Origin of the sequence: Streptomyces sp. NPDC048496, from assembly GCF_043200055.1 — a bacterium.
Lineage (GTDB): Bacteria > Actinomycetota > Actinomycetes > Streptomycetales > Streptomycetaceae > Streptomyces.
The window spans coordinates 1-55,997 of sequence record NZ_JBICXB010000033.1 but is presented as its reverse complement, the minus strand read 5'-3'; the positions used below and the strand labels follow the sequence as shown (position 1 = coordinate 55,997).

Annotated in this window: 48 protein-coding genes and 12 pseudogenes; 30 read left to right on the top strand and 30 right to left on the bottom strand. The window is 70.1% G+C overall.

Annotation, left to right across the window (positions count from 1 at the left end):
• Positions 1–242: 242 nt before the first annotated feature.
• From ACGFSA_RS25265 to ACGFSA_RS25250, 4 genes and pseudogenes are all read right to left on the bottom strand, one after another.
• Positions 243–695: a pyridoxamine 5'-phosphate oxidase family protein gene (locus tag ACGFSA_RS25265; protein ID WP_393307878.1), complete on the bottom strand. Its 453-nt coding sequence runs from the start codon at positions 693–695 to the stop codon at positions 243–245.
• 291 nt (positions 696–986) lie between these two features.
• Positions 987–1,360: pseudogene (locus ACGFSA_RS25260) on the bottom strand (iron-containing alcohol dehydrogenase); the annotation flags it as partial.
• Positions 1,361–1,472: 112 nt separating this feature from the next.
• Entirely contained in the window at positions 1,473–2,081 is a 609-nt protein-coding gene (locus ACGFSA_RS25255; RefSeq protein ID WP_393307836.1) for a CBS domain-containing protein, read from the bottom strand.
• Positions 2,082–2,277: 196 nt separating this feature from the next.
• Positions 2,278–2,676, bottom strand: coding sequence for a hypothetical protein (locus ACGFSA_RS25250; RefSeq protein ID WP_393307834.1), 399 nt, complete (start codon positions 2,674–2,676; stop codon positions 2,278–2,280).
• Positions 2,677–3,044: 368 nt separating this feature from the next.
• Between ACGFSA_RS25250 and ACGFSA_RS25245 the strand changes: the two genes are divergently transcribed.
• Both ACGFSA_RS25245 and ACGFSA_RS25240 read left to right on the top strand, forming a co-directional pair.
• A complete protein-coding gene (locus tag ACGFSA_RS25245; RefSeq protein ID WP_393307876.1) occupies positions 3,045–3,737 on the top strand; it encodes a response regulator in 693 nt (230 codons plus the stop codon).
• Positions 3,738–3,907: 170 nt separating this feature from the next.
• A complete protein-coding gene (locus tag ACGFSA_RS25240) occupies positions 3,908–4,114 on the top strand; it encodes a hypothetical protein (RefSeq protein WP_393307886.1) in 207 nt (68 codons plus the stop codon).
• A 22-nt stretch (positions 4,115–4,136) separates the two neighbouring features.
• On the opposite strand, the gene ACGFSA_RS25235 is transcribed toward ACGFSA_RS25240, so the two are convergent.
• Complete coding sequence (locus ACGFSA_RS25235; protein ID WP_393307832.1) at positions 4,137–4,496, bottom strand: hypothetical protein; 360 nt, start codon at positions 4,494–4,496, stop codon at positions 4,137–4,139.
• A gap of 112 nt (positions 4,497–4,608) precedes the next feature.
• Here ACGFSA_RS25235 and ACGFSA_RS25230 point away from each other — a divergent pair, with 112 nt between their 5' ends.
• The 4 genes and pseudogenes from ACGFSA_RS25230 to ACGFSA_RS25215 all read left to right on the top strand — a co-directional run bounded on the left by ACGFSA_RS25230 (position 4,609) and on the right by ACGFSA_RS25215 (position 9,116).
• Positions 4,609–5,901 carry an APC family permease gene (locus ACGFSA_RS25230; protein ID WP_393307830.1) on the top strand — a complete coding sequence of 431 codons (1,293 nt, stop codon included), beginning with the start codon at positions 4,609–4,611 and terminating at the stop codon, positions 5,899–5,901.
• A 51-nt stretch (positions 5,902–5,952) separates the two neighbouring features.
• On the top strand, positions 5,953–7,167 hold the full coding sequence (locus ACGFSA_RS25225; protein WP_393307828.1) for an arginine deiminase: 1,215 nt from the start codon (positions 5,953–5,955) through the stop codon (positions 7,165–7,167).
• 21 nt (positions 7,168–7,188) lie between these two features.
• The gene (argF, locus tag ACGFSA_RS25220; RefSeq protein ID WP_393307826.1) at positions 7,189–8,190 is read left to right on the top strand and encodes an ornithine carbamoyltransferase; all 1,002 of its coding nucleotides are present in this window, start codon (positions 7,189–7,191) and stop codon (positions 8,188–8,190) included.
• A 3-nt stretch (positions 8,191–8,193) separates the two neighbouring features.
• Positions 8,194–9,116: pseudogene (locus tag ACGFSA_RS25215) on the top strand (carbamate kinase).
• A gap of 13 nt (positions 9,117–9,129) precedes the next feature.
• Here the strand turns inward: ACGFSA_RS25215 and ACGFSA_RS25210 are convergent.
• Positions 9,130–9,336 carry a hypothetical protein gene (locus tag ACGFSA_RS25210; protein WP_393307824.1) on the bottom strand — a complete coding sequence of 69 codons (207 nt, stop codon included), beginning with the start codon at positions 9,334–9,336 and terminating at the stop codon, positions 9,130–9,132.
• Between the two features lie 167 nt (positions 9,337–9,503).
• On the opposite strand from ACGFSA_RS25210, the gene ACGFSA_RS25205 reads away from it, so the two are divergent.
• The 6 genes and pseudogenes from ACGFSA_RS25205 (at position 9,504) to ACGFSA_RS25180 (ending at position 14,755) form a co-directional block, all read left to right on the top strand.
• The gene (locus ACGFSA_RS25205) at positions 9,504–10,124 is read left to right on the top strand and encodes a hypothetical protein (protein WP_393307822.1); all 621 of its coding nucleotides are present in this window, start codon (positions 9,504–9,506) and stop codon (positions 10,122–10,124) included.
• 154 nt (positions 10,125–10,278) lie between these two features.
• Positions 10,279–11,184: a universal stress protein gene (locus tag ACGFSA_RS25200; protein WP_393307820.1), complete on the top strand. Its 906-nt coding sequence runs from the start codon at positions 10,279–10,281 to the stop codon at positions 11,182–11,184.
• Positions 11,185–11,466: 282 nt separating this feature from the next.
• Positions 11,467–11,876 (top strand): annotated as a pseudogene (locus ACGFSA_RS25195) (universal stress protein); the annotation flags it as partial.
• Between the two features lie 42 nt (positions 11,877–11,918).
• A pseudogene (locus ACGFSA_RS25190) lies at positions 11,919–12,011 on the top strand (hypothetical protein); the annotation flags it as partial.
• Between the two features lie 79 nt (positions 12,012–12,090).
• Positions 12,091–12,216, top strand: a complete 126-nt coding sequence (locus ACGFSA_RS25185) for a hypothetical protein (RefSeq protein ID WP_393307818.1) — start codon at positions 12,091–12,093, stop codon at positions 12,214–12,216.
• Between the two features lie 154 nt (positions 12,217–12,370).
• Positions 12,371–14,755, top strand: coding sequence for a phosphoketolase (locus ACGFSA_RS25180; RefSeq protein WP_393307816.1), 2,385 nt, complete (start codon positions 12,371–12,373; stop codon positions 14,753–14,755).
• A 256-nt stretch (positions 14,756–15,011) separates the two neighbouring features.
• On the opposite strand, the gene ACGFSA_RS25175 is transcribed toward ACGFSA_RS25180, so the two are convergent.
• On the bottom strand, positions 15,012–15,596 hold the full coding sequence (locus ACGFSA_RS25175; protein WP_393307814.1) for a hypothetical protein: 585 nt from the start codon (positions 15,594–15,596) through the stop codon (positions 15,012–15,014).
• Positions 15,597–15,896: 300 nt separating this feature from the next.
• Between ACGFSA_RS25175 and ACGFSA_RS25170 the strand changes: the two genes are divergently transcribed.
• Positions 15,897–16,364 (top strand): NifU family protein, encoded by a 468-nt coding sequence (locus tag ACGFSA_RS25170; RefSeq protein WP_393307812.1) that lies wholly within the window; start codon positions 15,897–15,899, stop codon positions 16,362–16,364.
• Between the two features lie 140 nt (positions 16,365–16,504).
• Here ACGFSA_RS25170 and ACGFSA_RS25165 read toward each other — a convergent pair.
• The 6 genes and pseudogenes from ACGFSA_RS25165 to ACGFSA_RS25140 all read right to left on the bottom strand — a co-directional run.
• Positions 16,505–16,792 (bottom strand): annotated as a pseudogene (locus ACGFSA_RS25165) (DUF6457 domain-containing protein); the annotation flags it as partial.
• A 46-nt stretch (positions 16,793–16,838) separates the two neighbouring features.
• On the bottom strand, positions 16,839–17,474 hold the full coding sequence (locus ACGFSA_RS25160; RefSeq protein WP_393307810.1) for a vitamin K epoxide reductase family protein: 636 nt from the start codon (positions 17,472–17,474) through the stop codon (positions 16,839–16,841).
• Entirely contained in the window at positions 17,471–18,253 is a 783-nt protein-coding gene (gene narI, locus ACGFSA_RS25155) for a respiratory nitrate reductase subunit gamma (RefSeq protein ID WP_393307808.1), read from the bottom strand. Before narI ends, ACGFSA_RS25160 begins: the two co-directional genes overlap by 4 nt.
• Positions 18,250–19,041, bottom strand: coding sequence for a nitrate reductase molybdenum cofactor assembly chaperone (gene narJ / locus ACGFSA_RS25150; RefSeq protein WP_393307806.1), 792 nt, complete (start codon positions 19,039–19,041; stop codon positions 18,250–18,252). The genes narI and narJ overlap by 4 nt, the downstream gene beginning before the upstream one ends.
• On the bottom strand, positions 19,038–20,582 hold the full coding sequence (gene narH, locus ACGFSA_RS25145) for a nitrate reductase subunit beta (protein WP_393307804.1): 1,545 nt from the start codon (positions 20,580–20,582) through the stop codon (positions 19,038–19,040). The genes narJ and narH overlap by 4 nt, the downstream gene beginning before the upstream one ends.
• A gap of 1 nt (position 20,583) precedes the next feature.
• A complete protein-coding gene (locus ACGFSA_RS25140; RefSeq protein ID WP_393307802.1) occupies positions 20,584–24,279 on the bottom strand; it encodes a nitrate reductase subunit alpha in 3,696 nt (1,231 codons plus the stop codon).
• A 462-nt stretch (positions 24,280–24,741) separates the two neighbouring features.
• On the opposite strand from ACGFSA_RS25140, the gene ACGFSA_RS25135 reads away from it, so the two are divergent.
• From ACGFSA_RS25135 to ACGFSA_RS25125, 3 genes are all read left to right on the top strand, one after another.
• A complete protein-coding gene (locus tag ACGFSA_RS25135) occupies positions 24,742–26,016 on the top strand; it encodes a TIGR04053 family radical SAM/SPASM domain-containing protein (protein WP_393307800.1) in 1,275 nt (424 codons plus the stop codon).
• The gene (locus ACGFSA_RS25130; protein WP_393307798.1) at positions 25,997–28,612 is read left to right on the top strand and encodes a multicopper oxidase domain-containing protein; all 2,616 of its coding nucleotides are present in this window, start codon (positions 25,997–25,999) and stop codon (positions 28,610–28,612) included. The genes ACGFSA_RS25135 and ACGFSA_RS25130 overlap by 20 nt, the downstream gene beginning before the upstream one ends.
• A gap of 143 nt (positions 28,613–28,755) precedes the next feature.
• The gene (locus ACGFSA_RS25125; protein WP_393307796.1) at positions 28,756–29,775 is read left to right on the top strand and encodes an Acg family FMN-binding oxidoreductase; all 1,020 of its coding nucleotides are present in this window, start codon (positions 28,756–28,758) and stop codon (positions 29,773–29,775) included.
• Positions 29,776–30,019: 244 nt separating this feature from the next.
• Here ACGFSA_RS25125 and ACGFSA_RS25120 read toward each other — a convergent pair.
• Positions 30,020–30,243 (bottom strand): annotated as a pseudogene (locus ACGFSA_RS25120) (ATP-binding protein); the annotation flags it as partial.
• A 182-nt stretch (positions 30,244–30,425) separates the two neighbouring features.
• On the opposite strand from ACGFSA_RS25120, the gene ACGFSA_RS25115 reads away from it, so the two are divergent.
• The 5 genes and pseudogenes from ACGFSA_RS25115 (at position 30,426) to ACGFSA_RS25095 (ending at position 36,864) form a co-directional block, all read left to right on the top strand.
• Positions 30,426–31,706, top strand: coding sequence for an MFS transporter (locus ACGFSA_RS25115; protein ID WP_393307794.1), 1,281 nt, complete (start codon positions 30,426–30,428; stop codon positions 31,704–31,706).
• A gap of 48 nt (positions 31,707–31,754) precedes the next feature.
• A complete protein-coding gene (locus ACGFSA_RS25110) occupies positions 31,755–32,231 on the top strand; it encodes a hemerythrin domain-containing protein (protein ID WP_393307792.1) in 477 nt (158 codons plus the stop codon).
• Between the two features lie 207 nt (positions 32,232–32,438).
• Positions 32,439–32,939, top strand: a pseudogene (locus tag ACGFSA_RS25105) (hypothetical protein); the annotation flags it as partial.
• A 172-nt stretch (positions 32,940–33,111) separates the two neighbouring features.
• Positions 33,112–34,317 carry a globin domain-containing protein gene (locus ACGFSA_RS25100; RefSeq protein WP_393307790.1) on the top strand — a complete coding sequence of 402 codons (1,206 nt, stop codon included), beginning with the start codon at positions 33,112–33,114 and terminating at the stop codon, positions 34,315–34,317.
• Between the two features lie 147 nt (positions 34,318–34,464).
• Positions 34,465–36,864: a DUF1349 domain-containing protein gene (locus ACGFSA_RS25095; RefSeq protein ID WP_393307788.1), complete on the top strand. Its 2,400-nt coding sequence runs from the start codon at positions 34,465–34,467 to the stop codon at positions 36,862–36,864.
• Positions 36,865–36,953: 89 nt separating this feature from the next.
• Here ACGFSA_RS25095 and ACGFSA_RS25090 read toward each other — a convergent pair whose 3' ends face one another.
• Both ACGFSA_RS25090 and ACGFSA_RS25085 read right to left on the bottom strand, forming a co-directional pair.
• Complete coding sequence (locus tag ACGFSA_RS25090) at positions 36,954–37,178, bottom strand: hypothetical protein (protein WP_393307786.1); 225 nt, start codon at positions 37,176–37,178, stop codon at positions 36,954–36,956.
• 707 nt (positions 37,179–37,885) lie between these two features.
• Positions 37,886–38,701, bottom strand: a complete 816-nt coding sequence (locus ACGFSA_RS25085) for an SAM-dependent methyltransferase (protein ID WP_393307784.1) — start codon at positions 38,699–38,701, stop codon at positions 37,886–37,888.
• 74 nt (positions 38,702–38,775) lie between these two features.
• On the opposite strand from ACGFSA_RS25085, the pseudogene ACGFSA_RS25080 reads away from it, so the two are divergent.
• Positions 38,776–38,970 (top strand): annotated as a pseudogene (locus ACGFSA_RS25080) (hypothetical protein); the annotation flags it as partial.
• A 179-nt stretch (positions 38,971–39,149) separates the two neighbouring features.
• On the opposite strand, the pseudogene ACGFSA_RS25075 reads toward ACGFSA_RS25080, so the two are convergent.
• Positions 39,150–40,514, bottom strand: a pseudogene (locus ACGFSA_RS25075) (RNaseH domain-containing protein); the annotation flags it as partial.
• A gap of 584 nt (positions 40,515–41,098) precedes the next feature.
• Here ACGFSA_RS25075 and ACGFSA_RS25070 point away from each other — a divergent pair.
• Positions 41,099–41,287: a hypothetical protein gene (locus tag ACGFSA_RS25070; RefSeq protein WP_393307782.1), complete on the top strand. Its 189-nt coding sequence runs from the start codon at positions 41,099–41,101 to the stop codon at positions 41,285–41,287.
• Positions 41,263–41,826: a cysteine hydrolase family protein gene (locus ACGFSA_RS25065; RefSeq protein ID WP_393307780.1), complete on the top strand. Its 564-nt coding sequence runs from the start codon at positions 41,263–41,265 to the stop codon at positions 41,824–41,826. The genes ACGFSA_RS25070 and ACGFSA_RS25065 overlap by 25 nt, the downstream gene beginning before the upstream one ends.
• A 125-nt stretch (positions 41,827–41,951) precedes the next feature.
• On the opposite strand, the pseudogene ACGFSA_RS25060 reads toward ACGFSA_RS25065, so the two are convergent.
• From ACGFSA_RS25060 to ACGFSA_RS25050, 3 pseudogenes are all read right to left on the bottom strand, one after another.
• Positions 41,952–42,098, bottom strand: a pseudogene (locus tag ACGFSA_RS25060) (NUDIX domain-containing protein); the annotation flags it as partial.
• Between the two features lie 266 nt (positions 42,099–42,364).
• Positions 42,365–42,625, bottom strand: a pseudogene (locus tag ACGFSA_RS25055) (class I SAM-dependent methyltransferase); the annotation flags it as partial.
• A gap of 277 nt (positions 42,626–42,902) precedes the next feature.
• A pseudogene (locus ACGFSA_RS25050) lies at positions 42,903–43,313 on the bottom strand (transposase); the annotation flags it as partial.
• A gap of 17 nt (positions 43,314–43,330) precedes the next feature.
• On the opposite strand from ACGFSA_RS25050, the gene ACGFSA_RS25045 reads away from it, so the two are divergent.
• Positions 43,331–44,476: a hypothetical protein gene (locus ACGFSA_RS25045; protein ID WP_393307778.1), complete on the top strand. Its 1,146-nt coding sequence runs from the start codon at positions 43,331–43,333 to the stop codon at positions 44,474–44,476.
• 77 nt (positions 44,477–44,553) lie between these two features.
• Here the strand turns inward: ACGFSA_RS25045 and ACGFSA_RS25040 are convergent, their stop codons facing one another.
• Positions 44,554–44,874, bottom strand: a complete 321-nt coding sequence (locus tag ACGFSA_RS25040; RefSeq protein ID WP_393307776.1) for a hypothetical protein — start codon at positions 44,872–44,874, stop codon at positions 44,554–44,556.
• Positions 44,875–45,073: 199 nt separating this feature from the next.
• Positions 45,074–45,448, bottom strand: coding sequence for a restriction endonuclease (locus ACGFSA_RS25035; protein ID WP_393307774.1), 375 nt, complete (start codon positions 45,446–45,448; stop codon positions 45,074–45,076).
• Between the two features lie 464 nt (positions 45,449–45,912).
• Between ACGFSA_RS25035 and ACGFSA_RS25030 the strand changes: the two genes are divergently transcribed.
• The 4 genes from ACGFSA_RS25030 to ACGFSA_RS25015 are packed head-to-tail and all read left to right on the top strand — an operon-like array spanning position 45,913 to position 49,716.
• Positions 45,913–47,163 (top strand): serine hydrolase domain-containing protein, encoded by a 1,251-nt coding sequence (locus ACGFSA_RS25030; RefSeq protein ID WP_393307772.1) that lies wholly within the window; start codon positions 45,913–45,915, stop codon positions 47,161–47,163.
• Between the two features lie 9 nt (positions 47,164–47,172).
• Positions 47,173–47,868, top strand: a complete 696-nt coding sequence (locus ACGFSA_RS25025; RefSeq protein WP_393307770.1) for a VanZ family protein — start codon at positions 47,173–47,175, stop codon at positions 47,866–47,868.
• Positions 47,869–47,927: 59 nt separating this feature from the next.
• The gene (locus tag ACGFSA_RS25020) at positions 47,928–48,644 is read left to right on the top strand and encodes a response regulator transcription factor (RefSeq protein ID WP_393307768.1); all 717 of its coding nucleotides are present in this window, start codon (positions 47,928–47,930) and stop codon (positions 48,642–48,644) included.
• A complete protein-coding gene (locus ACGFSA_RS25015; protein WP_393307766.1) occupies positions 48,637–49,716 on the top strand; it encodes a sensor histidine kinase in 1,080 nt (359 codons plus the stop codon). The genes ACGFSA_RS25020 and ACGFSA_RS25015 overlap by 8 nt, the downstream gene beginning before the upstream one ends.
• A 48-nt stretch (positions 49,717–49,764) precedes the next feature.
• Here the strand turns inward: ACGFSA_RS25015 and ACGFSA_RS25010 are convergent, their stop codons facing one another.
• From ACGFSA_RS25010 to ACGFSA_RS24985, 6 genes are all read right to left on the bottom strand, one after another.
• Positions 49,765–49,890 (bottom strand): hypothetical protein, encoded by a 126-nt coding sequence (locus ACGFSA_RS25010; protein ID WP_393307764.1) that lies wholly within the window; start codon positions 49,888–49,890, stop codon positions 49,765–49,767.
• Between the two features lie 736 nt (positions 49,891–50,626).
• Entirely contained in the window at positions 50,627–50,773 is a 147-nt protein-coding gene (locus ACGFSA_RS25005) for a hypothetical protein (protein ID WP_393307762.1), read from the bottom strand.
• A complete protein-coding gene (locus ACGFSA_RS25000) occupies positions 50,770–51,639 on the bottom strand; it encodes a class I SAM-dependent methyltransferase (protein ID WP_393307760.1) in 870 nt (289 codons plus the stop codon). Before ACGFSA_RS25000 ends, ACGFSA_RS25005 begins: the two co-directional genes overlap by 4 nt.
• Positions 51,636–52,787 carry a methyltransferase domain-containing protein gene (locus ACGFSA_RS24995; protein WP_393307758.1) on the bottom strand — a complete coding sequence of 384 codons (1,152 nt, stop codon included), beginning with the start codon at positions 52,785–52,787 and terminating at the stop codon, positions 51,636–51,638. Before ACGFSA_RS24995 ends, ACGFSA_RS25000 begins: the two co-directional genes overlap by 4 nt.
• Positions 52,788–52,945: 158 nt before the next feature.
• On the bottom strand, positions 52,946–53,449 hold the full coding sequence (locus ACGFSA_RS24990) for an HIT family protein (RefSeq protein WP_393307756.1): 504 nt from the start codon (positions 53,447–53,449) through the stop codon (positions 52,946–52,948).
• Positions 53,446–53,898, bottom strand: a complete 453-nt coding sequence (locus ACGFSA_RS24985) for an NUDIX domain-containing protein (protein ID WP_393307754.1) — start codon at positions 53,896–53,898, stop codon at positions 53,446–53,448. Before ACGFSA_RS24985 ends, ACGFSA_RS24990 begins: the two co-directional genes overlap by 4 nt.
• 17 nt (positions 53,899–53,915) lie before the next feature.
• On the opposite strand from ACGFSA_RS24985, the gene ACGFSA_RS24980 reads away from it, so the two are divergent.
• The gene (locus ACGFSA_RS24980) at positions 53,916–54,074 is read left to right on the top strand and encodes a hypothetical protein (RefSeq protein ID WP_393307752.1); all 159 of its coding nucleotides are present in this window, start codon (positions 53,916–53,918) and stop codon (positions 54,072–54,074) included.
• Positions 54,075–54,315: 241 nt separating this feature from the next.
• On the opposite strand, the gene ACGFSA_RS24975 is transcribed toward ACGFSA_RS24980, so the two are convergent.
• Together ACGFSA_RS24975 and ACGFSA_RS24970 are read right to left on the bottom strand one after the other, a co-directional pair.
• Positions 54,316–55,242 carry a hypothetical protein gene (locus ACGFSA_RS24975; protein ID WP_393307750.1) on the bottom strand — a complete coding sequence of 309 codons (927 nt, stop codon included), beginning with the start codon at positions 55,240–55,242 and terminating at the stop codon, positions 54,316–54,318.
• Between the two features lie 305 nt (positions 55,243–55,547).
• A complete protein-coding gene (locus tag ACGFSA_RS24970; RefSeq protein WP_393307874.1) occupies positions 55,548–55,877 on the bottom strand; it encodes a DNA glycosylase AlkZ-like family protein in 330 nt (109 codons plus the stop codon).
• Between the last annotated feature and the right edge of the window lie 120 nt (positions 55,878–55,997).

Sequence of the window (55,997 nt, the reverse complement as noted above, 5' to 3'; positions counted from 1 at the left end):
GAAAGCCCACGTTCCGTGCGCCTTCGCGGGAGACGGTGCCCTGGGCGCGGACCGGGCAGGGCTGGCACTGGCCCTTGGTGAACCGCGCCACGATCAGCGGCGCCGCAGTGGGCGAGGAGGTCGGGTAGGGGCCGCGCCAGCCCTTGATGACCTGGCCTTGAGGGCAGGTCAGCTGCCGGCGGTCGAAGTCGATGCGCGGACGGACGGACAACGGACACCTCTCGGCGGCTCGTGGACCGTGATCAGGCGTTTTCGGCGGTGAGTCGGATGCCGGTGATCAAGTCCGGGCGGATACGGACCGCATAGTCCACGGTCCGGTTCACCCAGGGGTTGAGCAGTGCGCGGTAGCGGGCCAGTTCACCCGGCTCGGTCACCAGGTGGGCGTAACCGGTGACCATCACGCTCCAACCGAGGTGCATGTCAGGGTCGATGACGTCGGCCTCGTAGGCGACGACCACGCCCTGGCCGTCGGCCTGCTGCGTGCGCGAGGTCAGCGCCGCGCCCTCGTGAGTGCGAATGACGATGTCGCCGTTGTCCAAGACGTGGTTCACTGGGCGGATGGTCGGCAGCGCGTGACGAGTGAAGACGATCCTCCCGAAGGACACGCTGCCCAGCAGCCGCAAGGCTTCGTCACTGTCGAACTCGACGCTCCGGCGCGGTCCGGCAGGAAGGGGCTGGGCGTGGTCGATGGTCATGGCAGGCTTCCGTACGGTTTCGTTTCTCACTGTGGTGTGTCTTCGGCTGACGCGCGGATGCCGTCGCGTGGCCGGTCGCCGTGGTGACGGCCGGGGCGCGCCGCTACGGCATGTAAGTCGTCCCTTCGAGTCGAGCCGTGGACGGCTGCCTGTCCGTGGCACCCGGGTGAAGTGGGCCCCACGGGCAGGCTCGATCAGGTCATTGGAACCGCACCGGAGCTCCTCATACCAGGGCCGTTCGGCCCTCTTCCGCGTCCGGCCGGCCTTGCCCACCCCAGTAGCCTGCCCACCCCAGTAGTAGGCGGTGCGCATGATGTCCTGCATGTCGTCGAGCATGGGCATTCGCGGGTTGGCGGGCGCGCACTGGTCCTCGTAGGCGTTCAGGGCCTGCTCGGGCAGCGCGTCGAGGAAGGATCGTCGATGCCGAGGGCCTGGAAGGACGGCTCGATGCCCACGGCGTCGCGCAGCCGCTCCACCGCGCAGGCCAGCGACTCCACGTGCTCCTGCGGGGTGGCGGCGGGCAGGGCGAGGGCGCGGGCGATGTCCTGGAAGTGTTCCGGAGCCCGGTAGTTCTCGTACTTGGGCCAGCCCGTCAGCTTGGTCGGAACGGTGCCGTTGTAGCGGATGACGTGCGGCTGCAGGACGGCGTTGGTGGTCCCTTCCGCGGGCGGACCGGTACCGCTTCGGACACACTGGGGGAGCCGTTCGGACAAGGGGTCGGCCCCAGGGTTCATCGCGGCGTGACCTGCGCCGCTCGGGTGGCCGGTTCAGGACGATTCAGTGCGCGGCCGGCTGCGCGGGGCGGCAGTCGTCGATGTCAAACCCGAGCCTGCTGACCACACCGACGACGCCTTCCAAGCGCCAGGTCGACCGAACGGCCAGAGGGACGTCACTACGGTGGTGGAGGCGCCCCTCCAGCACGACCATGCCGTCCCGGACGGAAACGGCGACGGCGCCGGGTGGCAGGCCCAGCGCGCTGACCAGGACCTCCTCCACCACCTGCTGACGGATCTCCTCGTCCGTACGCAGGAAGACCCGCAGCAGATCGCGGCGGGTGGCGATACCGATGAGGCGGTCCTCCTCATCCACCACGGGCAGACGGTCGACTTCCTGACGTTCCATCAGCCGTGCGGCATCCGCAACACGTTGCTCCGGATGTATGGTGACCGCCGGGGTCGTCATCAGCTCTCCCGCGGTCGTGGCCACAGAGCCGTGCGCGAGATCGGCGCCGGAGACCACCCCGACCACTTTGTCATCGTGGTCGACGACCGGAAGTGCGCGGATACGGTGCCGATCCAGCAACCGCACCACGTCGTCCAACGGCGTCTGTCGGCTTGTGCAGACGACCTCGCTGGTCATGACTTCGCCGACGGTGCGCGTCTTCATGGCGCTTCCCTCCTTCACGGTGCGAGCGGGAGACGGGCAGGCCTTGCTCTCCGCTGGGTGACAGTCCCTCTACCTCGAGGCACCTGCCGGCCGCCTCGCTGCCCCTTCAGCCTCGCAGCCACCCTGCGCCGCGGCGCAGGGCCCAGACGTACCTGGTGGAGGGCCGACCCGCCTCGCACCGGAGGACCGGGAGACTCTAATCCCGCCCGCTGATGGCCTGGCCACCACGCCACGGTGGGGGAGTGGCCGACCTGCGGGCCGCCTCCTTGCGGTGCAGGACCCGAGTCATCTGGCTGCGGAGGCGGTCCTGCAGCCGGTCCGCCAGTTCATATGCCGTCGCCTCCTGGGCGTGCACGACCACAAGAGTGGTCCCCACGACGAGCTCGGCCGCGGCAGACCAGGGCTGCTCGACGTGGTGCGCCGCTGCCTTCCCGATCCTCACCTCGCCGCTGACGTCTGGAACTCCGGGCCGGTTGAGGGCCGTGCCGACCTTGGTCCGAACGTACGCGAGTGCCCCTTCGTCCACATCGCCTTCCGCTCGCACCTGTACTGCGACGGTGGAGGTGACGTGGGTGCCGGTGTCCTTCGCAGTCATCTGCTCCGCTCCTTCGATCGTTGGGCAGCGACTTCAGACTTCTGCGAGGACCGGCGTGGGCCCAGGGCTGTCAGGCCTCAGGAACGGGGCCATAGGGCCTCCCTCTGCGGGGCCGCCGGACACGCCCTTCGGTAGCGTGGGTCCGACCGGCTGCCGGGAGCCGCCAGGGGGCGTGGTCCTCGATGTGGACGTGTCCGGCCCGCCAGTTCGTCCCCGCACGGCACCACTGCTTCCGGCTGCGGGAGACTCTGTGGAAACAGGGCCGACCGGCCCTGGCCCTTCGGCCCGGATCCGGGAAAGGTCCCGGTACGAAGACCGGTACGGTCCAAGTGGACATCGACGAGGAATGCGAAACCAGGGAGCGAATGATGGCGGACAGCAAGCAGCCCGGCCCCGGCAGCCCGATCCGGGTCTTCCTGCTGGACGACCACGAGGTGGTACGACGTGGAGTGCGCGACCTGCTGAACGACGAGCCGGACATCGATGTGATCGGCGAGGCCGGCACCGTGGAGCAGGCACTGGTGCGCGTCCCCGCACTGCGCCCGCAGGTGGCGGTCCTGGACGTCCGGCTGCCCGACGGTGACGGCGTGACCGTGTGCCGGGAGCTGCGCTCGCGCATGCCGGAGCTGGCGTGCCTGATGCTGACATCCTTCGACGAAGAGGAGGCGTTGCTGGACTCGATCATGGCGGGCGCATCCGGATACGTTCTGAAGCAGATCCAAGGATCAGACCTGGTGTCCGCAGTACGCACCGTGGCCCGCGGCCAGTCCCTGCTGGATCCGAGCGCCACCACCAGGCTGATGGCCCGTCTTCGGGGCGGGCAGCAGCAGGAGGAGGAGCCGGACGCCCTATCCGGTCTGACCGAGCGGGAGCGGGATATCCTCGCCCTGATCGGTGAGGGCCTCACCAACCGTCAGATTGGCCAGCGGCTGTACCTCGCCGAGAAGACGGTGAAGAACCACATCTCCCGCCTGCTCGCCAAGCTCGGCGTGGAGCGCCGTATCCAGGCCGCGGTCATAGCCACGCAGGTCAAGGACCGGCAGAGGCAGGAAGGGCGCTGAAGTCCCGGGGCCGGAGGGACCTGTAATTGTCGCTGCCCGCACCGCCTGGCATGCCTTCCTCCCTGGCCAGTGAGTTTGATCTGATACCGCCATGTGCCGCGGGCCGATAACGTGGCCCCGACGAGGATGATCGGCGGTCGGCAGGGTGAGGGGCTTGGGAAGAATCGCCGGTGAGGGGCCCCGACGGTATGCGGATGCGGCTGCCGCAGTTGCGGCCGGATGAGCTGCAGGCCCGCCTGGACGTGGCCCGTGGCACCCGGGACCGGGTGTACAGCCTGCTGGAGGCGGTGCTCTCGGTCGGATCCCGTGAGCTCGAACTCCACGTCCACCACACCCTCGACGGCCCGGACAAGGCGCGCGGCTACCGGGCATGGTGACTCCTTCGTCGCTTCGGCCCGCTCAGATGGCACTGCCGGCGCCGGGCGGGATGTAGAGGTCCAGCAGCCGGGTCCTGGCGGAGCGCAGGCGGTGGGCGAGCACTTCGCCGACCCACTGGGTGACGGCCTGGCCGAGGGCCGGGTCGTCCCGGCACATCGAGCGGACGGCCGTGGCGTCGAACTCGTAGGCCCGCACCGGTGCCGTCGCCGTGGCGCCCAGATGCCACACATGCGGTGCGAACAGCCAGGAACAGCCGACGAGTTCGTTGTGGCCGGGGGTTTCGATGACGGCAGCTCGTTTTCGGCGGGTTCGGATGGACCGGCTGCGGTGGCTGCCCTCCCACTGTCGAACCGGCCCCGTTGCCGTGAAGCGGTTCGACAAGCCCAAGGCCTTGGGTCGAACGGCCCAAGTCCCAGGACCAGTTGATTCGCCGGCCGGGCGGGTTGGGCTGTCCGGGCCTCCGGCACCGGGACCATCGGGCCGTTCACGGGACGTGTGGCCACTGCCCGCGCCCGGCACCGACGCAGGCGGGCCCTATGTCTACGCCCGCGAGGCCTTCGGCGAGTTCGCCGGGTTCCTCAACGCCTGGTCCTACTGGATCACCGCGTGGGCCGGTAACGCCGTGATCGTGGTGGCGTGGGTCGGCTACGTCGAGGTGTTCGTCAACACCGGGCACAGGACCGGGGGCTCGGTGCTGCTCGCGCTGATCGGGCTCTGGATTCCCGCCGCGATCAACCTCACCGGTGTCCGGAACATGGGCGCGTTCCAGGTGATCACGACCGTGTTGAAATTCGTTCCGCTGATCTTCATGGCCACCGTCGGACTGCTGTTCATCGACTCCCACAACTTCGGCGCCTTCAACGCCAGCGGGCAGTCGGCGCTGGGCGCGATCTCGGCCGCGGCCGCCATCGCGCTGTTCAGCTACCTCGGTCTGGAGGCCGCCTCGGTGGTCGCCGGCCGAGTGCGTGAGCCCGGGCGGAACGTGCCGCGTGCCACCGTGTACGGCACGCTCATCTGCGCCGTGATCTACATTCTGGGCACCCTCGCGGTCTTCGGCACCGTCTCGCACGGCACGTTGGGTCACTCGACCGCGCCGTTCACCGACGCCGCGAACAACATCTTCGGCGGCACCTGGGCCGGTGACTTTGTCGCTGTCGCCGCGATCATCTCCGGCATCGGCGCTCTCAACGGCTGGACCATGCTGTGCGCCGAGATGCCGTACGCCGCAGCCCGCGACGGACTCTTCCCCCGCGCGTTCGCCAGGCTGCGCGGCGAGAACGACGTCCCTGTCTTCGGCATCGTCGCCTCGACCGTGCTGGCCTCGCTGATCACCGTGTTCAGCTACACGCGCTTCGAGGACGTCTTCACCAAGATCGTGCTGCTGAGCGTGCTCACCGCCGTGATCCCGTACCTGTTCTCCGCCGCCGCCCAGCTGTACTGGCTGCTGGTGCGCGGGCGCGAGAGCCTCACTCCGCGGCAGCTGGCCCGGGACGTCACCGTCGCCGCGCTGGCACTCGCCTTCTCGTACTGGTCGATCCAGGGAAGCGGCTACCAGACCGTCTACTACGGGCTGTTCGTGCTGCTGCTCGGCCTGCCGGTCTACGTGTGGCTGAAGTGGGGCCAGGGCGCGTACGGCGGCACCGAAGCGGTGATCCCCGGCCCCCGGACCGAGGACGAGCAGCGGGCACCCGAGACGTCGGCACCGGCCCGGCGGCCCTCCCGCGGACCGCGCACCGGCCCCACCGGCGGGCCCCGGCAGCGGAACATCCTCCGCCACCACGACTGACCACACCCCACCACCACGACTGACCACACCCCACCACCGAGGAAGCCCGCTATGAACACGTTCCACGTCGACTCCGAGGTCGGCCGCCTGCGCCAGGTGATCCTGCACCGACCCGGCCTTGAACTCGACCGCCTCACCCCGCGCAACGTCGACGCCCTGCTCTTCGACGACATCCTGTGGGCCAAGCGCGCCCGCGAGGAACACGACGCGTTTGCCCAGGTGCTGCGGGATCACGGCGCCCGCGTGCACTACTTCGCCGACCTGCTGGCCCAGAGCCTTGACATCCCCGAGGCCCGCGACTGGCTGCTCGACCGGGTGGTCACTGCGGCCACTGTCGGACCGGCCCTGCTCGACCCGGTGCGCGAGCTGTGCGCCGGTCTCGATGGGGAGACCCTCGCCGGCTACCTGATCGGCGGGCTCCTCAAGAGCGACCTGCCGCTCGCCACCCCGCACAGCCTCGTCTGGAACGCGCTCGACGCGGACGAATTCGCCCTCGCCCCGCTGCCCAACCACCTCTTCCCGCGCGACAACTCCTGCTGGCTGTACGACCGGTTCTCCGTCAACCCGATGGCCAAGGCCGCACGGCAGCGCGAGAGCCTGCATGCCGAGGCCATCTACCGCTTCCACCCGATGTTCGCCGCAGCCGCGACCGAACCGCTCCTCGCCGGAGAGGTGGGCACCCTGGAGGGCGGCGACGTGCACGTCCTCGGCAACGGTGCCGTCATGGTCGGCATGGGGGAGCGCACGACCGCCCAGGCCGTGGAGAACCTCGCCCGCCGGCTCTTCGCCACCGGCACCGCGAACCGCCTGATCGCCGTCCAGCTTCCTGCCGCCCGCGCCTACATGCACCTGGACACGGTGCTGACCATGGTCGACCGCGACGCCTTCACCATCTACCCGGGCCTGGCCGACTCCCTGCGCTCGTGGACCCTGCGTCCCAGCGATACCCGGGAGACCGGCTTCGACGTCGGGGCGAACTCCGACCTGGCGACGGCCCTCGCCGAGGCCCTCGACCTGGACAAGGTCCGCATGTTGTCCGCACCGCAGGACATCCGGGGCGCCGAGCGCGAGCAGTGGGACGACGGCAGCAACTTCCTCGCCCTCGCCCCCGGCGTCGTCGTCGGCTACGAGCGCAACGTCACCACCAACACCTACCTGCGCAAGCAGGGCATCGAGATCGTCACCATCGCCGGCGCCGAACTCGGCCGCGGCCGCGGCGGCCCGCGCTGCATGAGCTGCCCCATCGAACGCGACCCGGCCGCCTGACCCAGCAAGGGGAACAACACCATGACCGTCGACCTGCGAGGCCGCTCCTATCTGAGCGAACTCGACTTCACCCCCACCGAGATCCACCACCTCCTCGACCTCGCAGCCGAGTTGAAGGCAGCCAAGCGCGCCGGCGCCGAACAGCCCCGGTTGATCGGCCGGAACCTCGCCCTGATCTTCGAGAAGTCCTCCACCCGCACCCGCTGCGCCTTCGAGGTCGCCGCCGCCGACCAGGGCGCCGCCACCACCTATCTCGGCCCCGGCGACAGTCACATCGGCCAGAAGGAATCCATCGCCGACACCGCCCGCGTCCTCGGCCGGATGTTCGACGCCATCGAGTACCGGGGCTCCGCCCAGTCCCTCGTCACCCAACTCGCCACCCACTCCGGCGTGCCCGTCTACAACGGCCTGACCGACACCGTGCACCCCACCCAGAGTCTGTGCGACGTCCTCACCATGCACGAGCACAGCGCCAAGCCGCTTCAGGACATCGCCTACTGCTACCTGGGCGACGCCCGCAACAACATGGGCAACTCCCTGCTCTCGATGGGGGCCCTGCTCGGCATGGACGTACGCATCGCCGCCCCCGCCGCGCTCTGGCCCGACCCCGCCCTGGTGGCCTCCTGCCGGGCCCTCGCCGAGCGCAGCGGAGCCCGCATCACGCTCACCGAAGACGTCGAGAGGGCCGTACGCGGCGCCGACTTCCTGCACACCGACGTCTGGGTCTCCATGGGCGAGCCCGCCGACACTTGGCGCGAACGGATCGAACTGCTGCTCCCGTACCAGGTCAACGACAAGACGCTCGCCCTCACCGGCAACCCGGACGTGAAGTTCATGCACTGCCTGCCGTCCCTGCACGACCGCAGCACCCACCTGGGCCAAGACCTCTTCGACTCCTACGGCCTGGACGGGCTGGAAGTCACCGACGACGTCTTCACCTCGCCCGCCTCGATCGTCTTCGACCAGGCGGAGAACCGGCTGCACACCATCAAGGCTGTGCTCGTCGCCACCCTGGAGGACTGAACCATGCGCATCGTCGTCGCCCTCGGCGGCAACGCCCTGCTGCACCGCGGCGAACGCCCCGACGCGGAGGTCCAGCAGAACAACATCGACCGGGTCGCCACCGCCCTGGCAGCCCTCGCCCACGAGCACGAGCTCGTCATCACCCACGGCAACGGCCCGCAGATCGGCCTGCTCGCCATGGAGAGCGCGGCCGACCCCGCGCTCAGCGCCCCCTACCCGCTCCATCTGCTCGGCGCGCAGACCCAGGGCATGATCGGCTCCCTGCTGGCCTGCACGTTGCACGACGCCCTGCCCGGGCGCCGGATCGCCCCCCTCGTCACCCACACCGTCGTGCGGGCCGACGGCCCCGCCTTCGAACGGCCCACGAAGTCCGTCGGCCAGATCTACCCCCGGGACGTGGCGAAATCCCTCGCCCGCAAGCGTGGCTGGCACATCGCACAGGACACGGGCGGCTGGCGCCGGGTCGTGCCCTCCCCGGTGCCCGAACACATCGTGGAAACCGACACGATCCACGACCTGCTGGGCAGCGGCACGCTCGTGATCTGCGCCGGCGGCGGGGGCGTCTCCGTCACCACCGACCGCGACACCGGAGCACTGACCGGGGTGGAAGCCGTCATCGACAAGGACCTCACTGCGGCCCTGCTCGCCGAGGGTCTGAAGGCGGACTTCCTGCTCATCCTGACCGACGTACCCAACGTGTACGAGGGCTACGGGACACCCGACCAGCGGCCCGTCCTCGACGCGACACCCGACGAGCTGCGACGCGGCGGCTTCCCCGACGGCTCCATGGGGCCAAGGCCGAGGCAGCGGCCCGGTTCGTCGAGCGCACCGGAGGCCTGGCCGCGATCGGTGCTCTGGACACGGCGTACGAGATCGTTCACGGCAGGTCGGGCACGCTGATCCGTCCGGACCCCACGGGCGGCTGACCTGCGACCGGAGTCAGCCGGGCCGGGCCTCGAGCCACCGACGGCAGGCGGCAACCGCCGTCGGCAGCGCGCCCAGCACGGCGGAGGAGGTGCGGGTCAGGAGCGGACTGAGGAAGAGCAGGACGGCCAGTACCGCCACACCGGGGACCAGGGCCGCGTACGCCATGACCTGCGGCACGAGGTCGGCCGCCACGGTCAGTGCGGTCCACGAGATGCCCACAGGGTCCCACGCGTACCGTGCACAACGCGTTCGCCCCAACAGACCCCGTAGAAAGGGACCTTCAGCCCAACGGCCACAGACCTTCGGCACCCGGCGGCGCGCGGCACCCGCGACAAGAGTGAGGAGCGTCAGGACAACGACCAGACATCCCCGAAGGGATCACCGCCATGGCCGTGCATGACCACCCTCACCGGAGCCCGGGCTTCCACCTGTCCTTCCGCAGGAACCGCACCGGCTCCGCGATCGCCGTGTCGGCACGCACCGACACCCACTCCGTGGGGGCCTACGCCCTGGCGTCCCTGCGTCTGCTCACCGGTTTCGTCTTCCTGTGGGCGTTCCTGGACAAGGCTTTCGGCTTCGGCTACGCGACCGCGTCCGGCAAGGGCTGGATCGACGGCGGGTCGCCGACGAGGGGCTTCCTCGGTTCCGTTGCCGCCGGGCCGATGGAGTCGACGTTCCACTCGTGGGCCGGTGCCGCCTGGGCGGACTGGCTGTTCATGCTGGGCCTGCTCGGCACCGGCTTGGCCGTCATGGCCGGTGTGGCGTTGCGGCCGGCGGCGGTGGCGGGCACGGCGATGATGGCGTTGATGTGGATCGCCGAGTGGCCGCCGGCCAAGCACCTGTCGGACGGGTCGCCGAGTATGTCGACGAATCCCTTCGCCGACTACCACGTCATCTACGCGGTGGCGCTGATCGCCGTGGCGACCGCGGGCGCGGGTGCCACCTGGGGCCTGGGCCGGCTGTGGGCGCGGCTCCCGATTGTCCGCGACCACACCTGGCTGCGCTGAAAACCCCACGGCGGGACAACCCCTCGCCCTGGGACCCGTCGCGCCAGGGTCCGTCGGTCCCGCTGAAGGACCAGTGGCCCCTGCCCCGAAAGACCCCCTGAACACGACGCTGGAATCGGGTCCCTTCGGGTCCCCGATTCAGGAGGAGGAGATCATGCCCCGCACCATCACCGTAGGTCTCGACGGCTCGCCCGAGAGCCGGGCTGCCGCCGAATGGGCTGCCCGCGAGGCGAAGCTGCGCGGACTACCGGTGAGGCTCGTCCAGGTCTGGGAACCGGTACCGGAGCCCATGGCCCAGGCCCCGCTCCTCGGCATCGAGACCCATCAGCACTGGACCGAGAGGGTGCCGCGCGAGGCCGCCGAAGGGCTGCGGCTGCGCCACCCCGGCGTCGAGGTGACCACCGAACACGTCACCGGACGGCCCGCCGAGGCCCTGGCCCGCGCGGCGCAGGACGCCGAACTGCTCGTCCTCGGCTCGCGCGGCCTGGGCGGGCTCGGCGGCTTCCTGGTCGGCTCGGTCGGCCTCGCGGTCGTGGCGTCCACCGAGCGGCCCGTCGTCCTGGTCCGCGCCGGAAAGCAGGCCACCGACGAGCACGAGACGGACGAAACCGGCATCCCGTCCACCGCCGCCCCCCTCCGTCCCGTCGTCCTCGGACTGGACGTCGGCAGCCCCGACGAGACGCTGATCGGGTTCGCCTTCGACGCCGCCACGCGCCGGAACGTGCCGCTGCGCGTCGTGCACGGCTGGAACCCGCCGCCCTACTACGCCTACGGCATGGCCCTGGAGGCCGCGGTCCAGCGGGAGCCGGCGGAGGTCGACTCCACCGTCCTGACCGAGGAACTGCACCCCTGGCGGCAGAAGTTCCCCGACGTCGAGGTCGTGGCGGAGTCCCGCTACGGCAGCCCGTCCAACCTCCTGATCGACGCCTCTCGGGAGGCCTCCCTGGTCGTCGTCGGCCGACGCATCCGCCGCTCTTCCGTCGGCGCCCACATCGGCACCGTCACCCACGCCGTCCTGCATCACGCCACCACTCCCGTTGCCGTCGTCGCACACGACTGAGAGCCTGTCGGGTGACCTCTGATCGGGCGGCCACGCCCTGGCACGCACGCTTCCCGCGTTGCCGAAATGCCCTAGTAGCTCCGCTACGAGGACCTTCCAGCGCCTTGGAATCGCACGCACCAGACCGCGTCCGCTTTCCGATCGAAGGTCACCCGACAGGCTCTGACGCGCCACTGCAGAAAGAAAGAAGAGACCATGAAGGCAGCAGTCGTACGAGCCTTCGGCGAGCCCCTGGTCATCTAGGAGCACCCCGACCCCGAGCCCGGTCCCGGCCAGGTCCGCGTCCTGGGCGTCGGTGAGAAGCCGGCGGACGCAGCGGCGGTGCGCTTCGCCGTGGAGGAGGCGCAACGCCGCGGCGCGCCGCTGGAGGCCGTACGAGCCTGGCGCTGCCCCGCGCACGAGACCACCGATCACCCCCTGATGGCCGGCGAACCCGCCCGGCTGCACGAGGAACGGGCCGTGGAGGAGCTGGAAGCGGCCCTGCAGGACGTCCCGGCCGACGCCGACGTCCACCGGCGCACCGTCGAGGGCCACGCCCGCCGGGTACTGCTCGACGCCTCGGCCGACGCCGACCTGCTCGTCGTGGGAGCCCGGCGCCGCGAGGGCCACTACGGTCTCCAGCTCGGCCGCGTCGCCCACGCGGTCCTGCACACTCGGCCTGCCCGGTTGCCGTCGTACCGCAGCGGGCGTGAGGGCCGTGACCGGCTCAGAGGCTCGCTGCGTGGTCGGGGAGGTCCATCCACGGCTACACCAACGACCAGTTCCTGCTGGACGGCCCGCACAAGGACCTGCGCCGGGCCCGCTCGGCGGCCCTGAGCATCATCCCCCTCGACGCACGGGTACGCCTGGTGCCCCGCCGGCCCCAGGACCCCTGTCTGCGCCGACTCCGCTGAGAAGAAACCAGAGATGAAGCACGACAAGGTCGGCTCCGTGATGACCACTGACATCGTCCGCGCCGCGTACGGCGCCGTCGGCCCGCCACAGGATCCGATGAGACCGGGGGACGGCCGTGCGTCCGGCTCGGTGTCGTGACGAAAGGTCCTCAGCTCTCTCAGCTTTGCGAGCGGTCCGGTTTCCGTGAATCGGTGTGTCGCGGTGAGCCCTCTGGCGGGCGCCGGTCGGGTGGGGGAGGGTGGAAGGCATTGCGGACCCGCCGGACCGTCCGTTGTGGAAGAAGGGATTCCCCATGTCCGTCGACACGCAGCAGGCGCCCGCCCAGCTCTCCGACGAAGAGCTGAGGACGCTGGACGCCCACTGGCGCGCCGCGAATTATCTGGCCGTCGGCCAGATCTACCTCATGGCCAACCCCCTGCTGACCGAGCCACTGCGCCCCGAGCACGTCAAACCGCGGCTGCTCGGCCACTGGGGCACCTCCCCCGGGCTGAACCTGGTGCACACCCACCTCAACCGTGTCATCAAGGTCCGCGACCTGAACGCCCTGTGCATCTGGGGGCCGGGCCACGGCGGGCCTGCCGTGGTCGCCAACTCCTGGCTGGAGGGCTCGTACTCCGAGACCTACCCGGACATCACGCGGGACGCGGCCGGCATGGGACGGCTGTTCAAGCAGTTCTCGTTCCCCGGCGGCGTGCCCAGCCACGTAGCGCCCGAGACACCCGGATCCATCCACGAGGGCGGCGAACTGGGCTACTCGCTGTCGCACGCCTACGGCGCCGCCCTGGACAACCCCGACCTGCTGGTCGCCTGCGTCGTCGGCGACGGCGAGGCGGAGACCGGCCCGCTGGCCGCCTCGTGGCACTCCAACAAGTTCCTGGACCCGGTGCACGACGGCGCCGTCCTGCCGATCCTCCACCTCAACGGCTACAAGATCGCCAACCCGACGGTCCTCGCCCGGCTCCCCGAAACGGAACTCGACGCGCTCCTCAATGGGTATGGCCACGACCCGATCCACGTCACCGGCGACGACCCGGCCGCCGTCCACCGCTCCATGGCCGGCGCCATGGACAGCGCGCTGCACCGCATCGCCGCAATCCAGCGCACCGCCCGCGAGGACGGCGCCACCGAGCGCCCCCGCTGGCCCGTGATCGTGCTGCGCACCCCGAAGGGCTGGACCGGCCCGGCCGAGGTCGACGGCCTGCCGGTCGAAGGCACCTGGCGCGCCCACCAGGTCCCGCTGGCTGCCGTCCGCGACAACCCCGACCACCTGCGGCAGCTGGAGGCATGGCTGCGCTCCTACCGCCCGGAGGAACTGTTCGACGAGCACGGCCACCCCCGTTCTCAGGTGCTGGCCTGCATTCCCGTAGGCGACCGCAGGCTCGGCGCCACCCCGCACGCCAACGGCGGCCTGCTGCTGCGCGAACTCCCCCTGCCGCCGCTTGAGACGTACGCCGTCGAAGTCGACAAGCCCGGCGCGACCCTTCACGAACCCACCCGCGTCCTGGGCGACCTGCTCGAACACGTCATGCGATCCACCGCCGACCGGCGCGACTTCCGCCTGGTCGGCCCCGATGAGACCGCCTCCAACCGCCTCCAGGCCGTCTACGCGGCCAGCGGCAAGGCGTGGCAGGCCGAGACCTTGCCCGTGGATGAACACCTGGACCGGCACGGACGGGTGATGGAGATCCTGTCCGAACACACCTGCCAGGGCTGGCTGGAGGGCTACCTGCTGACCGGCCGGCACGGGCTGTTCTCCTGCTACGAGGCGTTCGTGCACATCGTCGACTCGATGGTCAACCAGCACATCAAATGGCTGCGCGTCACCCGACGGCTGCCCTGGCGGGCCCCCATCGCCTCCCTCAACTACCTGCTCACCTCGCACGTGTGGCGGCAGGACCACAACGGTTTCTCCCACCAGGACCCCGGTTTCGTCGACCACATCCTCAACAAGAGCCCGGAGGTGGTACGGGTCTACCTGCCGCCGGACGCCAACACCCTGCTGTCCGTCGCGGACCACGCGCTGCGCAGCCGCGACTACGTGAACGTGATCGTCGCCGGAAAGCAACCCTGCTTCGACTGGCTGTCGATGGACCAGGCCAAGGTCCACTGCGCGCGCGGCGCCGGCATCTGGGACTGGGCCGGCACCGAGGACGGCACCCGTGAACCGGACGTGGTACTCGCCTGCGCGGGCGACGTCCCGACCCAGGAGGTGCTGGCTGCCGCCCAGCTGCTGCGCCGGCACCTGCCAGAGCTGGCGGTGCGCGTGGTGAACGTCGTCGACATCGCCCGCCTGCTGCCGAGCGAGGAACACCCGCACGGGATGAGCGACTTCGAGCACGACGGCCTGTTCACCGCCGACAAGCCGGTGATTTTCGCCTACCACGGCTACCCGTGGCTGATCCACCGGCTCGCCTACCGGCGCAACGGGCACCGGAACCTGCACGTGCGCGGCTACAAGGAGATCGGCACCACAACCACCCCGTTCGACATGGTGGTGCGCAACGACCTGGACCGCTACCGGCTGGTCATGGACGTCATCGACCGCGTCCCAGGGCTCGCCGTCCGTGCCGCCGTCGTGCGCCAGCGGATGGAGGACGCCCGGCTGCGCCACCACGACTGGATCCGGGAGCACGGCACCGACCTGCCCGAGGTCGCCGACTGGACCTGGGACGGCTGACCGGATTGGTTTGACCATGGGGCCTGCGGGACCGCACTCCGTGAGGGAGTCATCACGCCCCGTCGTAGTGCCCCCGTGGGTCGGGGCGTCTCATGCGCGGTGCCCCATTCCGCCGTCGCGTCCGCTTCGGGGAGCCGTGCGGCCCCAACCTGCGCTCATGCGCTGAAGGCACGTGCTCCTTCCGCGTCCGGCCGCCAGGGCGTCCGGCGGGGCCGCCATGCGGGGACGGCGCGGCGGTACGCCTCGTAAACCCGTATCACGCGTGCCGGTGGCCTCGGCGCGCGTCGAACTTGGCCCAGGCACGGTCCCACTGCGCCTCGCGGCGCCTGTCCAGTCGTAGCCGGGCGGCCCAGCAGACGCCCACCACCAGCACACCCGTGCCCGCTGCCGAGGCCGCACCGAGGGCGGCTCCTTGCGACTTGGCCTGGGTGGGGGTGGGCGGCGCGGGCTGGATACGGCCGACGTTGTCGAGCCACACCGTGGTGGGAGAGCCAGCCTTGCTACCCGCTGCCACGGAGGCGGTGTCGGACCTGGGGGAGCCGCCGGGCGTTGTCCACCGTACGGTCGCTCGCACGCGGCTGTCGGTCGCCGCCACGGAGAACCGTGACAGCGTTGGGGGAGCGTCCTTGACGAGGTGCGCGGTGACCCGATGCAGTCCTCGGGCCTGGTCGAGCGCCGAGTGCTCGGCGACACCAGCCGTCACGACGCCCACAGCCGGCGTGGCGAGCAGCAGTACCGTCGTCGCTGCCACACCGATCCAGGCTTCGGCGGTGTCGGAGCGGCGTTTGAGCGGGTTGCGTCGCCAGCGCCACCACAACACTCTGCCGTCCCGTTTCAGCATGCGTGCATCCATCCCTGTCCGACCGGCGTGAACTCCATTTCGCTACGGTGACGCATCTTCGATCTGCGGGCGCAGAGCACACTGGGCCGTCGTGGCGGGGCCGTTCGGCCCTGATTGCGGAGCCAACGGGTGTGGGGTTGCTGAAGTGCCCCATGGCGCAATGCCGTTCATGAGGGGCGAAGTGAAGGATGGCCTGGGGGCGGGGGAACTGCGTGACGCGGTCGCACTGCTGGCGGATTTCCTGGGCACCGGGCCGGTGACCGCGGTCATCGCCGGACTGGAGCGGGATCTGGAAGGCACATGCGCAGGGGATGTGGGGGACGCGGCCGCGGCCAGAGGCATCGGTCCCGCAGCGCGCTGCACGCCGCCCTCGATGAACCCGCCGGGTGGATCCCGGCCGTCGGCAGCGACCACAGCGGCGACGACGCGCTGCTTCACAGTGTGGCACGAGAGGTTCTCGCCGGTGAGGTGGGTGACTTCGCCCGGTCCCACGGCGGCAGCATCGACCTCGGCGACGTACGCGACGGCATCGTCATCGTCCGCCTCGGTGGCGCCTGCCACGGCTGCCCCGCCTCCTGGTTCACGCTTCACCAGCGCCTGGAGCGCCAGCTGCGGCGACGGCATCCCGGTCTGCGAGAAGTCCGCAACGTCGCCTCTCCGGTGAGCCCGTTCGGCCGGCCGACGGGGTCTGTCCCGGCCTCGGACCGCGAACCCCCAGTGATCTGTACGGCTCCCACGGGAGGCCTGCTCCTGACCGCGCCGACGTAGCCCAGGGCGCCATCCGTTCAGATCATGGATGGCGCCCTGGGCTTGCGCGCGGTTGTCCTACCGGTCGAGCAGGGGTCCGAACGGGCCAATCGCAACATCAGCAGCGCAGGGGCCCTGGGCGTGACCGGCGGCGGGGCTCGTCATGCGGTCCCGGAGCCCGGGCCATGGTCGGCCTCACCGGCCCACCGGGCGGCGAGTTCTCCGGCACGCCGGGCTGCGGCGGCCACCGCGTCAGGGCCGCCGCCCGCACACCCCGCCGCATACCCGACCAGGAAGGTCGTCAGCGGGGCGGCGGGCCGGGCGACGCCATGAGCCGCATCGCCCGCGAGGGCGAGCAGGAGGGCCCGGTCGACTTCGAGGTCGATGCCCAGGTCGGCCTTCACAGTGGCCGTCCATTCCTTCAGTACGTCGTCCATGATCCTCGTTCTCTCATCCGTATGACCTGTGAGCGGCTCGTGCGGGTGCGATGGTCGGCTACAGCAGGCTGCTCCAGTACGGCCAGAAGCGGGTGAGGACGAGCAGCGTAATCACCCCATACCAGGCGGCGAGCAGCAGCCAGTGCGTGTCCCGGACGACCGCCAGCACACCCCGGGGCACGGGGACGATTCCCCGCTGCAGGCAGTGCAGGGCCACGTACCAGAACAGAGCGATGGTGACGACCCAGACGACGGCACAGTAGGGGCAGATCTTGCCCAGCTCGTAGAGCGACTGTCCGATCAGCCAGTGGACGAACACCACCCCCATCAGCGCACCGGCATCCAGCGCGAGCCACAGCCGACGGTGCAGGCCCGCACCGCAGAGCACGGCGACGCCGAGGGCGGCCACGGCGGCGAAGGCACCCAGTCCGAGCAGCATGTTGGGGAAACCGAACTGGCTGCCCTGCGCACTGGACATGACGCTGCCGCAACTCACGACGGGGCTGATGTTGCACGGCGGTTGGTAGGCCGGGTCCTTGAGGAGCCGCCAGTCGTCCACGGTGAGCTGGAAGGAGGCGAGCCAGCCGACGATCCCGGTAAGCAGCATCACCAGGCCCGTTCGGCGGCTCGCGCCCACTGCGTGCGTGCGCCGGGTGGTCGTCGCGTCCGGCGCGAGCACGGGTCTGTGACTCATGCCGCTCGCCGGGAGCCGGAGGCCGACCGCGGCCGACCCGCGGCCGTCGGGGCCGCGGCCGGTGTGGATCGCCGCCGGTAGACCAGGTACGGCCGGGCCAGGTATCCGATCGGGGCGCTCCACACATGGACCAGTCGGGTGAACGGCCAGGCCGCGAAGAGCAGGCAGGCGCTCAGGGCGTGCAGCTGGAACAGCAGCGGGGCTCCGGCGATCGCCTCCGGCTGCGGCTGGAGCACGAACAGGCCGCGGAACCACACGGAGACGGTGGCACGGTAGTCGTAGCCGGGGCCGAACACGTTGTGGGCGGCGGTGGCGGTGATGCCCAGCAGGACGGTGGCGGACAGCAGTGGGAAGAGCAGCTTGTCGCTGCGGTCGGTGCCGAGCCGGATCCGGCGGGTCAGCAGACGGCGGGCGCACAGCATGCCCAGCCCCGCGACCATGGCGACGCCCGCCACCGAACCCGCCCAGACGGCCGTGGTGTGGTAGGCGTGTTCGCTGATCCCGGCGGCCTCGGTCCAGGAGGCGGGGACCGCCAGGCCCACCACATGCCCGGCGATCACCATGAAGGCGCCCAGGTGGAACAGCGGGCTGCCCCAGCGCAGCCACCGGTGTTCGAGGAGCTGGCTGGTGCGGGAGGTCCAGCCGAACTGGTCCTGGCGGTAGCGCCAGACGTGCCCGACGACGAACACGGCGAGACAGATGTAGGGGATGGCGACCCACAGGAGGAGGTCGGCGCCGCTCGTGGACGCGGCGGCCAAGGGGGTGGGTACGGCGTTCATCGGGGGCCTTCCGTACGGCTGGTCGAAGCGGGCGGCACACGGGTCGGCGGGGCGGGCGCCGGCGGCACGAAGGTGCCCGGAGGTGCGAACTCCCCGTCCCCGTAGGTCCCGTAGGGGTCGAGGCCGACCTCCTCGTTCGGCGGGCCCTCGGCGACGAGCTGGGCCACCGCCGCGCGGTCCGCCTCGGTGGGTGGCGGCAGCAGGGTGAGCAGGGCGGCCAGGACGTGCCGGTATGGGGAGCCGGCGTCGGTCAGGGCACGGCGGATCAACTCCAGTCCCCGCCGGTGCTGGCGCAGCGGTGCCTCGCCGCCACCTGGACCGGCCAGGGCGGCGAACTCCAGCACGACCGGCAAGTGGTCGGGCAGTTCACCCCCGTCGGTGTCCCAGCCCGCGGCCCGGTACCGCTGGTTCAGGGTGAGCAGGGCCATGCCCCGGCGGCGGGTGTCACCGTGCAGGTAGTAGGTGAGGTAGAGGCTGCTCTTGCGGCGCAGGTCGAACATCTCGACGTAATGGCGCTCCAGCGCCTCGGGCTCCTGGCCGGTGAACCAGGTGGTGAAGGCGGCCAGGTGCTCGGCGGCAGGCGAGGACGGCAGTGCCTTGACGGTAGCCGTCAATACCGGTCGGGCGGCGGTGAGTTCGGCTTCCGGGTACTGCAGCAGCAGCGAACACAGCCGCAGCAGCAGGGTGCGAGCCTCGGCTTCCTCGGGGGTGAGCCGGGCCGGGCGGCGCACGGCCGCGCGGACGCGGGTGCGGACGAGGGCGGGAATCGTTGCGGGCAGCGGGCTCACGGACGGCCTCCGGCGGGGGTTTCGGGCGTACGGCGGCGCAGGGTGGGGATGCCGAGCATGACGCGTCGCCCGCCGGCCTCCGCCGGGGCGCCGGACGATTCGACCGGGCAGCGGTTCTCCATCGCGGTGAGCGCGGCCGCGTCCTCTTTGTGCGCGGCGGGAACGACATAGCGGTCGGCGTACTTGGCGACGGCAAGCAGCCGGTGCAGGTCCTCCGCCTCCCGGGCGGTGAGCCCGACAGCCTTGAGTGGGGCCTCGTCGCCGGCCTCGCCGAGGGTGCGTTCGCGCATGTACGAGCGCAGCGCGGTGAGCTTCATCAGTACCCCGGCGACCACGTCGGTGTCCCCGGCGGTGAACAGTTGCGCCAGGTACTCCAGCGGGATGCGCAGCCGGGTGACGGCGGCGAAGACGTGGTCGGGGTCGTCCTGGTTGCCGCCCGCCGCGTCGACGGCGTCGAGGACGGGCGAGAGCGGCGGGACGTACCAGACCATCGGCAGGGTGCGGTACTCCGGGTGCAGCGGCAGCGCCACCTTGTAGCGGGAGACCAGGTCGTGCACGGGGGAGCGGCGGGCGGCGTCCAGCCAGTCCTCGGGGATGCCGGACTCCCGTGCCGCGGCGATCACTTCGGGGTCGGACGGGTCGAGAAAGACACCGCGCTGGGCGTCCAGCAGGTCCTTCTCGTCCGGGGTGGCCGCGGCCTCGCCGACGCGGTCGGCGTCGTACAGCAGCAGTCCGAGGTAGCGCAGTCGTCCCACGCAGGTCTCGGAGCAGACGGTGGGCTGTCCGGCCTCGATGCGGGGGAAGCAGAAGGTGCACTTCTCGGCCTTGCCGGTGGCGTGGTTGACGTACACCTTCTTGTACGGGCATGCCGTCACGCACATCCGCCAGCCGCGGCAGCGGTCCTGGTCGACCAGGACGATGCCGTCCTCGACCCGCTTGTACATCGCACCAGATGGGCAGGCGGAGACGCAGGCGGGGTTGAGGCAGTGTTCGCACAGCCTCGGCAGGTGGAAGAGGAAGGTCTGTTCGAACTCGAACTTCACCTTCTCCGCCCACTCGCCGCTCAGGTTGGGGTCGCCGCCTGCGTGTTCAGGCGCGCCGCCGAGGCCGTCCTCCCAGTTGGCGCCCCAGGTAATGGCGGTGGGCTTGCCGGTGAGCACGGAGCGTGGCCGGGCGACTGGCATGTCCGGCCCGGCGGGAGCGCTGACCAGGTTGTCGTAGTCGTAGGTGACCGGCTCGTAGTAGTCCTCGAGGGAGGGCAGGTCGGGGTTGGAGAACAGCGACAGCAGCCGCCTGATCCGCCCCCCGGAGCGCAGGACGAGACGTCCGCGCTTGTCGAGCATCCAGCCGCCCTTCCACTGTTCCTGGTCCTCGTAGCGGCGCGGGTAGCCGACGCCGGGCTTGGTCTCGACGTTGTTGAACCAGGCGTACTCGACGCCGGTGCGATTGGTCCACGTCTGCTTGCAGGTGACCGAACAGGTGTGGCACCCGATGCACTTGTCGAGGTTCATCACCATCGCGATCTGTGCCATGACGCGCATGTCAGTACTCCACTTGCTGGCTGCGGCGGCGGATGACGGTGACCTCGTCGCGCTGGTTTCCGGTCGGGCCGTAGTAGTTGAAGGCGTAGGTGAACTGTGCGTAGCCGCCCGCGAGATGGGTCGGCTTGAGCAGCAGCCTGGTCAGCGAGTTGTGGATGCCGCCCCGCTTGCCGCTGACCTCGGTCTTGGGCACGTTCACGTTGCGGTCCTGCGCGTGGTACATGTACACGGTGCCCTCGGGCATTCGGTGCGTGACCACGGCCCGGCAGGCGACGACGCCGTTGCGGTTGTACGCCTCGATCCACTCGTTGTCCTTGACGCCGATCTTCTCGGCGTCCTCCAAGGACATCCAGATCACCGGGCCGCCCCGGGAAAGGGCGAGCATGTGCGCGTTGTCCTGGTAATTGGAGTGGATGGACCACTTCGAGTGCGGGGTCAGATAGCGGACCGTGACCTCCGCCCGGCCGTCCTCGCGCAGATGCTCGTCGCCGTAGTGCCGGGGGGTGTTCAACGGGGGCCGGTATACGGGCAGTTGCTCGCCGAGTTCGGCCATCCAGTCGTGCTGGACGAAGAAGTGCTGCCGGCCGGTGAGGGTGTGCCAGGGCTTCTTGTGCTCGGTGTTGATGACGAACGGAGAATAGCGGCGGCCGCCGGTCTCCGAGCCCGACCATTCGTAGGAGGTCATCACGGCACGCGGCTGGGTGCGGGTGTCGGCGAAGGTGATCCGCTCGGCCTCGCGTTCGGAGGCGAGTTCCACCAGGCCCTTACTGCCGGTCTGCCGCTCCAGTTCGCGGAAGCCCTCGGTGGCCAGTCGCCCGTTGGTAGTGCCGGACAAAGCGAGGATCGCCTCGCACATGTCGGAGGCGGTGGCCAGGGAGGGTCGGCCGGCGGCGACTCCGTCGCGGACGGTGCCGCAGCGACGGCGCAGCTCGTCGATCTCCCGGTCGGGGTGGACGGTGACGCCCTTGGTGGTGGTGCCCAGGGTGTCCAGCAGCGGGCCGACGGCGCGCATCTTTTGCGCGGTCGCGGCATAGTCCCGCTCGATGACGACGAGCTTCGGCATGGTGCGTCCCGGGATCGGCTCGCACTCCCCGGTCTTCCAGTCCCGCACCACGCCGCCCGGCTGGGCGAGTTCGTCGGGGGTGTCGTGCAGCAGCGGCACCGCCAGGACGTCGGTACGCGTACCCAGGTGCTCGGCGGCCAGATCACTGAATTTGTCGGCGATCGTGAGGAAGCTGTCGTAGTCGGTGCGTGCCTGCCAGGGCGGGGCGATGGCCGGCGTGAAGGCGTGCACGAAGGGGTGCATGTCAGTGCTGGACAGGTCGTCCTTCTCGTACCAGGTCGCGGCCGGCAGGACCACGTCGGAGAGCAGGCTGGTGGAGGTCATCCGGAAGTCCATGGTGACCAGCAGGTCGAGCTTGCCCTCGGGTGCCTCGTCCCGCCAGACCACCTCCTGCGGGCGTCCCTCGGGCGGGGTCTCCTCGGAGCGGACCGCCGCGTCGGTGCCGAGCAGGTGCCGCAGGAAGTACTCGTTGCCCTTGCCGGAGGAGCCGAGCAGGTTTGCTCGCCACACCGTCAGTACGCGGGGGAAGTTGGCGGGGTCGTCGGGGTCCTCGGCGGCGAACCGCAGCCGCCCGGACTTGAGTTCGTCGACGATGTGCTCGGCGACCGGCCGGCCCGCCCGCGCCGCCTCGTCCGTCAGGTCGAGGGGGTTGCGGTTGAAACCGGGGTGACCGGGCGTCCAGCCCAGCCGCACGGCCTGTGCCAGGCAGTCGGCGAACCCCTTGCCCTGGAACCGCCCCTCCCCGAGCGGGGAGGCCAGCTCGTCGGGCCCGAACGCCTCGTAGCGCCACTGGTCGGAGTTCAGGTACCAGTACGAGGTGCCTGCCATGTGCCGGGTGGGGCGCTGCCAGTCGAAGGCGAACGCCAGGTGTTGCAGTCCGGTGAGAGGACGGACTTTCTCCTGGCCGACGTAGTGCGCCCAGCCGCCGCCGTTGACGCCCTGGCAGCCGGTCATCGTCGTCAGCGCCAAAAAGGCCCGGTAGATGGTGTCGGAGTGGAACCAGTGGTTGGTGCCGGCACCGAGGGCGATCATGGAGCGGCCGTTGGTGCGCTCGGCGTTGCGGGCGAACTCGCGGGCGATGCGGGCCGCCTGCCCTGCGGGCACGGAGGTGATGGTCTCCTGCCAGGCCGGGGTGTACGGCTCGGACGCGTCCTCGTACGACGACGGCCAGCTGCCCGGCAGGCCCGGCCGCTCCACCCCGTACTGGGCGAGCATCAGGTCGAAGACCGTGGTGACCATCCGGCCGCCGATCCTGCGGACCGGCACCCCGCGCACCATCACCGAGCCGCCCTCCGTGCGCCCCTCGTCGAACCGCGGCAGCGCGACCTCGGCAGTCTCCTCAGCCCTCTCGAGCAGGCTCAACTCGGGCACGGCGTCGCCCAGGTCGAGGTTCCAGCGGCCCTGCCCGGCTTTCCCCCAGCGGAAGCCGAGCGAGCCGTTCGGCACGACCGGTTCGCCGGTGGCCGCGTCGAGGAGAACGGTCTTGGACCCGGCGTGTTCCGTGTCGTGTCCGAGGTCGGCGGCGGTCAAAAACCCGTCCGGGACCAGGCCGCCCTCGGTGTGCTCGCGCAGGGCCACCAGGAACGGCGCGTCGGTGAACTTGCGCAGGTAGTCCTGGAAGTAGGGCACTTCGCGGTCGACGAGGAACTCGCGCAGAATCACGTGCCCCATGGCCATCGCCAGTGCCCCGTCGGTGCCGGGGTGCGGGGCCAGCCACTCGTCGGCGTGCTTGACGTTGTCGGCGTAGTCGGGGCTGACCGCGACGACCTTGGTGCCGTTGTAGCGGGTCTCGGTGAGGAAGTGGGCGTCCGGCGTGCGGGTGACGGGGATGTTGGAGCCCCACATGATCAGATAGCCGGCGTTCCACCAGTCCGCGGCCTCCGGTACGTCGGTCTGGTCGCCGAAGACCTGCGGCGAGGCGATCGGCAGATCCGCGTACCAGTCGTAGAAGGACAGCAGCGTGCCGCCGATCAGGGACATGAAGCGGGCGCCGGACGCGAACGACGCCATCGACATCGCCGGGATCGGGGAGAAGCCCGCGACGCGGTCCGGGCCGTACGTCTTGACGGTGTGCACGTGAGCGGCGGCAACCAGCTCGCTGACCTCGTCCCAGTCGGCGCGCACCAGACCGCCCTTGCCGCGGGCCTTCTTGTAAGCGCGCGCTTTGGCCGGATCGCCGGTGATCTCGGCCCAGGCCGCCACCGGGTCGCCGAGCCGCTTCCGGGCTTCGCGCCACAGCTTCAGCAGCGCGCCGCGTACATACGGGTAGCGGACCCGGCTGGGGGAGTAGGTGTACCAGGAGAACGAGGCGCCGCGCGGGCAGCCGCGTGGCTCGTACTCGGGGCAGTCCGTACCGATGGACGGGTAGTCGGTGGCCTGGTGCTCCCAGGTGATGATGCCCTCCTTGACGTACACCATCCACGAGCAGGAACCGGTGCAGTTCACCCCGTGCGTTGAGCGCACCACCTTGTCGTGCGCCCAGCGGTCGCGGTAGAAGCCCTCCCACTTGCCGTCGTTCTCGCCGAACACGGCGCGCCCGTCGGCCGACACCTCACGGCGGGTGAGCAGTCGCCGGGCGGCCAGCGGCCAGCCTTCACCAGCGCTCGACGCCTGTGCGTTCTGATCGTTCTCCATGGCTGGGAACGTTAGGTGGTGCGGGCCCTGGTGCACCTGGGGCCGGCGGTCCTGACCGGATGGCAGTCCGGCCCAGTCCGGACGGTCGCAATAGGGCCCAATGGTCCCGGCGCTGGGGTCCGGTCGGCCAGGGGGTCGGGTGTGCCCGTGCACCTGGCGCGATGCATCCGTGCCGATGGGCCGTCCAGCCCTGGCACGAGTGCCGGATCGAGGGACTGTCGGCCCACCGGGAAGGACTGGCCGGCCGCCGCGCCGGTCGGTCCCGAGTCCGCATGCTGATCAGCGACCGATCCGGAGGTATCCCGTGTACTACTGCAACCAGCATCCGTGCGCCCTACACCGACGTCCCCCGTCATGGGTGCTGCGCACGGTCCGGGCCGGTTATCGTCCGGCCGCCCGCTTTGTCTGCCCTGACTCCAGGGCGGCCGGACACAGCCTCAGGGCGCTGGGAAGGGCTGTGCGGTGAGCGCTGCCGTCCGTGCCATCCGCCGCCAGCGGCACGACGCGGGGGAGCGGCCGTTCATCGTCATCTGGGAGTCCACCCGGGCCTGCCCGCTGGCCTGCCTGCACTGCCGGGCCGAGGCCGTGCCCGACCGCGACCCGCGGGAGCTGGACACCGCCGCCGCGCAGGACCTGCTTCGTCAGGTGGCCGCCTTCGGACAGCCCGCCCCACTGTTCGTGATCACCGGCGGTGACCCGTTCCAGCGTCCCGACCTGACCGACCTCATCGCCTACGGCAGGGAAGTCGGGGTCCGGGTCGCTGTCTCCCCCTCTGGCACGCCGACGCTTACCGGCGAGCGATTGCGCGCCGTGCACGCTGCGGGCGCGTCCGGGCTCTCGCTCAGCCTGGACGGATCCACAGCCGAGCTGCACGACGCCTTCCGCGGGGCGCCCGGGGTGTTCCGCTGGACCCTGGACGCCTGGGACACAGCGCGTTGCCTCGGCATGAAGGTGCAGATCAACACAACGGTCGCCCGGCACAACCTGTACGACCTCCCCGACGTCGTCCGCCTGGTCGCCGAGCACGGGGCGATGCTGTGGAGTGCCTTCTTCCTGGTGCCCACCGGCCGCGGCCGCACCCTCGGCGCACTGACTCCCGCCGAGGTCGAGGACGTCCTCAACTTCGTCCACGACGTCGGCCTGACCGTGCCCGCCAAGACCACGGAAGCCCACCACTTCCGCCGCGTCGCCCTACAGCGCCAGGTCCTCGCGAACCGCGGCGACGACCACGTGGCCGTGCTTGGACTCGGGCCGCTGTACCGGGAACTGCGTGAGCGAGCCGCCGAGTTGGGCCTTGACGCCGGAGCGCGCCGGGTGCGGCGCCCGCCGCTGGACGTCAACGCGGGCCGCGGCTTCGCCTTCGTCTCGCACACCGGCACCGTGCACCCCAGCGGTTTCCTGCCGCTGGGCGCCGGCAACGTACGCGAGACACCCCTGACCGATATCTACCGCACCTCGGAACTGTTCACAGGGCTGCGAGACCCCGAACGGCTGGGCGGCCGATGCGGGCGGTGCGAGTTCCGCCGGGTCTGCGGCGGCTCGCGGTCCCGGGCCTACGGCGTCACCGGCGACCCCTACGCCGAGGAGCCGTGGTGCGGCTACCAGCCCGGCTCTTTCCCGCACCAGCGGGAACTGGCCGCGCTGCTGTCCGGTGGCGCCAACGAGGAACCGCCTGTTCGTCCCCGCCCGACCGCCACCCCGGGCGGCAAGGAGCACCGTGTACAGCAAGAACGATGACCCGGCCGTCGGCGGTGGCCGCCCGCCCAGCAGGTTCAAGGCGTCCGGCCTGCGCAGTCGGCATCTGGCCGCCCACATCCTGGTCGCGGCCTGGGTGGTGCTCGCGCTGCTGGCGGCGAGCGCCCAGCAGTCACTGCCGGTGGCCCGCTGGCTGGCCATCCACCTGTTCCTGCTCGGCGCCGCGACCACCGCGATCGTGGTGTGGAGCGAGCACTTCGCTGTCGCCATGCTCCACGCGCCGCTGCCCGACCGGCGGTGGAGCAACGCCCGGCTGGCCGGCGTCAACATCGGAACGCTGGGCATCCTCGCCGGCGTGTGGGCCGACCTGCCCGTCCTGACCGGTGCCGGATGCGCGCTGCTGGTCACCGCCGTCGCCGCGCACTTGGTGGTGCTGGTCCGCATGGGCCGGGGCGCGCTGGGCGGACGGCTTGCCCCGATCGCCGACTACTACCGGGCCGCCGCGGCGGCACTGATCATGGGCGCGGTGCTGGGCTGGCTGCTGGCCGGCGGGAAGGCCGGTCCGCAGCACTACACCGGGCTGAAGCTGGCTCACGTGCACGTCACGCTCCTCGGCTGGATCGGACTGCCCGTACTGGGCACGCTGTTCATGCTCTGGCCCACCGTGCTGGGCGTGCGCATGGCCGAGCGCACCACCCGGCTGGCGCGCTGGGTGCTGGTGCTGACCGGGGGCGGCCTGCTGACCGCGGTCGTCGGGCTGGCGGCCGGATGGCGCCCGGCTGCCGCACTCGGCATCGCCGGATACGCGGCCGGCGTCGCCGTCGCGACGCAGCTGTTCGCCCGTACGGTGCGCCGACGGCCCGCGATCTCGGCACCCGCCGCGTGGATGCTGGCCGCCGCTGCGGGATGGCTGCTCGTCGGCGTGATCGTGGACTTCGTGCTCCTGACCGCACGGCCGCTCGCCGAGGTACGGGACGACGTCGGGTCGCTGGTCCCGGTGCTGCTCGTCGGGCTCGTCGCGCAGGTCCTCATCGGGGCACTCACCTACCTGCTGCCCATCGTGCTGGCCAGCGGTCCCAAGGAACGGGCCGCGCTGCGGGCGGTGCTTGAGCAGGGCTGGGTGCCGCGGCTCGTCGCGCTCAACCTCGGCGTGGTCCTGCTCGCGCTTCCGCTGCCCGACCCCGTCGGCACGGCGGGCATCCTGCTGCCCGGGGCGGCCGGAGCCGCGTTCCTCGCCCTGGTGGTGCGCGTCCTGGTCCGCAGCGGACGGGGTCTTCTCCAGGACGGGGGCAAGGGCGGCGTCTCGCGACGCCCGGTCGTGTGGGGCACCGCCGCAGGGGCCGTACTGACCGTGCTGGCTGTGCTCTTGGCCAACAGCGGTGGGAACACGAGCGGCGGGGTGAGCGCCGCCGGGACGACGGGCGCGGGCACCGGGACCACCCGCACGGTCGCCGTCACCCTGGCCGACATGCGCATCCGCCCGGCCCGGATCGAGGTCACCGCGGGCACCGATCTGCGGCTGAAGGTCACCAACACCGACGTCCAACGCCACGACCTCATGGTCGAGGACGGTCCGGCCACACCGATGCTCGCCAAGGGCCACACCCACGTACTCGACCTCGGGCAGATCACCAAGAACCGCGAGGCGTGGTGCACCCTGCCGGGCCACCGGGCGGCCGGGATGACGATGGACATCGTCGTCACCGGCGATACCGACGGCGTGGGCCCGCACGATGACCACTCCATGACCGCCATCACCAGCGGCGCTCCGGACCTCTCCGCCGACTTCTCCGCGGGCTGGCAGCCACGCGATGCCGACCTGGCCCCCGCGCCCGGCGGGACGGTCCACAAGGTCGAACTGCACGCCGCGCGCACCGAGGTCGAAGTGGCCCCGGGTGTGAAGCAGCAGATGTGGACCTTCGGCGGCACCGCACCAGGCCCCACCCTGCACGGAAAGGTCGGCGACGTCTTCGAGGTCACCCTGGTCAACGACGACCCGTCCATGGGCCACGGCATCGACTTCCACGCCGGCTCCCTCGCCCCGGACGGTCCGATGCGCACCATCCAGCCCGGCGAGCGCCTGGTCTACCGGTTCCGCGCCCAGAAGGCCGGGGCATGGCTGTACCACTGCAGCACCGCACCCATGTTCCAGCACATGGGCAACGGCATGTACGGTGCCGTCATCATCGACCCGCCCGATCTGAAGAAGGTCGACCACGAGTACGTCCTGGTCTCTTCCGAGCTCTACCTCGGCACCCCTGGCAGCACCGCCCAGGTGGCGAAGATGCGTCAGGACACGCCGGACGCCTGGGTGTTCAACGGTACCGCCGCCCAGTACGCCAAGGCACCGTTGACGCTGAAGGCCGGCGAACGGGCCCGCTTCTGGGTGGTCGCCGCCGGACCGAGCGACGGCATCGCCTTCCATGTTGTCGGTACTGTCTTCGACGCCGTGTACAAAGAAGGCACCTACCTACTGAAACCCGGTGTCTCCGGAGGATCGCAGGTGCTCGACCTGGCCCCGGCCCAGGGCGGGTTCGTCGAGACCACCTTTCCCGAGGCCGGCCACTACTCCTTCGTCGACCACGACATGCGTCACGCCGAAGCCGGGGCGACGGGCATGGTGGAGGTGAGCGACTGATGGACACCGTCGGTCCGTGGTCCCTGGTGCGGTTCGTGCACGTGGCCGGCGCCGCCCTCTGGGTCGGCGGCCAACTGGCCCTGTCCCTGGTGATCCTGCCCGCCACCTGACCCGTGGCCACGACGAAGAGAAGAGGAGGCATCATGCGTACCCAAGCCCCGCTGGACGCCGCCACCGTGGAGTCGCTCCTGACGGCGGCCGTGGCAGCCCCGTCGATCCACAACACACAGCCCTGGCGCTTCCGCCTGGATCCCGACAGCCAGGCAATGGAGGTCCGTTCGGCGCCGGAGCGAACACTGCCGCTGACCGACCCGATGCACCGCGCCCAGTATCTGTCCGTGGGCGCCGCGGTCTTCAACCTCCGGCTGGCCGCCGTCCACCAGGGCTGGCGGCCGGAGGCGAGACTGCTGCCAGATCCGCACGAACCAGGCCTGCTGGCCACCGTACGACTGACTGGTCCACTTGGCGCGGATGACCAGCCGTCGGACCCTGGTCTCCATGAGGCCATCGCGCGGCGGCACACCAGCCGGATGCCGTTCACCGGCCGACCGGTACCCGAGCCGATCGTGGCGGAGATGGCGTCGGCCGCGCACGCCGCCGGCGCACGCCTGCACGTGCCGGGCATCGCCGGAACACGGCGGCTGCTGCGTCTGACCGCCGCGGCCGAGGCACGCAACCATGCCCACCCCGACCACACCGCCGAAACCCGCACCTGGATCACCGCCCCGGGAGCAGACACCCCCTACGGCATGCCCGTCACCGCCCTCGGCCCGCCCGACGCGGCCGCGCGGATGCCGATGCGGGACTTCACCGGCGCGCTGCCAGCCCTCCGCCTGCCCGCCCTTTGGTTCGAACGCCACGTCCAGGTGGCCCTGCTGTGGACGTCCCACGACCGGCGGGAGGACTGGCTGCGGGCAGGCCAGGCCCTGCAGTACGTCCTGCTCACGGCGACCGCCCACGGGCTGCGCACGTCACTCCTGCATCAGGCCATGGAATGGCCCGACCTGCGGGCGGCGACGGCCCTTCCGGGACACAAGCGGTGTCATCCGCACATGCTGATCAGATTCGGCTACGGACCGGACGGCGGCGGCACTCCGCGAGCGCCCGGGCACTGCGTCGTTCGTCGCGCAACACCGCCTGCAACCGATACCGAAACGAGCTGAGTACGCGGTCTCTTACGGCGCCGTCCATGGAACACGGCGGACAGGGCCGCACCTGTCCGCCGCAAAGACGGCCCGTCAGCCTGTGCCGCAGGCAGCACCGAGCTCGCGCCGGGTGACGAGCTCCGCCTCGATCCGTATGAACATGGTGTCCGCTGCTGCTACCCAGGGGCGCGGACTGTCCGTGACAGCCGTTTCGTGCTCCGCCGCCAGACCGTTCAGACCGTGGCGCTACCGGTGATGATCACACCAGGTCGCCCAGGTCCTCGATGGTGAACCAGGTGACGGACAGGCCGGCTTCGACCGCGGTCTGGCCGAGGGCCTCGGTGAAGTGGGACTTGCCGGTGCCGAGGGTCCGCAGATGCAGAAGTTCTCGCGGCGGCCGATCCGTTCGAGGGTCTTGAGGGCGTCCTGGGTGGCTCTGGGGATAGAGGACTTACCCTCGAGCCAGTCGCCGAAAGTCTTGCTGGTGCGGGTGGTCGGATCGGACCTTGAGGGCCCTTTGCCCGGCCGTAGGGACCCATGGCCCATGTCGCTCGGGCGCCCGGATGCGGACAGTGGCTGCGAGGCGTCCGATCTGTGGGGCAGCGAACCTGTGGTTCCCATGCGCCCCCGCGCCGCCGAACCAACGTGAGAGCAAAGGGACGGACAACATGAACCAGCCGACGACGGAGAGCGAGAGGCCGGTCTCGGGCGCGCCGGTGCCCGGCCGGGCATGGCTGATGCTGGCCCTGGCCACCATCGGTTTCGCCGTCAACTTCTGGGCATGGGCGCTGCTCAGCCCGCTCGGTCCGCGCTTCAAGGACTCCCTCGACCTGTCTTCGTTCCAGCAGTCGCTGCTGGTGGCGGTGCCGGTCGTGGTCGGCTCCCTGGGCCGCATCCCGGTCGGCGCGCTGACCGACAGGTTCGGTGGCCGGGTCATGTTCCCGATCGTGTCGGCGGTCACCATCGTGCCGGTGCTCTACCTCGGCCTGGCCGGACACTCCTCCCTCGCCGCGCTACTGATCGGCGGGTTCTTCCTCGGTATCGGCGGCACCGCCTTCGCCGTCGGGGTGCCCTTTGTGAACGCCTGGTTCCCGCCGGAGCGGCGCGGTCTGGCCATCGGTGTCTTCGGCGCCGGCATGGGCGGAACCGCGATCAGCGCCCTGACCACCGTGAAGCTGGTCAACGCGCACAGCATGTCGACACCCTTCCTGATCACCGCCGCGGTGCTCGCCGTGTACGCCGTGGCTGCGGCGCTGCTGCTGCGCGACGCGCCCGGACGCACGGTGCCGACCGAGCCGCTGGGGCGCCGCCTGGCCGCCACCGCCCGGCTGGGCATCACCTGGCAGGCGTCCGCGCTGTACGCGGTGGCCTTCGGCGGCTACGTCGCCTTCTCCGTCTACCTGCCGACCTACCTCAAGACCGGCTACGGCCTGACCCAGGCGGACGCCGCGAACCGGATGGCCGGGTTCGTGCTGCTCGCGGTGGCGATGCGCCCGATCGGCGGCTGGCTGTCGGACCGGCTGGGCCCGGTCCGGGTGCTGGCCGCGTCGCTGACCGTGGTGGCCGCCGGGGCGGTGGCGCAGTCGTTCACCCCGCCGCTGGCCCCGGCAGGAACCATCGCCTTCCTGGCCATGGCCGGCGCGCTCGGCGCGGGCAGCGGGGCGACCTTCGCCCTGGTGGCCCTGCTGACCCCGGCGAACAAGGTCGGCTCGGTCACCGGCGTGGTCGGCGCCGCGGGCGGCCTGGGCGGCTTCGTGCCACCGCTGGTGATGGGCTCGCTGTACGGGGAGTACGGGTCGTACGCGGTGGGACTCGTCCTCCTCGCGGTTGTGGCCGCCGCAGCGCTGGGCTACACCCTCACCGGGGTCCGCTCCGCCGTCCAGGGTGGCGACCGGGCGCCGCGCACAGGCCGTGGACGGCGGCAGCGCAGCGCGCACACCACGGCGTGAGAACAAGCGGCTGAGAACGACAGACCGAATGGGTAAGGAGAAACACCGGTGTGCGAGTACTGCGGCTGCCAGTCCCTGGCGTCCATCGACGAGCTGACCCGTGAGCACGACGAGGTCGTCCGCCTGGTCAGTCACCTCCGCCCCGCCCACCAGGACGGTGACATGGCCCGGATGGCCCAGATCGCCCGCGAGATCGCGACCGTGCTCGGTCCCCACACGCAGGTCGAGGAGCACGGCCTGTTCCCCGCGATGGCCGGGGACTTCCCCGAGCAGATCGCCGCCCTGGAGGCCGAGCACCGCCGCATCGAGTCGGTTCTGGCCGAGACCGCCGACAGCGCGACGCCCACTGATCCGGCCTGGGCGGACCGGCTGATGGAGGCGATGGCGATGCTGCGCGACCACATCCTCAAGGAGCAGGACGGCGTCTTCCCGGCCGCGCTCGCCACCCTCGGCACCGAGGAGTGGGAAGCGGTCGAGAAGGTGCGCGCTGAGGCAGGCAGTGCCTTGTCCCGGCCCACTGCCTGACTGTCTATTCACCGCTCACCACGGCGGACCAGCCGCTGCACCCGTCCGCCGCTCATCTGCCCTGCCGGGCCGTCCCGGCGCCCTGGCACGTTCAAGTAGCTGTTGTCTTTCCGGACTTGAGGGCTGCGTTTGCGCTGGTCGGGCGTAGGGGCGGAGGTCCCGTGGGAGTAGTGGCCTGTCGTGCTGTCGCTTCCCGGGAGGTCGTGGATGCCGTCGGTGGTTGGGCTGCTGGAACAGCGGGAGTGGGGTGCTCGTCGTCGGGTGGACGGGCTGCGGGAGGAGGCCGACCGTATCCAGGCCGAGTTGGCCGTGGCCGAGCGGGAATGGAAGGAGTGGGCCATCGCCCGCTCGCGGGTCGGCGAGGTGCTGGCCCCACCGGGCGGGACCGGGCAGGACCATGCCCAGGCCGAGCGGACCGTGCCAGCCGCCGAGGAGCGGACCGTAAAGACGTCGCAAGTGCCGGTGTGGCGTGAGGGGCTGGCCTGGTCGGTGCTGCCGGTGGACTACCAGCGCATCCTGCAGGCGCTCGCGGACCGGGCCCGGATCGGCCAGGGGCCGGTGACTTGTCAGGAGATGGCCGCCTTGTTCGGCTTGGACGTGGTGCCGGCACGGGTGGAGGCGCTGCGGTCGAAGGCGAAACGGCTGGTGGCCCGGGGCCGGCTGGCCGAGCCGGCGCCAGGGCGCGCTGGCAGGCCGCCTGGAGGCAGTGACAGGCCTCACACCGGACCGGCCCGACGGGCCCTGCCCTCAGGGAAGTTCGGCCCTATTCGAGATCACGGCGCCACCGGCACGATCGATGTGCCGGTCGGATCCGCATCACGGACCGCGGCTATGACGGTGAGCGCCGTCCCTCTATGTGCCCGCATTACAAAGGAGAGCCATGCTTTCGCCCGAGTCGGCCACTGTCATTCGTGCCACCCTGCCCGCCGTCGGCGGGGCGCTGAACGAGATCACAGCGCGTTTCTACGGCACCATGTTCGCCGAGCAGCCCGAGCTGCTGGACGGGCTGTTCAACCGCGGCAACCAGGCCAGCGGCGAGCAGCGACGAGCCCTGGCCGGGTCCATCGCGTACTTCGCCCAGGCGCTGCTGGCCGACCCCGACACCCGCCCCGACACGCTGCTTGCCCGGATCGCCCACAAGCACGCCGCGCTCGGCGTCACGGAGGACCAGTACACGATCGTCCACAAGTACCTTTTCCGCGCCATCGGCGACGTGCTCGGCGAGGCCGTCACCCCGGAGGTGGCCGCCGCCTGGGACGAGGTGTACTGGCTGATGGCCGGCGCCCTCATCGCCCAGGAGGCCCGGCTCTACCAGGAAGCCCAGGTCGATCCCCGGCACCCGTGGCGGCAATGGACCGTGGTGGAGCGGCGGGAGGAGACCCCGGACGTGGCATCCTTCCTGCTGCGCCCGGCCGACGACGGCCCCGTGCCCCCGGCCCGCGCCGGTCAGTACGTCAGCGTCAGGGTTCTCATGCCCGACGGCATCCACCAGACCCGTCAGTACAGCCTGTCCAACGCTCCGGGCGACCGGCTGCGTCGCATCACCGTCAGGCGGGTGGCGAGTGTAGCCGAGGCTCCTGAGGGCGAGGTGTCCAACCAACTGCACCGCACCGTCCGGACCGGCGGCGAACTCACCCTGTCAGCCCCGTTCGGAGACGTGGTCCTCGACGACGCCGACACCCCACTGGTGCTGGTATCCGCCGGCATTGGCTGCACCCCCATGGTCGCCATGCTCGAACACCTCGCTGCCACCGGCTCGACCCGTCCGGTCCATGTCCTGCACGCCGACCGCACCCCGGCCGACCACGCCCTGCGTGCCGGCACCCGCCATCTCGTGGAGCAACTTCCCGATGCGCGAGCAGAGTTCTGGTACGAACAGGACGCAGCTGAGGAACCCGGTTCCCGCACGGGCCTGATGGACCTCGACGGCCTTGACCTGCCCGCCGACGCCGACGTGTACCTGTGCGGCTCGCTCCCCTTCATGCGCGCCGTCCGCACCCAACTGCTCCAGGCCGGTATCCCCGCGCGCCGTATCCGCTACGAGGTCTTCGGCCCCGACCTGTGGCTGGCCCACGCCGAGGGCTGAAACGTCCGACTGCCGAGGCGGCAGGAAGCACACCATGAAGGCCCACAAGACCGGGAATCAGGGCTGGCGACGTTCGGCGACGCAGTGAGCTGCTCGCATCCGTGGTTGGATGCGGGCAGCACCTCTGAAGCAGGAGAACACCACACCATGTGCGAGCACTGCGGCTGCCAGGCGCTGGAAACCATCGGCGAGCTGACCATGGAACACGAGAAAGTCGTAAACCTCATCAGCCACGTACGCGAGGCCCACCGCGACGGCGAGGTCACGCGCATGGCGGAGCTGGCCCGGGAGATCGCTACCGTGCTCGGTCCGCACGCCCAGGTGGCGAACGACCATGTGACCTGGCTCGGCGAGAAGAGCCCGGCCAACGGTCTGCCGTACTGGTCCGGCGTCGACAAGATGCGCTACAGCCAGACCTACGACCCCGCCGCCCAGCGCACTTGGCGCGGCTCCAACCCGCTGTTCAACAACGTGTCCGCCATGAGCGACCTCGGCGGGCAGAAGCTGCGCATCGAGTACTCCACCGCCACCGCCCCGGGCGACCGCGGGCTCGTTTACCAGATGCGCGAGGACGCCCGGGACACGGCATCGGCCATGTTCTGGGAGTCCAAGGACATCACCGTGCGCGATCTCAAGGCCCGCTACCTGCACGGTTTCGGCTTCCTCGGACAGCTCAGCGAGAACATCACCCTCGATGGCAACGAGTTCCGCACCGACCCGGCCTCCGGTCGCAGCACCGCCGGGTTCGCCGACTTCGTCCAGATGTCCGGGATCAAGGGAAAGGTCAAGATCACCAGGAACGTCTTCGACGGCGCGCACGACGACGCGATCAACATCCACGGCACCTATGTCGAGGTCACCTCGCGGCCCGCCGACAAGAAGGTGCTCACCCTCGCCTACAAGCACCCGCAGACGGCCGGCTTCCCCCAGTTCCACCCCGGTGACGCGGTCGAGATCGTCGACAAGCGCACCATGGCACCGGTGCCGGGTGTGACCGCGAAGGTCGTGTCGGTGGACGGCCCCTCCGGCACCGACCACGACAAGTCCCTGACCAGTATGACGGTCACGTTCGACAAGGCGATACCGGACTCGGTGACGGCCGGCAACTTCGTCGTCGAGAACACCACATACACCCCCACCGTCGACATCAGCGGCAACACCTTCCGCAACATCCCCACCCGAGGCATCCTGGTCACCAGCCGCAAGCCGGTCGTGATCAAGGACAACCTCTTCGACGGCATGCAGATGGCCAGCATCCTCATCTCGTCCGACGCCTACCAGTGGTACGAGTCCGGCCCCGTCAAGAACGTCCTGATCAGCCACAACACCTTCAGGCGGCCCGTCGGCCCGGTGATCCTCGTCGAGCCCACCAACCAGGTCGTCGACGCGGCCGCGCCGGTGCACCACAACATCCGGGTGGAGGACAACACCTTCCAGATCGGCGATGTGAAGCCACTCGACGCCAAGAGCGTCAGCGGCATCACCTTCGCGCGCAACCACGTCTCCCGCCTCGACCGGGCGTCCGCCTTCACCGCCCAGGCGGCGAACCCCTGCCCGGCGCCCGGCACCACCACCGACGTGCGGGCCACCACCGCCGCCTCCCCGTACTCCACCCCGCTGTTCACCTACCGGGGCTCGTCCGGCGCCTCGATCAGCGGCAACGACTTCGACAACGGCCTCAACCTGCGCGCCGACCTGAACGCCACCGACACCGCGCAGGTCACGAGCGACGAGGTGGTCCAGGGCACCGACCACATCCTCCCGCTCCTCCCGTCGACGACCTGGAGCAGCAGCGACCCCGCGATCGCCAAGGTCGACGCAAGCGGCAAGGTCACCGCGAAGGCGGCCGGCACCGTCACTCTCACCCCGAGGGCGCCCAGCCAGCTCGGGAACGTCACCGGCGTTCCGGTCACCCTGCACATCGGCGGCGACCCCGCCTCGTCCGTCTGCGACAAGCCCCTGAGCCTGAACACCGACGACTGGTCGGTCGTACGGGACCAGCCCGACCACCGCGCCCTGCAGCCGACGGACACCCTGGCGTTGACGCCCACCGGCCACGGTTTCCTGTGGGCCGGACAGAACAGCGCCCGCAACGTCCTGCTCACCGGGGTCGGAAACGGCACGGGCACCGCTACGGTGAAGATGACCGGACGGACCACGCGCGGCTACATGGAGGCCGGACTCGTCCTCTACCGGGGCGACAACGACTACATCGCCCTCCAGCGCAAGCACAACCAGGGCACACCGACCCTCACCGTCTCGACCGAACACGACGGTTCCCCGGCGGAGCCGGTCCGTATCCCCGACCCCGCTCAGCAGGACGTCTGGCTGCGACTTGAGCGCACCGGCACGAGCGTGACCGCTTCGTACTCCCTCGACGGCACCACCTTCACCGCCGTCGGCGGACCGATCGACGCCTCGTCGCTCGGCGAGGCCCGCTTCGGTGTGCTGGCCGAGGCCGAGAACGCCTCCGCCGCCGACACGCCGTTCCTCTTCAGCGGATTCACCGCCGGCGGCGCCAAGGTCCTGTTCGCCCGGGAAGGGTGAGCTGCCGCCTCATCGGAAGCGGAACCGGATGATGAAACACCGGCGGCCTTCGGATCCGATCTGAAGGCCGCCGATGTCGTCGGGCGGCGTCAGTGCGACGGTGCCTTGTGGAAGTCGAACAGGTCCCGGTCCGTGTGGTCCAGGGCGTGGCGCACGGCCCCGAGAGAGACCGCCTCGACGCCGAGCGGGGAGGCGAGCACCCGGGGCGGGTCGATGCACAACTTCTCCAGGTAGCGGCGCATCGGGCGGGCGACACTCTCTCCGGCCAGTGAGATCCCACCGCCGATGACGACGAGATCCGGATTGATCGTCACCGCTCACGCGAGACGGTCGGCGACCCGGAGGCGGCACTCATGGGTGTTTCTGTTCGCTCCCGTGGGGGTGGCTGAGGGTGCGCTCCCAGGACGTCGCGAGCGTCGCGCGCCGTCGGAGGCCCGGTGTACAGCACGAACGGGATGCCTTGCAGGCAGCACCGGTCGTCCACCGGACGGGGGCCGGCGACTGCTGCGGCCCGGTCGCCGTCCGTGCGGGGCAGTTCGCGGCGACGCGACCATGCCCGGCTGACGCCCCGCCCGGCGTTCTTGCGCCCGCACGGGCCGCAGCCCCCTTGTCCGCCCTTGACCGACCTATGAGTGGGCGTCCCGATCGTGCCGCAGGTCGTGCATCGGCACCGCCAGGGGATGTCCATACCGGGATAGGGCTCCAATGGTTCCAGACCCGCCGACCTCATGAGCGCGGCGGCCTGGTCGGGATCGACCGGCGCGTTCGGCCCGCACCATCGGCACGGTCCCCCTCCGCGCCTGATGTACGAGTAGCGCGGCTTGACCTCCCGACCGCACGGCACGTGGGCCGTCAGGAGTGACGGAATCCCCGGTCAAGGTCGCGGCCGTGAGCAGCGCCAGCCATGAGAGCGGCGTTCGTCGCAGGTTGTGGCGCCGGCCACGCGTGCGCGTGACAAGACCGCCGTCTTGCACGAGACGGCGGTCTGTCCAGTCGTACGCGGGCCCGGTCCGTCAAGGTGTCACGGCTTGCGGGCGAGACCGCCGTGCTCGCCGATGGGTTCCGGGGTGGGGGAAGTGGGGTCCGGGCGCCAGAACGGGACCGACACGACCCCGGGGTCCAAAAGTTCCAGACCGTCGAAGAACGCCGCGATTTCGCCGACGGGGCGCAGGAAGTACGGTACGGCGCCGGTCTCGTTGTACGCGTCCTGGGCCTGTTCGTAGTCGGCGTCGGTGCCCCGTGAACCGTCGTTGATGGAGAGGTAGCTGCCGGACGGCAGTCCGTCCATCAGGCGCGTGACGGTGTCGCGCGCATGGTCGTAGTCAGCGATGTGGCCCAGGATGTTGCTGAGAATCAGGGCGGTGGGGCGGGTGAGGTCCAGCGTCTCGGCGGCGGCCGCCAGGATGCGATCAGGGTCGGACAGGTTGGCGTCGACGTAGGCGGTCGCACCCTCGGGGGTGGAGGTGAGCAGGGCACGGGCGTGCGCGAGGACCAGCGGGTCGTGGTCGACGTAGACGATCCGGGTCTCGGGGGCGAGCCGCTGGGCGACCTCATGGGTGTTGTTCACGGTTGGCAGGCCGGTCCCGACGTCCAGGAACTGCCGGACGCCCTCCTTGGTGACCAGGTACGTGAGGGTACGGCGCAGGAAGGCACGGCTGCTGCGGGCGATGGTGACGATGCCGGGGAAGACGGCGCTGTATGCGTCGCCGGCTTCCTCGTCAACGGGGTAGTTGTCTTTCCCACCCAGCCAGTAGTTCCAGATCCGGGCCGAGTGCGGCACCGACGTATCGATCTTGTGATGCACCGCCGGTCCGGGCGACGTGGCGTGGTCGGTCATGTGTACCGTCCGTCTTTCAACCGAAGCGTGAACTGTCAACGTACAACCTACGTCCCAACAACCCGGATGCGTACATCAGTTCACGTCTCCGGTGGTGCCGACGCGAGCCGCTGGCGGAACTGTCATGCTTCCGGGGCGAGTTCTAATCCTGTCTCACCGCTCGTTCGGACGCGCTGTTCGAGCTGGCTGCCGCTGTCCTGTGCGGGGACGGGCCGGTGAGATCGCTGGCCGAGCTGTCGCTGGTGGGCGAACGCCGCCGCGGACACGGGCCAACGCCCTGCGGATCGTACGGCGCGAGATCCTGCTCGCCGCCGAGAGGGCCTCGGGTTCGTGATTTCGCCGACGCCCTGCGCTCTGGCTCCCTGGCACCCGACATCCCTGGGCTACTCGTCGGCGGCTTCGTTTCCCCCTCCTCGGGCGGCGCCAACCGCCGGTACTGGGGGTGGTCGAGGTCGAGCTGTTTGGCTGGGTGCAAGGGGACGGGGTAGCGGGAGCGGTCGGACCAGGCGAGGGTCTGGTGACACAAGCGTGCGGTCGCCCGTGCGAGCATCGTCCGGTCGACCCCATCGGCCACCCCGACTGGGTAGATCTCGGTCGCTGTGATGGCCCACCACGGCGTCTTGAGCTCGTTCGTCTCCCGTTCCCCCTCCTCCCCGCCCTTGCCTGGGTCAGCGTCCCAGCGGGTGATGGTCTTGCCCAGGTCTCCGCCCTTGGCCTGGTAGCTCCGGGGGATGTTGAAGAGAACCCAGAAGGGGTTGCCGAAGTCCACGTCGGCGCGGTGCAGTTTGGCCGATGCGAACGTGATGGACTCCTTTTCGTTTTCTGGGTCGCTTTCGCGGGGGACGGGCACCTACTGGGGGACCTCGTCGTCGGCGACGTTCATCCGGATGACGGCGTTCGGCTTCTTGCGCGGTGCGTTCTTGCCTTTGCCGTACCCAGGCAGCCAGGTGCGCGGATCGGTGATGTCTTCTTCCTGGTAGCTCTGGTTCTTGTTGTGCAGGCCCGTCCACATCCGGCGGCAGGCGTGCCCGTCGACCATGACGACATAGCCCATGCCGGGTGTTCCCGGCAGGGTGTTCGCCCGCTGCATGACACGGCGCATGGCCCAGTAGGTCAGCGGACGATCGGGCCCGCGGCGGGTTCGCCAGACCGGCTCGCCTCCGGCCGGTGTGCCGGCCGCGTCGAGGTAGAGGGCCAGGCGGAACAGGCCCTGCGGGGAGACCGGGACGGCTTCCCTGGCCCGGCTGCCCTTGGTGATCACGTAGATCCGCTGGCCGGACCAGTCGATGTCGCCGACGGCGATGCCAAGGAGTTCCTTGGCGCGTGCGCCGCTGGAGACGTAGATCTCCAGCAGTGCCCGGTCCCGGTCGCAGTTCATCGCGGTGAACAGTTCATCCCACAGCCGGTCGGGAATCGACCGCGGCGGACGGTCGGGCACGCGCTGCCGCAGACGAGCGCGTCCGACCACCGGCGTGGGCTCCAGCGGACTGCGGTGGGCCAGTGCCCGGCGCCGCTGAGCCGAGTGTGGCACCGGGTTGACGACCGGACCGCGGCCCTGATGGGCATGGAACTCGTAGAACCCGCTGATCACCGTCAGGGCGTGGTTGATCGTGCGCGGCGCGTACCCGGCGCACAAAGACGACTTACCGGTACGGAGGTTGACCGTGCCAGCAACCGAAGCATCGGCCCGGTGCCGCTGACGTTGCGGGTTGGCGGCCGTGCGCAGCCAACCCGTCAGCACCGCGACCTCGGACTCCGTCGCCTGCTCCCACCCGGTGCCCAGAAGCCACAGCAGGCGGAACCAACGCAGCATGCCGTAGCCGTAGCTGCGGCAGGTCAGCGGGCTGGAATCCCCAAGTGCCAGGTCCCGCAGAAACGCGGTGACCGGCTCGACCTCGGCCCCCGCCGCATCGAGCGTCGCGTACAGCGGATGTGCCCGGTTGACCTCCACGACTCGTCCGAGGCGAGGGATGGCCCGTCAGCCCTCCATCAACTCATCCGTTACTCCATCACTTACTCCTTGATCGCGGCCCGTTACGCCGTGACCAACGAGGTGGGGATGGTGTAGTTATCAGAGCAATCCCTTCCCGCGAGCCAGTGGGCGAAGCCGGCTCGGCGGTCGGCGGGGCGGTCGGACAGAACATGGACGTTCGAGTGGCCACAGGGGTGCTCGACGGTCCACTGCGTACGGCCCCCCCGGGGAATTGCGTTGGATGCGTGATCCAGAGCTGGACGAGCTGTTGTAGTGCGGCGTCATGCCATGCTCCTCTCTTCGTTGTTCAAGGCTTTGGCCTGCTGCATTGCGCAGTGATGTGTATCTGATGGATGATTCGCGCGACTGGTGGATGGGGGTCGAGGGTGTCCCGAGGCGATCCGGGTGAGGCGACGGCTGATCTTGTGCTGCTTCGCGGCGTGACGCTGCTGCGCCCTGAAGACGCCGCCTTCGACGCGATGCTGGAGGGTTGGGCGCGGCAGCAGCGCGGCGGTCTGCGCCTGGAGCCGTACACGATCAGCGACCGGCTGGGCGGGGTGCGGCGATTCGCCGAGAAGGGACCACGGCTATGGCCAACAGCGCACTCCTCGTGATGGACGTCCAACGGGACGTCGTGGACATCGCCGACGACGGTTCCGGATATCTTCGGCGGCTGCGGCGGGCAATCGACGGTGCCCGCGCGGTGGAGATTCCCGTGATCTACGTGGTCATGCGACTACGGGCAGGTGATCCACAGGTCAGCGCTCGCAGCAAGGTGGTAACCAACGTGGTGCGGGCCGGCCTGTTCACCGAGGGTGCCCCCGGCACGGAGATCCATCCCGAGGTCGCGCCCGAGCCGGGCGACGTCGTGGTGGTCAAACGGAGGGCGAGCGCGTTCTCGGGCAGCGACCTGGACTTGGTGCTCAGGGCTCGCGACATCGACAGCCTCGTGCTCACTGGCATCGCCACCAGCGCTGTGGTGCTGTCCACCGCGTGCCACGCCATCGACCTGGACCTCGGTCTCACCGTCCTGGCGGATGCCTGCCTCGATACCGACCCCGAATTGCACCGGGTAGTCACCGAGAACCTGTTCCCGCTGTGGGGGGATGTTCTCGCCGTCGAGGAATGGCTCGACACGATCGCACCCCAGTAGCGGCAGGCATCCCTGCCCGTCGCGTGCGGGCCATGGCCGTCGCGATGGCGAGATGGCCAGTGCGGCTCGGGCAGAGCGAGCTCACCGCCCCAGCTGGTGACGCGCACGACGGCGGTGATGCGGCGCACGTCCAGCCGGTCGTCGTGGAGCACCGTGACGATATGAGCGTCCTCCACGCGCGCCGTCAGCCCAGTCTCCTCCGCCAACTCCCGCACAGCAGCGGCCGGTGCGGCCTCGCCCGTCTCGATCCGGCCGCCGGGCAACTCCCACATGCCCCGGGTCGACCGGCCCAGCAAAACCCGCCTGGACGCATCGGTGAGGACCACCGCGGTACCGAACACGGCCTGCGGATCGGGCCGCAGCTTCTCCTCGGCGCTGAACGACCCGCCGCGGCCGCGCAGGACCAGCACCGCCAGGCCCTCCGCGTCGAACCACTCGGCCTTCTTGAACCCGTCGGTGAGCGCGCCGAGTTCGTGCTCGTCCAGGCGATGTGGCGCTGCTCTTCGGGGGTGTGCTCCGCGACCGGGGTCATGATGACGAGCTCCCCCTCCTTGCGCAGCCTCGCGGCCAGACGGCGCAGGACACGGGTGCGATCGCGGATGAAGGCGACGGCCAGACGGATGACGATCAGGTCGTATCCGTCGTCGGCGAGGTCGGCCAGGTCGTCGTGCTCCACGTCCAGGCACAGCCAGCGCACTCCCTCCACGTCGGCGTGGTCTGCGCGGGCCCGCTCGGGGGCGCCCTCAGCGAAGTCGACTCCGTCGACGGTGCACCCGATCGAGGCCAAGAAGGCCGCCATCTCGCCGGTGCCGCAGCAGACGTCGAGCGCCCGGCCGCCCACGGGCGCCGAAACATGCTCGACGAGCAGGCTCCTCTCCTCGTCCCCGAGCCGGCGGAATCCACGGCCGTCGGCGTAGTGCTCGGACCAGTCGGCCCGGGTGTATCCCACAGATCGCTCCTCATGCATGAAAGACGGGCGGTGCGGTGCGGCTACGGCAGTTCGACGGGCCGGTACAGGGTGGCACGCTGCCGGGTCTGCAGCGCCCAGTACCGGTCGCCGAAGCTCCAGTGCCAAAGGCGGCGAGGTCGACGTCGCCCGGGAGGCGTGCTTCGTAGAGGGCCCCGGTGCGGATCATCGCGTGGATGGCGTTCACACGTTGCCGGGCCAGGCGGAGGATCGCCTGGGTGTGGGTCTTGCCACGTGCCCGCTGCCGGTCGTAGTAGATCCGGGAGGACGGGTCGGACTTGCAGCCGATCGCGGCGAACGCGGCCTGGAACAGGGCGCGTTTGAGGAGCCGGTTGCCGCGGTGGGGTGCGTGCTCGCCGCGGATCGAGGTGCCCGAGGACTTCGTTGCGGGGGCGAGTCCGGCGTAGGAGGCGAGGTGTCCGGCGGTGGGGAAGCCGGTGCCGTCACCGATCGCGACGATCACGGCCGCCGTGGTCCTGACGCCCAGTCCGGGCAGAGACGTCAGGAGGTGGAAAAGAGGGAGACTACACGACCGCGGTGCTGAAGGCCGGCGGCTTTCGCGGGATAGCCGGCTGGCTGTGCCTGACCAAGGCGGAGGCGACGGCCCTCTGCGTGCTGCTGACCGCGCTGACTCAGGAGAACTTCGGCACCGTCGCCAACTGGCCCGCCGCCCATTTCCACCCGGAGGGTGCCCAGGAAGATCCGTGTGTGCTCCTGGTCGAGGAGTCCAAACCCCGCCGCGGCCCGGAGCACGAGCACATGATCGCGGCTCTGGAACACCTGCCCGACGACGTCGCCGACCTCCTCGCAGCCGATGCCGACGAGCCCCGCCTCATGCGCTCGCCACTGCGCCTATACCTGCTCCTGCTGTCTCTGACGGAGCTGCCGCGCCGCCACGGCGGCAGTGGCGCGGCGTTCGCGCTGCTCAACCTCAGCAGCGGCCGGTCAGGACGCTGGTGCGTGGGAGTACGGGCCAGCGATGTCCTGCGGTGGGCCCGATCACACGGCTTCCCCGCAGCCCGGCACGCCACCCCCGGCCGACCGGAAGTAGACACCGGCCGGATCCGGCAAACGGCCCTGGAGCGCCGGCAGCATCCTGTGGCGCACTCGCGCCGCACCCACAACGACGTGTATCTGAAGGGCAGCAGCACCGTGCAGGCCGACAGCCGCCGCGTCGTCGGTGCGGCGCTGCGCCAGGAGGTCGCCAAGGCCCGCGTCGTGCAGTCCGTGCCGGTCTTCACCTCTGACTTCGTGGCCTGGGCCCGCGAGAACCTGGCTGAGGCCGCAGTACAGACGGGACTGGAACCCCGAGCGCTGAAGGACCTCCTCGACGCCCAGCGGGACACCCCCGCCGTTGCCTGCGTGGACCACCTCGCCAGCCCCGTCGCCGAGCCCGGCCAGCCGTGCACGGCCTCCTTCCTGCAGTGCCTCACGTGTGAAAACGCCCGCGCGCTGCCGCACCACCTTCCTGTTCAACTCTCGGTGCGCGACGGCATTCTCCAGCGACGTCCCCATCTCGATCCGCCCGTGTGGCAGGCCCGTTTCCACGCTCCGCTGCAGCAATTGGAGGAGATCATCGACCACTTCACTGATGCCGAGCACCGACAGGCCCGAGAGGACCTCACCACGGACCAGCAGCGGCTGGTCGATGATCTGCTCGACGGCCGCTGGGACCTGCGATGACCACAGCCCTCGCCCCTGCCTCAGTTCCGGACGGCACATGGCCCGCCGCCGACGTCGTCGTCCTGCGCAACCGGCCGCTACGTGCCGGAACCGACCGAGCGATGCTGTCCCGCTTCGGCGATCCGGTCTGGCACATCAAGCCGGCTCATCCCGACGCGCACCTCAACATCACACCGCTGACCTGGAGCCATTACCCGACGGCTTTCGAGCGGCCCTTCAAGACCTTCTTCCTGGCGGCGCTCGACCACCCCTACCCGGGCAACCCGGACGCGATCCAGCGCGGCGGCGAACGCGCGAGCGTGGCAACGTTCCGCTACTGGTTCACGGACCTGAAGGTCTTCGCCGAGTGGCTCGTCGGCGTGGGCGTGTTCCGTCTGTGCGACGTCACGGAACGCCATCTCGACGCTTACCGCACGTACGTGCTCGGCCTGGCCCGCAAGACCGGACGCAAGGTGGATCTGCTGGCTGCAGTGCGTACGCTGTGGCTGTACGGACCGCATCTGCCTGCCGAGGGACGGCTCGCTACCGGCTACCCCTGGCCCGGGACGCCCGAGGATGACCTCAAGAACCCTTCCGGCGGCCGTGAGGAGGCTCTGCCTACGCGGCCACGCGGCGGTCTGCGGGGTGACGCAGCGGCGACGGAACACGCTCCAGCAGTTCCCACAGCGGGCGGCGGGACGCCCACTGGGCGAGGAGGTCGCAGCCGACCAGGTGGACGCCGAGCATCCGGGCCGAGGAGACGGCCTTGCTCGTGAACTTCCCGTTGGTCACGATCACAGCGAACGTGGCCTTGTGGACCTCACTGGCTGTGCCCTTCAGCTCCCGGACCACGCGGACATCGACGGCGTCGCCGCGGGTGCCGTGGCGGCGGTGCTTGCACTGCACCGCCCAGATCCGGTGGTCGAGGTCGACGGCACGGACACCGCACACGTCGTCATTGGCCCCGCCGACGTGTAGGTGCTCGCGCACCATGTCGCCGTTGCGACGTTCTGGGCAGGGCTGATGAGTTCCGTTCTCAGGTTGCTGTCGTAGCCCTGTTCTCAAGATCGTGTCGGTTTCTTGAGGCGCGCCTCGGCGTCCGAGTTCCGGCGTCGAGTCAGGCATGTGCCGACATACGGGAGATCCACCTGTCCGTTAGAAGGGTCATGCCGGCACCTATCGGTTCGGCGCCACTTGACGCGTGTCGACTACGCCGCGTTTCCGACAGGCGGCCGACCGCCGCCCGGGATGCGGTAGAGCAGTGTGTTGGATCAAGCAACGCGACTGGTCATGCCGCTACCTCGTCATACCCGGATCGCGGCAGGGGATTCCGTGTATCGCGCGCGTATCGAAAATCGCATACGCCAACGCAACAGCCTTGCGTCTTCAGTGGAGGCATGAACCACAGCGCATCACTGTCAGCGCCAGATTTGTTCGACCGGGAAAGGACCGTGATCATGGACTCGGATTCGGTACAGGGCATCGACCGGCGGCGGCTGTTCAGATGGGGCGGGCTGGCTGCCGCTGGCGTGGTGGCGGCCGGCGTGCCGCTGGTAGGCGCCGGGATCGGCCACGCCGACTCGGCTCCAACCGACTCGTCCGGGGACGACCGGATCCCGCAGGACACCCTGCCCGGCGGAGCCTACGACCGGTACGTGGCGCAACTGGCCGCCGAGGGCAAGTTCTCCGGCGTGGTGCTGCTGGCGCACCGGGGCCGCACGGTCCTGTCTCGCAGCTACGGCATGGCCGACAAGGAGAAGGGGATCCCCAACCGCGAGGGCACCGCGTTCAGCCTCAGTTCGGCGGGCAAGCCGTTCCACGCGGTGGCTATCTTGCAGCTGGCGCAGCAGGGCAAGCTGCGGCTGTCGGACACGGTGGGCACCCACCTGACCGGCTTCGCCAAGGACATCGCCGAGCAGGTGACCATCCACCACCTGCTGTCCGGCACCTCCAGGCTGGATTCCCCGGATGAGGACGTGCAACGCGTCTTCCAGAGCCGGGACGAGGTGCACGAGTACTACGAGCAGCGGGCCCGGCAGGCGAAACTGGTGGGCGTCCCCGGCACTCCCGACACCGTCCACGCGGAGGCGGAGGTCACCTTTTCCGCGCTGATCGTGGAGGCCGTGGCCGGCACGACGTACTGGGACTACGTCCAGGAGAACATCTTCAAGCGCTGTGGTATGACCAGCTCGGCGTTCTACACCAGGCCGCAGTGGCTCACCGACCCGCACATCGCGCACCCGTACATGGAACTGGCCGACGGCAGCGTGGTGGACGCGCTCCGCAACCTGGACCAGGGCAGCCCGTACCCGTACGCACTCGGCAAGAACCCGGGCCGCGCCTTCATCGATGCCCCCGGGGACGGCGGCTTCGCCACCGCGCCGGATCTGGTCCGGTTCGCGCAGGCGCTGACCGACGGCACGGTGCTGGACCGGCCCTGGGCCGACGTGCTCTTCGGGGCCAAAATCCCCCACGGGCCGACGTCGTTCGGTGCGTACGGGCTCGCGATCGACGTCGTCAATGGCCAGTGGGAGTACCAGCATGCCGGTGGAAACCCCGGTGTCGGCGCCAACTGGAGCATCTACCCGTACACCGGCTGGGTCGCCGTCACCCTCGTCAACCGCGACTCCGACAGCCTGGTGGACATCCTCGAGCAGCAGACGCAGGCCATCACCGGCGCTGCGCCCTCCGGCGGGGCGGGCGGCTGAGGTGGGAACATGAACCACAGCCCATCCCCGTCAGCACCGCCCCGCCGGATCATGCTCGCCGGCCTGGCGATCCTCGGCCTGGCGGGCGTGCTGTTCGCCGTGTGGCGGCCGCTCATGATGACCGCTCCGGCCTGCATGGCCGGGCGGTGGCACGGCTGCTTCGATACGTTCAACGGTGTGCTGCTCATGATGCTGGTCGGGCTGCCGTTGGCTGCTCTGGTGGTGTGGGCTCTGGCGAGCCTGCGGCGCGCCGGCGGTGTCACGTCGGCGTGGCGGATGTCGCTGGCCGAGGTGGGCATGGTCTACGGGACGGTGCCGATGGTGTGGCTGACCCTGCAACCGGGCCCGGGGGCCGGCGTCGTCCCCGGCCGGGTGAGCCTGATCCCGCTGCGGGACCTGGTCACGATGGGGCCGGTCGGGATCGGCGGCAACCTGCTGATCTTCGCGGCGCTGGGGTTCTTCGCTCCGGTGCGGTTCGCGGCGCTGGCGTCCGTGCCGCGGATCCTGGTGCTCGGGGCGAGCTACTCGGTCCTGGTCGAGACCGCACAGTACGTCCTGCGGCTGGACAGGGTGTCGTCCGTGGATGACGTACTGGTCAACGCCGCCGGCGCCGTGCTGTTCGGGCTGGCGTCGCGCCGCTTGTGGCGCACTACGGCGGAGGTGCCGTCGGACCAGCCTCGCCCCGCGCCGGCGCCGGCAGGGTGAGTCGCGTGTCCGGTGTGCACCCGTCGGCGCCGATTTTGTGATGACAATAGACTTCACGCATGCGCGTGCTGATCGTGGAGGACGAGCCCTACCTGGCCGAGGCGGTCCGTGACGGTCTGCGGCTGGAGGCGATTGCCGCCGACATCGCCGGCGACGGCGACGCCGCCCTGGAATTGCTCAGCGTCAACTCCTACGACCTCGCGGTCCTCGACCGTGACATCCCCGGACCCTCCGGCGACGAGGTCGCCCGGCGCATCGTCGCCTCCGGCAGTGGCATCCCGATCCTCATGCTCACCGCTGCCGACCGGATCGACGACAAGGCGTCTGGTTTCGAGCTCGGCGCCGACGACTACCTCACCAAACCGTTCGAGCTGCGGGAGCTCGTCCTGCGGCTGAGGGCGCTTGACCGCAGACGCGGGTACGCCCGGCCTCCGGTGCACGAGATCGCGGGCCTGCGGCTCGACCCGTTCCGCCGGGAGGTCTTCCGCGACGAACGCTACGTCGCGCTCACGCGCAAGCAGTTCGCGGTGCTGGAAGTCCTCGTCGCCGCCGAGGGCGGGGTCGTCAGGGCCGAAGAGCTGCTGGAACGGGCCTGGGACGAGAACGCCAATCCCTTCACCAACGCCGTGCGCATCACCGTCTCCGCGCTGCGTAAACGGCTCGGCGAACCATGGATCATCGCCACGGTGCCCGGCGTCGGCTACCGGATCGACACCGGTATGAACACCGTCGCCCCGGACCGGGACATCGCCGCCCCCGGCAGTACGTATGCATAGACGCCCAGGGCTCAGCGCCCGACTGAAACTCACCCTCAGCTACGCCGGATTCGTTCTGCTCGCCGGCGTTCTCCTACTGGCCGTGGTGTGGGTGTTCCTGCTGCGCTACGTACCGGACAGCGATGTGGGTCTTCTCAGGGTCGCACCCAACCGCTACGTCCTCCTGCAAGCCTTCGTCCCCGCCGCGGCCGCGGCTATGGTCTTCCTGCTCGTGTTTGGGCTCGTCGGGGGATGGATCCTCGCCGGCCGGATGCTCGCACCACTCACACAGATCACGGATGCGGCCCGGATAACCGAGAACGGGTCGCTGTCCCACCGGATCCGCATGAAGGGCCGCCAGGACGAATTCCGTGAACTCTCCGACGCGTTCGACTCGATGCTCGAACAACTCGAGTCCCACGTCGCCGAGCAGCAGCGATTCGCCGCGAACGCCTCCCACGAACTGCGCACCCCGCTGGCGATCTCGCGGGCGCTCCTCGACGTCGCCCGCAAGGACCCCACGCGGGAACGGGACGAACTCATCGAACGCCTGCACGCAGTCAACCAGCGGGCGACCGACCTCACCGAGGCCCTCCTGCTGCTCAGCCGCGGCGACCGCGGAAACTTCACCCGCGAGAGCGTCGACCTCTCCCTCATCGCCGAAGAAGCCGCAGAAACGCTGCTTCCCCTCGCCGAACAGCGCCGGATCGCGCTGGACGTCACCGGCGGGCCGGCCCCGACCAGCGGCTCCGCCGAGCTCCTGTTGCGGATGGTGACGAACCTCGTCCAGAACGCCGTCGTCCACAACCTCCCCGCCGACGGCACCGTGGCAGTCCACACCGAGGCGCACGGCGACACGAGCGTGCTGCAGGTCGAGAACACGGGTCGCCGGCTCCCACCGGAACTGGTACCGACCCTCATCGAACCCTTCCAGCGCGGAACAGAACGCGTACGCACCGACGAGCACGCCGGCGTCGGCCTCGGCCTGGCCATCGTGCACAGCATCGTCCGCGCCCACGACGGGACCCTCGACCTCGTCCCCAGCCCCGACGGCGGCCTCCTCGTCATGGTCCGGCTGCCCGGCACGCCGTAGGCAGCGTTCCCCGAGCGGGCCCGTTCGGGCTGGCGCCGTTCTTGGCGATCAGGCCGAGCGCCGCTGAACCTCGAGCCGCTCACCGGCCTCGCGCACCTCCGCGTCATCCGCTGCACCACCACGGCCGACGTCGCCCACGACCGCGTCGTCCAGCGCGCCAAGGAGGACACGCACCGGGCCGCCCACGGCGACCAGGACCTGCTTGAAGCCATCGCTGCCGGAGAGTACTCTCTCGAATCCTTCATGCCGATCTCCCCGGACGTCCCCACGCTGACCGTGGATACCTCGGACGGCTACCAGCCGGCTTTGCCGGATATCGCAGCATTCGCCCGGCAACCGTCCACAACGGTGCGCCACCCGAACGCATAATGGAAAGCTGACGCGCGCGGCGGAAGGGACGCGCCGACGCACGCCGCATCGTCGGCATGCCAGCCGCCTCATCCCCTGATCCCGGTGTTTCTCACCAAGCCTTCAACCCACCATTTCACCAGCCGGGAATGCGGACAGCCCTAAGCAGCCATGTAACGTCGTGGGCGCCGTGCGGCAGGCCATCCCAGCGAGCTCGGAGGGCCGCTCCATCCGCCTACGGCCGGTCCGAACTGGCCGGACTCGTCGAACCCGGTGCGAACCGCTGTCGCGCGGGCGTAGGCGGACGGCACTGTTTCGCTCGGCCAGAGGGCCGCGGCGGTGAGCGACTGCGCCAGGCCGCAGATCGGGTTACCCCTGTCGGTCGACAGTCCCGCCTCCAAGAGCGGTCACGGGCTGACCACATCCCAAGGAGGACGTCGCCCAACATGAGCACGTTGTCAGAGGAATCCATTACGGATCGCTGACCTCCTGCTGTCCGAGTTGGAACCGGATACGCTCGCGGTGCGAAACTCGACAAGTCGAAGCTCGACACGTGGGTTGCCTAGTGAACGGAGACCAGATGCCACAGGCCGGCGGCGTACACCTGCCCGGCCCGCCGCGACAGCAGGACCTCCGGCCCCTCGCCGGTCTCCCTTCGCAGGATCAGGTGGACGTCCACCGGCTCGGTGTGCCGCTCTCCGCTGCTCACGATGCACTTCCGGGGCGTCGGGCGAGCAGGACCGTGAACACGGCGTTCTCCACCAGGGATCCGTCGATCGCGTGCGTGTGGAGCAGCGTGTGAGCCTCGTCCTCGAACGCGGCGTGTCGCTGCCCGAAGAGCTCCGCGCCGGCGAAGGAGGTGCTGCGCAGGTAGCCGAGCACGGTGTCCGGTCTCCAGATGCGGGCAACGAGGATGCGGTGTTCGGTAACGTCGCTCCACGGCGACGCGGCGAGGTCCTCCTCGTACGAGCGACGGGGCTCGGAGTAGGAGCCGCAGGTGCCCGCCCGGCGCTCGGAGCCCAGGTAGCGCTGGATCAGTCCGCGCAGCGCACGGGTCCAGTCGGCTCGGAGGGTCCACAGGCTCCCGTCGCCCATGATCGCCACCGTGGCGTCCGGCGCGGCGACCCGGTCCGCCATCTTCAGCACCGCCGGACCGTCCATCCAGTGGTAGGACCGGCAGCAGGTGATCAAGTCCGGCGCTTGTGCCTCTTCGCCGGGCAGAGGTTTGAGCGGTCTGTACGCGTCGGCCGCGCAGCGGACGAGGGTGAGGGTGCAGCGGTCGAGCGCGGGAGCCAGCGCGTCCCGGGCCTGGTCCAGCATCTGCTGGCTGACGTCGACCGCCTCGATGTGCGCCAGATCAGGGACAGCCGCCCGGAGGGCGAGCGGCACCTGCCCGGTGCCGGTGCCCAGGTCCAGCAGCACCGGCACCGACCGTCCGCGCAGAATGTCGGCCAGCAGCCGAACCGCCGCGTCCGGAACACCGGATCGGTAGCGGGCGTAGGTCGCGGCCGCGGCCGCGAACAGCGCCTCCTGCTCTGGCGGAAGGTCAGGGAAGGGCACGTCGGGATAGGTCACGAGGCGGCTCCCTCATCGAGCGGACGGGCGGAAGGAAGCTGCCAGGACAGGCGGCCGCACTGGGAGGCGGCCCGCTGTCCGCCGTCCAGGTCGAAGAAGAGGCGATAGCGGGCGGGAGAACCTGCCGCCCGCCACCGGCCGGCGAGGTCCTGTAGCTCCTTCCAGATATCGCGCGGCCCGTGGGTGGTGACGCTCCAGCGCCGGTGGCCCACCTCCTCCACACGCAGCCACGACCCGCAGCCGGGCGCGCCGATCACCAGATTCTCGGCGCCGAAGTCCCGCACCAGCCCGCCGCCGAGGAGATGGTCGGCCGCCAGCCAGAAACCCCGGTCAGTATCCGCGGGCGGCGCCACCATGGTCCGCTGAGTCCACGTGCCCGGCTCGGTACCGATGCGCTGCCGGAACTCCTCGCTGAGCCAGATCCGCTCCATGCCGTGGCCGGCCCGGTGGGCGAACTCCACGGCCCGCAGCTCCGCCTGGAGCTGGCCATCGGTGGTGCACTCGACGACGGCGAGAGCGGGCCACGATGGGGATGCGGTCGTGACGTGCGCCAGTAGCCGGCCCCCGGGTGCGAGCTGCTCGACGAGGGCGGCCGGCACGCGCTCCACCGCGTACGAAACGAAGACCCGGTCGTACGGCGCCTGCGCGGAGCAGCCCTCATCTCCCGACCCGCACACCACCTGCGGCCGGAAGCCGAGACCTTCGAGCCGCGCCGCGGCAGCGTCGGTCAGGTGCCGGTCCCGGTCGAGGGTGACCACCGCACGGTCGCCGCAGACCTGACAGGTCACCGCGGCGGTCACCCCCGCGCCCGTGCCGACATCCAGCACCCGCTGACCCGGGCGAAGATCGAGTTCCTCCAGCAACGTGGCGGTCAGGCCCATCACCGTGGACATCGACGTGATCGACGCCCCCGACCGTGACCCGCGCGCCCGGCCCAGCACCGGTTCCCCGTCATGTTGCACGAGCACACTGGCACCGCCGTAGAGCAGACCGAGCAGCTCGGGGCGGTCCTGCGGTGCCGCCCAGTCCAGCAAGTCCCACCGCGGCGGCGTCTCGCCGGGGGCGCTGCGTCGCACGTACGCCTGCGGCATCAGCACCTCGCGGGGCAGCACCAGCAGGGCGTCCCGGATCGGACCCGGCCCCAGCACTCCTTGCTCCTCCAGCTGGGCGACCATCGCCGCCCGTGCGGCGGGCGGGTCCTCTGCCGGGCGGTCGGCATGTCCGGCCTCAGAGGAGTGAACCGAGCACGCTTCAGTGTGACGACCAGCCGTGTCTGGGCTGTCGGCTGCTGCAGTGCGCGTGCCTCTCATGCCGTTCCTTCCAGCATCCGCCGCAGGGCTGTGGCGTCGCGCTGGAGCACGGCCTCGTCCTGGCGGCCGTGGTCGAGCAGAGCGAAGGGCACCGGCCCGCCCGGCGCCGGGTCCGCACCCGCCTCGCGTCGCGGAAGGACGTGGTAGTGCGCATGTGGGATGGCGTTGCCGAGCAGTAAGTAGTTCATCTTCATCGGCCGGTAGTGGCTCTCAAGCGCTCGGCCCAGGGTGAGGGTGTCGCGCCAGAAGGCGGCCGCTTCGCCGTCCGAGAGTTCGGTGGGCTCGGCAACGTGCCGCGCGGTCAAGATAGTGATGGCGTAGCCCCGGACTTGGCCCGAGCGCCAGAGGTAGGACTGGGACACCTCGCCGCGGTGCAGCAGCAGTCCCCACCCGATGTCGTCGGCCTCCCAGTCGTTGCTGCACATCGGACAGTCGCGGCCGGCGCGGTGCGCGAGGAAGTGTTCGGGCCAGGAAGCTGTACTCGGCTCCGGAAGCGTCATCGGTCCCAGCCTATCTCGGAGTACAGGCGACCGCCGAGAATGCCGTGGATCGCCAGGCGGATGTACGGCACGACTTCGACCGGAAGATCCTGCGGGTCCCACCACCGCCACTCCACGCAACGGTCAGGCTCCAGGATTTCCGGGGTGCCGGACCAGGACCGGGCCCGGAAAACCAGCCCGATCCGCGGCCGGGCGCCCGGGGAGTCGACGAGGTGGACGAGGTGCACGAGCTCGACATCTGCCGGATCGATAGTCAGACCGGCCTCTTCCTTGGCCTCTCTGACCAGGCAGGTGATCGCGGCTTCCCGCTCGCAGTGGCCGGCGAGGAAGTGCCATGCGGTCGGCGCGAACTTTGAGTCAGGGTGGCGCAGACCGAGGAGGATCCGGCCGTGCTCGTCCTGGAGGTGGAGGTGGACACCGACGATGCTGCGCGGCGGGCCCCGGACCAAACGGAGTGGCCCAACTCATGGATACCCAGACCTTGCTCCTCCTCGCGGTCATAGCCGTGATCACTGGCTGCGCCGCGTTCTCCAGCCCGCCCCTGGGTGCCGCGATCGCAGTAGATGCCACCGTCGTGGGAATCCTGTACATGATCGTCAAGGATGACGGGGGAGGCGGCAGCTGATCCGGAGTGCCCTGCTGAACGGGCTTGTTGGACACGCGGAACCCCGTCCCGACCTGACGGGGTCCGGTGTTCAGCAACCGATCGGTTCCTGAACAGCCGGAAGAGGAGAGGAGGATCAAGCGGCCGACTGCTGACCTCTCGCAGCGAAGCTTGAGCGATTCTCAGCGCAGGCTGGTGGACGGCGCTTCTCTCATCGATGGTTGAGCAGGTTTCGGTGCCAGGGGCCCGGGGTGAGCATGGCTCAGAGTCTGTGGTCGATGATCTTCTTTTCCCGTATCAGTTTTTCCAGCTCTGTGTTCGAGAGCGGGTGCAGGGTGTTCAGGAGACGGCGTAGCCCGGGTTCATCGAGGGTCTGGCTGGTGCCTTCGACCTCCGCGTCCCGGTGGCGGCGGGTGAGGGTGACGGCGCGGATGCCGCCGGGGAAGTCGCGGACCGTGCGCATCTCGCTGTGCCCGTCTACCGTGCAGGTCACGTTCTTCTCTGCGAGCTCGGGGCATCGGGGTGCCGGCGTGAGCGGCGAGCGCACCGTGAGGTCCACGTACGCGTACTCGTCCTGCTGAACGGAGCGGTATTCGACGTGGAAGTAGGCGGGGCCGACCTCGGCACGGGACGCCCGCATGCCGGGCGGCGCAGCGCCCAGGTACAGCAGCTCCGACTTCTCCCGGTACCGCGTGACCTCCGCCTCGTGCTGCCGCTGCTGCGACTGCGCCGGGCCGATGAAGCCCCCATAGGCCACCCCGGCCAACAGCATGGCCATCGCACCCAGCCGCACCCACCGGCTCGGCACGAAGAACGCCGCGGCCACTGCGTACGGCGCCCCCGTCAGCGCGATCCGGGTACCGGCGCTCCCCAGGTCAACGTCTCCACTGTAGGCGGCCAGACCTGCCAGGACGCCGAGCGTGCCGAGGACGAAGACCAGTACCGCCCAGCCGAGCCGCTGCGGTACGGAGCCGCACAGCGGCAACACGGCCCGCGCCGGTATCCCCGTCGTGGCCAGCAGACCCACCGTCAGCGGCACACCCAACGCGAAGATCGGCACCGTCGCATCAACCCCACCACCCCAGCCGGCCACCAGCAGCCCGAAGCCGAGCATCGGCACCGCAGCCGTCATCGTCGCCCAGACCAGGAAGAGATGCAGGGCCGTCAGCGTCCCTCTGCCACTCGTCATATCGCGGATCCTGCCAGCCGGTCTCCTGGCGTACATGAGTTCCCGTACTCAGCACACAATCTCGGGCGGGGGGTGCCACAGGGGGACGAACATCGCAGCCAGGCCATGAGCGCGGGGCAACACTGCAGGTCAGAAGCCTGCATGGCCGCTGGCGCGGACGTTGGCGACACGGCCGCGTGTGGCTGGAGCCGCTGCGACCGATCAGCCGTTTCCGTCCGGGCCGTCAGCACACCTGGTAGGAAGCCGCCGGCCGGACGTCAGCGGGGCCACAGCTGTGGTACCCCGGCCGGCTCCGTACCTGCGCCCTACCGGGAGGCCCCGGCCCGTTCAGGCGGCGGGCTGCAGAAAGCGCTGACAGCAGAGGCTTCCGCATCGACCAAGACCTGGACCTGCGTCGACAGGGGCGCAAACGCGTCCACCTGAACAACACGGTCGGCATCGCGGCGGGCCCACGTGCCGATGGTCAGGCCATCCGCAACAACCGTGGGACGGATGACCCCACCGCCCGGCCAGACCCGGCCAAGGTGAGCGGCGGGAACCGACAACTCCCGGGTGCGGTAGCCGACGAGGTAGTTGTCGTAGGCAGGCAGCATCCGCACATCCCTGGCACCAGGGCTGCCCGGAAGTTCTTCCATACGCTCGGCCGGCACGCTCAGCACGCCGGTCGGTCTCGGCGGCGCGGGCGGTGATTTCCTCGCTCACCGTCAGGGCCGTTTCCACGGCGAGTGGGGTGAGCATCTGCAGCAGGAGTTCGG

Bases quoted from the DNA above. Each gene is read 5' to 3' on its own strand.
- ACGFSA_RS25040 (WP_393307776.1), bottom strand. From the start codon at position 44,874: ATGGCGTTCCGTGACGTCGCACAGACGGAACACGCCCACGCCGACGAG.
- ACGFSA_RS25015 (WP_393307766.1), top strand. From the start codon at position 48,637: ATGCATAGACGCCCAGGGCTCAGCGCCCGACTGAAACTCACCCTCAGC.
- ACGFSA_RS25065 (WP_393307780.1), top strand. From the start codon at position 41,263: ATGGCCAACAGCGCACTCCTCGTGATGGACGTCCAACGGGACGTCGTG.
- ACGFSA_RS25250 (WP_393307834.1), bottom strand. From the start codon at position 2,676: ATGACTGCGAAGGACACCGGCACCCACGTCACCTCCACCGTCGCAGTA.
- ACGFSA_RS25020 (WP_393307768.1), top strand. From the start codon at position 47,928: ATGCGCGTGCTGATCGTGGAGGACGAGCCCTACCTGGCCGAGGCGGTC.
- ACGFSA_RS24990 (WP_393307756.1), bottom strand. From the start codon at position 53,449: ATGACGCTTCCGGAGCCGAGTACAGCTTCCTGGCCCGAACACTTCCTC.
- ACGFSA_RS25140 (WP_393307802.1), bottom strand. From the start codon at position 24,279: ATGGAGAACGATCAGAACGCACAGGCGTCGAGCGCTGGTGAAGGCTGG.
- ACGFSA_RS25200 (WP_393307820.1), top strand. From the start codon at position 10,279: ATGCCCCGCACCATCACCGTAGGTCTCGACGGCTCGCCCGAGAGCCGG.
- ACGFSA_RS25100 (WP_393307790.1), top strand. From the start codon at position 33,112: ATGCTTTCGCCCGAGTCGGCCACTGTCATTCGTGCCACCCTGCCCGCC.
- ACGFSA_RS25170 (WP_393307812.1), top strand. From the start codon at position 15,897: ATGCGCAGGGGATGTGGGGGACGCGGCCGCGGCCAGAGGCATCGGTCC.
- ACGFSA_RS25185 (WP_393307818.1), top strand. From the start codon at position 12,091: ATGAAGCACGACAAGGTCGGCTCCGTGATGACCACTGACATCGTCCGC.
- ACGFSA_RS24980 (WP_393307752.1), top strand. From the start codon at position 53,916: ATGGATACCCAGACCTTGCTCCTCCTCGCGGTCATAGCCGTGATCACT.
- ACGFSA_RS25175 (WP_393307814.1), bottom strand. From the start codon at position 15,596: ATGCTGAAACGGGACGGCAGAGTGTTGTGGTGGCGCTGGCGACGCAAC.
- ACGFSA_RS25125 (WP_393307796.1), top strand. From the start codon at position 28,756: ATGCGTACCCAAGCCCCGCTGGACGCCGCCACCGTGGAGTCGCTCCTG.
- ACGFSA_RS25245 (WP_393307876.1), top strand. From the start codon at position 3,045: ATGGCGGACAGCAAGCAGCCCGGCCCCGGCAGCCCGATCCGGGTCTTC.
- ACGFSA_RS25035 (WP_393307774.1), bottom strand. From the start codon at position 45,448: ATGGTGCGCGAGCACCTACACGTCGGCGGGGCCAATGACGACGTGTGC.
- narH (WP_393307804.1), bottom strand. From the start codon at position 20,582: ATGCGCGTCATGGCACAGATCGCGATGGTGATGAACCTCGACAAGTGC.
- ACGFSA_RS25025 (WP_393307770.1), top strand. From the start codon at position 47,173: ATGAACCACAGCCCATCCCCGTCAGCACCGCCCCGCCGGATCATGCTC.
- ACGFSA_RS25205 (WP_393307822.1), top strand. From the start codon at position 9,504: ATGGCCGTGCATGACCACCCTCACCGGAGCCCGGGCTTCCACCTGTCC.
- ACGFSA_RS25085 (WP_393307784.1), bottom strand. From the start codon at position 38,701: ATGACCGACCACGCCACGTCGCCCGGACCGGCGGTGCATCACAAGATC.
- ACGFSA_RS25095 (WP_393307788.1), top strand. From the start codon at position 34,465: ATGTGCGAGCACTGCGGCTGCCAGGCGCTGGAAACCATCGGCGAGCTG.
- argF (WP_393307826.1), top strand. From the start codon at position 7,189: ATGACCGTCGACCTGCGAGGCCGCTCCTATCTGAGCGAACTCGACTTC.
- ACGFSA_RS24970 (WP_393307874.1), bottom strand. From the start codon at position 55,877: ATGGAAGAACTTCCGGGCAGCCCTGGTGCCAGGGATGTGCGGATGCTG.
- ACGFSA_RS25255 (WP_393307836.1), bottom strand. From the start codon at position 2,081: ATGAAGACGCGCACCGTCGGCGAAGTCATGACCAGCGAGGTCGTCTGC.
- ACGFSA_RS25115 (WP_393307794.1), top strand. From the start codon at position 30,426: ATGAACCAGCCGACGACGGAGAGCGAGAGGCCGGTCTCGGGCGCGCCG.
- ACGFSA_RS25180 (WP_393307816.1), top strand. From the start codon at position 12,371: ATGTCCGTCGACACGCAGCAGGCGCCCGCCCAGCTCTCCGACGAAGAG.
- ACGFSA_RS25160 (WP_393307810.1), bottom strand. From the start codon at position 17,474: ATGAGTCACAGACCCGTGCTCGCGCCGGACGCGACGACCACCCGGCGC.
- narI (WP_393307808.1), bottom strand. From the start codon at position 18,253: ATGAACGCCGTACCCACCCCCTTGGCCGCCGCGTCCACGAGCGGCGCC.
- ACGFSA_RS24975 (WP_393307750.1), bottom strand. From the start codon at position 55,242: ATGACGAGTGGCAGAGGGACGCTGACGGCCCTGCATCTCTTCCTGGTC.
- ACGFSA_RS25030 (WP_393307772.1), top strand. From the start codon at position 45,913: ATGGACTCGGATTCGGTACAGGGCATCGACCGGCGGCGGCTGTTCAGA.
- ACGFSA_RS25225 (WP_393307828.1), top strand. From the start codon at position 5,953: ATGAACACGTTCCACGTCGACTCCGAGGTCGGCCGCCTGCGCCAGGTG.
- ACGFSA_RS25265 (WP_393307878.1), bottom strand. From the start codon at position 695: ATGACCATCGACCACGCCCAGCCCCTTCCTGCCGGACCGCGCCGGAGC.